Raw genomic sequence first — 54,988 nt, forward strand, 5'->3', positions numbered from 1 at the left:
GACGATCACCTCGACCGGGATCAGGTAGGCGAGCCCGGCGCGTTCGTCGGTGTACTCGGTGACCACCATGCCGAGCACCGCACCGGTGGCCTTGTCGATCACGCCCGCGCCGCTGAACCCGCGCCGCACGCGTTCGCCGGGCAGTGGCGAGTTGAGCTGGATCCACTCCCCGGCGGCGCCGGCCGGGCCGGCCAGTTCGGCGTTGTTCACCCAGACGCCGTAGCGGTGCGGGGCCGGGAAGCCGTAGGTGTGGACCACCCGGTCGCGGACGGCGCCGAGGCGCACCAGCGGAGCGCCGGGCACGTGGGGGAAGGGCTCGGCGAGGTCCAGCAGCGCGATGTCGCCCCGGCCGTCGTCCGACGGCGGCACCCAGCAGCCCGGTCGCACGGTGGCGAGCGTCTCCGGCAGGCCGGCCAGCCCGACGAACCGCACGAGCACGTGCGCCCCCGAAAGCGCTTCCTCCCCCGCGGCCTGCACGACGTGCGCGCAGGTGAGCACCGTGGATTCGCCCAGCAGCATCCCGGCGCCCAGTGCCCGGCCGGACGAGTTCACCAGGCAGACCCGCCACGGTTCCGGATCCCCCGCGCGCCCCTCGGCAGAACCGTTGTGCTCCCTCACCGGGTGCGACCTTACGACCCGGCACCGGCACTCCGGAGCCGGTTCCCCCGCTTACCCCCGCAGATCACCCGATCGGCCGCAGAACGGCCCGGCACCGTGGAAAACTCACGTACCCGCGGCCCGGTCAGGCGATCGTGCGCAGCCGGCGGAGAGCGAAGAACACCAGCGCCGCCGCCAAGAGCACGAAGATCCCGGTCTCGATGCCCTGGAAGAGCCAGAACCGGTCTCCCGGCTGGTACCGCACCCAGTTGACCGCGCCGGGGCCTGCCTGGGTGTCGAAGCAGCCGCCGGGCGGGCACGGGCCGAGCTGGGCGTTCGGCAGAACCAGGTCCCCGGCCGCGTTGCGGACGCCGACGTCCATGATCCAGTTGCCCGACACCGGATTCGGCGTCTGCCCGCCGGCCGGGGTGAACGTGAGGCTCCGCGCGGGCAGGTACCGCGGGCGGGCGAGGACTTCGATCGCGACGCGGGCCACCGCGAACCCGGCGAGGGAGATCCCCATGGCGGGCAGGACCTTCCGCCAGTACGTCCCGGCGAAGACGCCGAGGGCGAGCGCGAACAGCGTGTACGCGATCGGGACGATCCCCTGGACGTCGAACGAGAGGTAGTTCAGCCGGCCGGTGCTCGCGCTCACCAGCGGCCGGAACCACCACGACACGCCCAGCGCATACCCGACGGACAGCACCGCGGTCATCGCTCCGACCAGCCCGAACTTCGCCAGCGCCCACTGCAGGCGGGTCACCCCCTGCGTCCACACCAGCCGGTGGGTGCCCTGCTCGACTTCGCGGGCGACCAGCGGCGCGCCGAAGAACACGCCGACCAGCACCGGCAGGACCACGAACAGGATCGCGACGAAGACCATGCCGCCGAACTCCTGCTGGAACTGGTGGCCGAGGCTTTCGCACCGGGAGACCGCATCGGTCTGCGTGATCATCGACGCGCTGCCGAGCGCGGCCCGGCAGGCGCCGAGGCCGAGGTCGTCGAACTTCGCGTGCATCGCCAAGCCGGTGGGCACCATCAGCGCGGCGAGCGCGGCCAGTGCGGCGAGGGTGAACAGCGCCTGCCTGCGGTACTGCCGCCAGACCAGCCAGCTCATGCCGTCACCTCCCACGCGGACGCCGGGACGCGGGGCTCCGCCTCGGCGAGGTGCGCCAGTACCACGTCCTCCAGGGTCACTTCGTGCTCCGTCCACAGTGGATCGATCGGGCCGTCGCCGCGGCGGACCAGCAGCGTCGACTGGCGTTCGGTGTGGCTCGCGCGGACCACTTCCGCCACCCCGTCGATGGCGGCGCTGCCGGCCTGCGGGCCGGTGAGCGTGCGGAAGCCGGCGAGCAGTTCGTCGACCGGGCCCGCCAGCCGGACGCGCGATCGCTGGAGGACGATCAGGTGGTCGCAGCTGCGTTCGAGGTCGGCGAGCAGGTGCGAGGACAGCAGCACGGTCGTCTCGCTCTCGGCGACGGCACCCATCAGCGTCTGCATGAACTCGCGGCGGGCCAGCGGGTCGAGGCTGGCGATGGGTTCGTCGAGCAGCAGCAGCCGGGGCCGTTTGGCCAGCGCCAGCGCGAGGGCGACCTGGGCGCGCTGGCCGCCGGACAGCTTGCCCACCGGCTTGTCCGGCGGGATGCCGAGCAGGCCCAGCCGGTCGCGGGCCAGCGCGGCGTCCCAGCGGCGGCGGTTGAGCTTGCCGCCCATGGTGACCAGCTCCGCCGCGGTGAAGTCGCGGTAGAGCGGGGTGTCCTGCGCGACGAACCCGATGTCCGGGAGCGCCTCCCGCGGCGGCCGCCCGAAGACGCGCACCTCGCCCGCGTCGGGTTTCAGCAGGCCGACGACCAGGTGCAGCAGCGTCGTCTTGCCCGCGCCGTTCGGGCCGACCAGCGCGGCGATCCGCCCGGCAGGCACCGCCAGCGCGCAGTCGCGCAGCGCCCAGGTGCGGCCGTAGCGCTTGCCCAGCGCCGCGGCTTCCACCGCCAGTTCCATTCCGGACTCCCTACGACAGGTCGTGCGGCACCCGGGTGCCGCGGATCGTGGTTTCGATGAGGGCGGCGACGTCGTCGGGCGACATCCCCGCGGCTTCGGCGCGTTCCAGCCAGGCCACCAGCTCGTCGCGCAGCTGCGCCTGGTGGCCCAGCGAGGGCCCGGCCAGGCTGCCGGTGACGAACGTGCCCACCCCCGGGCGGCCTTCGGCCAGCCCCTCCAGCACCAGTTCGCGGTAGGCCTTGAGCACGGTGTTCGGGTTGATCGCCAGCGCCTCGGCCACGTCCCGCACCTTCGGCAGCTGGTCGCCGGGCCGCAGCAGCCCGACGCGCAGCGCCTGCTTCACCTGGACCACGAGCTGCATGTACGTGGCCACCCGGGAACGGCCGTCGAGCACGAACTCGATCACCCTGCCACCCTCCTATTGTCTTACGACATTAAGACAACACCTCCCGGTGCGCGCCTGTCAAGGCATAGGGTCGGGAGCCGAGGGGCACTTCGGCACCGGGAGGCAGGCATGGCGTTGTTGGACGAGCTCGGCAAGGCGATCGCGGGCGGGGCGATCGAGATCGTGGACCTCACCGCTCCCCTGAGCTCGAGCACGCCGATCCTGCGGTTGCCGGAGCCGTTCGCCAACACGATCCCGTTCCGGCTGGAGGAGATCAGCCGCTACGACGAGCGCGGCCCGCGGTGGTACTGGAACGACATCCACACCGGCGAGCACACCGGCACCCACCTCGACGTCCCGGTGCACTGGGTGTCCGGAAAGGACGGTCACGACGTCTCGCGAGTGCCGTTGAAGACGCTGGTGGCGCCCGCGGTCGTTCTCGACTTCTCCGCCCGGGCGGCCGAGGACCCGGACTTCCTGCTCGCCATCGACGACGTCCGCGCCTGGACGGCCGAGCACGGCCCGCTGCCCGACGGCGGCTGGCTGCTGTACCGCACCGGCTGGGACGCGCGCAGCGGTGACCAGGAGGAGTTCCTCAACGCCGACGAAGCCGGCTCGCACACCCCGGGCGTCTCGCCCGAGTGCGCGCGGTGGCTCGCCGAGGAAACGCCGATCACCGGGCTCGGCGTCGAGACGGTCGGCACCGACGCGGGGCAGGCGCCGGGCCTCGAGCCGATGTTCCCCTGCCACGAGCTGCTGCTGGGCGCCGGGAAGCACGGCCTGACGCAGCTGCAGAACCTCGCCTCGCTGCCGCCGACCGGTGTGCTGCTGCTGGTCTCGCCGCTGCCGATCGTCGGCGGCTCGGGCAGCCCCGCGCGCGTGCTGGCCCTGGTGGAGCGGTGAACGTCGCCGAACTCGTCGGCCGGACCTTGGCCGGCCTCGGCGTCGGCACGGCGTTCGGCGTGGTCGGCAGCGGCAACTTCGAGGTGACCAACGCGCTGCGGGCGGGCGGCGTCCGGTTCGTCGCGGCCCGCCACGAGGGCGGGGCGGCGAGCATGGCCGACGCGTACGCGCGGATGAGCGGGAAGGTGTCGGTGCTGTCGCTGCACCAGGGGTGCGGGCTGACCAACGCGGTCACCGGGATCACCGAGGCGGCCAAGGGCCGGACGCCGATGCTGGTGCTCACCGCGGACTCCGCGGCCGCGTCGGTGCTGTCGAACTTCCGCATCGACCAGGACGGCCTCGCTACGGCGGTCGGCGCGGTGCCCGAGCGCGTCCACTCGGCCGCGAGCGCGGTGGCCGACACCGTGCGGGCGTTCCGGACGGCGCGCCAGCAGCGCCGGACCGTGGTGCTGAACCTGCCGCTCGACGTGCAGGCCGAACCGGCACCCGCCGTGCCTTCGCCGCCGGTGCTCGCCGGCCCCGCCCCGGTGCGGCCGGACAGCGCGTCGGTGGCCGCTCTCGCGGACCTCCTGGCGGCGGCCGAGCGGCCGGTGTTCATCGCCGGCCGCGGCGCCCGCTCGAGCCGGGAACCGTTGCGGGAGCTGGCCGCCCGGTGCGGCGCGCTGCTGGCGACGTCCGCGGTGGCGCACGGGCTGTTCCACGACGACCCGTTCGCGGTGGGCATCTCGGGCGGCTTCGCCTCCCCGGTGGCGGCCGAGCTGATCGTGGGCGCCGACCTGGTCGTCGGCTGGGGCTGCGCGCTGAACATGTGGACGACCCGCCACGGCAAGCTGCTCAGCCCGCACGCGAAACTGGTCCAGGTGGACGTCGAGCAGGCGGCGCTCGGCGCCCACCGCCCGATCGACCTGGGCGTCGTCGGCGACGTCGCGTGCACCGCCGCGGACGTGCTCGCGCTGACCCCGTCGCACCGGGGCTACCGCACGGACGAGGTGGCGGCCCGGATCGCGACGGGCCGGTGGACCGACGTCGAGCACGAGGACTTGTCGTGCGACGGCCGGATCGACCCGCGCACGCTGAGCAGGCTGCTCGACGAGCTGCTCCCGGCCGAGCGGATCGTCTCGATCGACTCGGGCAACTTCATGGGTTACCCGAGCGCGTACCTGTCGGTGCCCGACGAGCAGGGCTTCTGCTTCACGCAGGCGTTCCAGAGCATCGGCCTGGGCCTGGGCACGGCGATCGGAGCGGCCTTGGCCCGCCCGGACCGCCTGCCGGTGCTGGGCACGGGCGACGGCGGGTTCCACATGGCACTGTCCGAACTGGACACGGCGGTCCGCCTGGGCCTGCCACTGGTGGTGATCGTGTACAACGACGCGGCGTACGGCGCGGAGATCCACCACTTCGGCGACGCGGACATGACCACGGTCCGCTTCCCCGATTCGGACCTGGCGGCCATCGCGCGCGGCTTCGGCTGCGCGGGCGTCACGGTGCGCTCGGCCGCGGACCTGTCCCCGGTGCGCGACTGGCTCGCCGGGCCGCGCACGAGCCCGCTGGTGATCGACGCCAAGATCGCCGACGACGGCGGATCCTGGTGGCTGGCGGAGGCCTTCCGCCACTGACCCACCCTTGACACGGTCCCCGGCCGCCCGGGATGCTGACCTAGTTGTCTTACAGTCGTAAGACAGTGGGGAAACTATCCGAGGAGCTCAGGTCGACTCTTCTTGGCCGTACTCGCGGCCGCGGTCTTGCTCGTCTCACCGGCGGACGCGGGCCAGCGGCGCCCGGACGCGGCGACGGCGCTGCTGGCGGCCTTCGACAGCCACGCGATCGTGGCGAAGTCCAGCCCGGACGTCGGAACGTTCGTGTTCGATCTGATCCGCGACCCGCGGTTTCCGGGCCGGGTGAACGACATAGCGGTGGAGTGCGGCAACGCGCGCCTCCAGCCGTTGCTGGACGCGTACACCGCGGGTGCCCCGGTCCCGGAGATCAGCAGCGTGTGGCGGGACACCACGCAGCCGAGCTGTGGGTTCTCGACGTTCTACGAGCAGCTGTTCGCCCTGGTCCGGCAGGTCAACACCACCCTGCCGGCGTCGCGGAAGATCCGGGTGCTGGCCGCCGATCCGCCCGTCGACTGGAGCCGGGTTCAGTCGCCCGCGGACCTGGAGCCGTTCCTGGACCGGGACGCCTCGATCGCCTCGGTGGTGAAGACGCAGGTGCTGCAGAAGAACCGCAAGGCGTTGCTGCTGTTCGGGTTGGGCCACCTGACGCACGACGGAGGCAGCGCAGCCGTGGCCCGCCTGGAACGCGAGTACCCGGGCGCGGCGTATGTGGTGGCGGACCACCGCGGGTTCACCGCCGACAACGCGCGCCTCGAGCAGCGGCTGGGTTCGTGGCCGCAGCTGGTGCCGCTGCCGGGTTCGTGGCTGGGATCGCTGGAGACGACGTTCTTCCCGGTCAACCGGGACTACCCGCCGGGAACGCGCGGCTACCCGGGCGTGGACGCGTACCTGTACGAAGGGCCGGCGGATCTGTTGCTGCGCGAGCCGCTTTCGGCTCGGGCCGTCTTGGACGCGGGATACCTGGCGGAGCTCCGCCGTCGCGCTACGGCGATCGATGCGCCGCCGGATTCGATCGAGTGGCCAGAGGCGTTCTTCGAGCGGGAGCGGACCTCGGGCGTCCTCCTGCGTGGCTAGCCCAGCCGCGCCGGGTGTTCCGGCACCCGGTGGGAAACCCAGACGTTGGCTTCGACATAGACGGCATAATCATCCACAGTGGACACCAGGACCGGAGCGAGGGCCCCGGGGACGACCACCGGACCGTCCCGATCGAACGGCAACCCGGTCCACTCCCGCCAGTCGGCCAACGGGGCCTGCACGGTCGCCGAGCAAGAAGCGACTCCCGCGATCAGGCCCCCGGCCCGGACATGAGTACGCAGCCACCGGTCAACGGGCAACCCATCCGGCCGGGTAGCAGCGGCATAGTCCCCCATGGAAACCAACGGAACCGAAGCCTTGTCGGGCGGCCGGACCGGAATGACAAGCGACGAAAGCCCCGCCGCGGCAACCGCATCCCGCATACCGGCGAGCACGGCCGAAGAGAGCCCACGCCCCTGGCACGAAGGATGCACCGCGATTTCCAGAGCACCAGCGGTATCGGGCGCAACCCCGTCGAGGGCATCCTCGGCAGCCCAGACGGCCACTTCATCCCACCCCCGAGCCGGAAAGGGCGAACGCTCCCGAAACGGCACCATGACGCCCCGCGCCACCGGCGACCCTCCCTCCAGCAGCGCCACCACCAGATGAGGCCACCGCCGGGCCACCCGCCGCCCCCGTACCAGGAGGCTCGTCAGGCTGCCCTGCATGAACCGCGGCGATCCCGGGGGATAAGGGATCGCATACACCGCCTCGACGAGGTCCGGCCGCTGCGCCAGCGTCACGATCTCCACGTCAACGCGACCAGGATTCCAGCGCGATCAACGTCTTGGTCCCCGTCACCTGGTGGTGCCGCCGGATCTCGTCGATCGTCTTCTGCAGGTGGGCCATGTCCCGGACGCGCAGCCACACCAGCGCGTCCGGGTCGCCCGCGATGGTGAACACCGCCTGGGCCTCCGGCATCCGCGTGGTCGTGTGGAGGATTTCGTCGACCTTCGTGTTGCCCACGAACCGCAGCTCGGTGAACGCCTCGATCCCCCAGCCCAGCTTCGCGTGGTCGACCTGGACCGTGAACCCGGTGATCACGCCGCTCTCGCGCAGCCGGTCGATGCGCCGCTTGACCGCCGCCGTGGACAGCGTGACCCGGTCGGCGATGTCCGACAGCGTGCGGCGGGCGTCCTCGCGAAGCAGGCCGAGGATCTCGTGGTCGGTGGCGTCGAGCAGCTCTTCGGGCATGCGCGGGAGCGTAACTCGGCGCAAAAAAGCGCGCAAAAACCTTTCGGGACTCGTTGACTTTTGCGTCCTGGGCCCGACTGCGACACCGCCTGTTGCGTCACTGTGGCGCAGGTCGCATCGTGCCCGAAACGAAGGCGAAGGGAGCCCCGCCGTGGAGACGTTCACGCTGGAGGACCGCTATCTGCGGGAGGCCGGGACGGTGCACCTGACCGGGGTGCAAGCCCTGGTCCGGCTGCTGTTCGACCGCGTGCGCCACGACCGCGCCCGCGGCGGCGACCCCGCCGTCTTCGTCTCCGGCTACGAAGGCTCGCCGCTGGCCGGCTACGACCTCGAACTCGGCCGCCGCGCGACGCTGCTGGAGAAGCACGACGTCGTGCACCGGCCCGGCCTCAACGAAGAACTGGCCGCGACGTCGGTCATGGGCAGCCAGCTCGTCGCGGGCGCCGGCGGGCGGAGGGGTGTCACCGGCTTCTGGTACGGCAAGGCACCCGGTCTCGACCGCGCCACCGACGCCCTCCGCCACGCCAACCTGGCCGGCACCGACCCGCGGGGCGGCGCCGTCGCGCTCGTCGGCGACGACCCGAACGCGAAGTCCTCCACCGTGCCGTGCGCCTCCGAGCTCGCCCTCGCCGACCTGGCCGTCCCGGTGCTCTTCCCCGCCGACGCCCAGGACGTCCTCGACCTCGGCATGCACGCCGTCGAGCTGTCGCGGGCCAGCGGGCTGTGGACGTCGCTGAAGATCGTCGCCAACGTCGCGGACGCGTCCGGGACCGCCACCGTGAGTCCCCGGTGGACCGCACCGGAAATCCGGAACGCCTACCGCCACACGCCCACGTCACGGCTGCTCGGCACGAGCCTCGCCGAGCTGGAACGCAGCCTCTTCACCGTCCGCCTCCCGCTGGCCCTCGACTACCTGCGCGCGAGCACCGTCAACCGGATCACCCGGCGCGGACCGGCCGACCGGATCGGCATCGTCACCGCCGGCAAGTCCTACCTGGACCTCCAGCAGGCGCTGCGCACCCTCGGCCTGCACGACGGAGAACACGGCATCCGCATCCTCAAGCTCGGTGCGATCCACCCCCTCGAACCGGCGATCGTCCGCGAGTTCGCCGAGGGTCTCGACGAGATCGTCGTCGTCGAGGAGAAGCGCGCGTTCGTCGAAACCGCGCTCAAAGAGGTCCTGTACGGCGTGGCGAACGCGCCCAGGATCATCGGCAAGAAGGACCGCGACGGCCGCACGCTGTTCACCGAACTCGGCGAGCTGGACCCGGACGGCATCGCCGGTGGACTGGCGAGGATCCTGCCGGACGGCCTTCCCTCGGTCGAGGCCTACCGGGGCCGCCGCCGTCGCGAGCGCATCGCCGTCCCGCTGCTCGCCCGCACGCCGTACTTCTGCTCGGGCTGCCCGCACAACTCGTCGACGAAGGTCCCGGAAGGCACGCTGGTCGGCGGCGGGATCGGCTGCCACACCATGGCCCTGTTCATGGAACCCGACCAGGTCGGCACCGTCCTCGGCGTGACGCAGATGGGCGGCGAAGGCACCCAGTGGATCGGCATGGCCCCCTTCGTCGACGCCGAGCACTTCGTCCAGAACATCGGTGACGGCACGTTCACCCACTCCGGCAGCCTCGCCGTGCGCGCGGCCGTCGCCGCCGGCGTGAACATCACCTACAAGCTGCTGTACAACTCGGCCGTGGCGATGACCGGCGGCCAGGACGCGGTCGGCGGGCTGCCGGTCGGGAAGGTCGCCGAGCTGCTGCTCGTCGAAGGCGCCAAGCGGGTCGTGATCACCAGTGACGCCCCGGCGAAGCACCGGAAGCTGCCCGCCGGTGTCGAGGTCCGCGACCGCAGCGAGCTCCTGCGCACGCAGGAGGAACTGGCCGCGGTCAAGGGCGTCACCGTGCTGATCCACGAGCAGGAGTGCGCGGCCGAAAAGCGCCGGAAACGCCGCCGCGGCAAGCAGACCGCGCCCGCGACGCGCGTGGTGATCAACGAACGCGTCTGCGAGGGCTGCGGCGACTGCGGCACCAAGTCGAACTGCCTGTCCGTGCAGCCGGTGGACACCGAGTTCGGCCGCAAGACCGTGATCCACCAGTCGTCGTGCAACGTCGACTACTCCTGCCTGGCCGGGGACTGCCCGTCGTTCGTCACCGTGGTGCCGTCCGGGAAGAAGCGGCGCCGGAAGACCGCCGAGCTGGCCGCCGACGCCGTCCCCGCGCCGGAAACGCCGAAGACCGACTTCACCGTGCGGATCACCGGGATCGGCGGCACCGGCGTGGTCACCGTGACGCAGATCCTCGCCACCGCCGCGGTGCTCGACGGGCGGCACGTCCGCACGCTCGACCAGACCGGGCTCGCGCAGAAGGGCGGCGCGGTCGTCTCCGACCTCAAGGTGACGGCGGTACCGGTCGAGCAGGCCCCGAAGCTCGCCGCCGGCGAGTGCGACCTCTACCTGGCCTGCGACGCGCTGGTCGGCGCGGACGCGGCGAACCTGGTGGTCGCCGACCCGGCCCGCACGATCGCCGTCGTCTCCACGACCGAGGTCCCGACCGGCCGGATGGTCGTCGACACGACGGTGTCGTTCCCGGACCCCGGCAGCGTGCTCGCGCCCCTGGAAGCCGCGGCGGCGCGCACGGTGTCGCTGGACGCGCGCGGCCTGGCCGAGGAGTTCTTCGACGACGACCAGTTCGCCAACGTGCTGCAGCTCGGCGCGGCCTTCCAGGCCGGCGCGATCCCGCTGCCCGCGTCGGTGATCGAGCGCGCCATCGAGCTGAACGGCACGCAGGTCGCCGCGAACCTGCAGGCGTTCCGCCGCGGCCGCCTGCTCGTCGCCGAGCCCCCGGTGGACGCCCCGGAGCCCGCGCCGAAGAAGCCGCACGCCATGCGCGCCCTGGTGCACGCCGAGCCCGGCTCCGAACTGGCGCGGCTGCTCGACGTCCGCATCCCCGACCTGATCGCCTACCAGGACAAGGCCTACGCCCGCGCGTACGCGGAGTTCGTCGAGCGGGTGCGGGTGCTGGAAGGCGGCCCGACGGAGATCACCGAGGCGGTCGCGAAGCACCTGTACAAGCTGATGGCCTACAAGGACGAGTACGAGGTGGCGCGGCTGTCGCTGGACCCGGCGTTCACCGACGGGCTCGAGGACCAGTTCGGCGCGGGCACGAAGTACGCCTACAAGCTGCACCCGCCGGTGCTGCGGGCGCTCGGGATGCAGCGCAAGATCAGCCTCGGTCCGTGGTTCCGCCCGGCGTTCCGGCTGCTCCACGCGCTGCGGCGGCTGCGCGGGACCCGCTTCGACCCGTTCGGCCGCGCCGAGGTGCGCCAGGTCGAGCGCGAGCTGATCGAGGACTACCGCAGCGTGGTCCTGCAGGCGTTGCGCGCCGGGGACGCCGGCCGGGCGCGGATCCTGGCCGAGCTGCCCGACCTGGTCCGCGGCTACGAAGACGTCAAGCTGTCGAACGTGGCCCGGTACCGCGAAAAGCAGGCCGAGGTCCTCACGCCCGCAGGTAGCTGAGCATCGCCTGGGCACCGTCGGGGACGCGCAGCTTCGTGCTGACGTCCCCGGCGTGCCGCCGGGCGGCGGCGGTGCCGATGCCGAGCAGCCGTCCGATCGTCGGCACCGAATGGCCCTCGGCCAGCAACGCCACGACCTCGCGTTCGCGCTCGGTGAGCGTCGCGACCGGGTCACCGGGCCGCGGCCGGGCCAGCTGGACGGCCACCACGTCACGATCCAGGACCGTGCCGCCCGCGGCGACCTGCCGCAGGGCGTCGAGGAACTCCTCGGGCTTGCCGACGCGCTCCTTGAGCAGGTACCCGGCTCCGCCGCCGCCGGCGGCCAGGAGGTCGCCCGCGTAGCCGTCTTCGACGAACGCCGAAAGCGCGAGGATCGCCAGTCCGGGCACCCGGCGCCGGGCTTCGAGGGCGGCGCGGAGCCCTTCGTCGGTGTACGTCGGCGGCATCCGGACATCGACGACGGCCAGGTCCGGCGCCATCGTCGCGACCGACGTCAGCAGGTCGCCGGGGTGGTCCACGGCGGCAGCGACGTCGAACCCCTCGCTGCGCAGGAGCAGCACCAGCCCTTCCCGCAGCAGGGCGTCGTCCTCCGCGATCACGATCCGCACGGCGGCTGCCTCCTCGCGTCCCCGTCGCTCCTGTCTGGATGCACGGATGCGCGAGGGAAAGCGTTCAGCTCTGGCCGGACCAGCCGCTCAGCCGGGTCAGCAGGCGCTCCAGGACCTTCGGGTCCGCGGCCACCGGATCACCGGAGACGGGCTCGTCGACGAGCGTCCGGCGGTCCTGGCGCCGGGGCAGGCGCACCTGCCGCGCGGTCATCCCGCCCGGCAGCGGCAGCTCGCACCAGGTGGTGCGGCCGCCGCCCTCGGCGGGTTCGACGCCCAGCCGCTCGCCGGGCCGGGCCTGCGGGTCCGGGCGCCCGGGAACGTCGTCGTCGACCTCGATCGAGAGCACCTCGGCGCGCAGCCGCAGCCGCAGCGTGACGAACGCGGGCGCTTTCGGGTCGCTGGCGTCGACCACGGCTTCGACCAGGCGTTTCGCGGTGGCGGTCACCTGCTCCAGCATCGGCAGCAGGGACCAGTCGGTGAGAATCAGGCGGACGAACAGCTCGGTGACCGGCAGCGCGCTGGGCTGCGCGACGAGCCGGATGTCGTCCATCTGGGAGGTGTGCGCGCTCAAACCCGACCTTCCTCGCCCCGGGTGCGGCTTGTGCCCGCACCACGCCAGTCCGCCCGCCGCGGCACGGTACCGCCCGGGCCGGGCGGTACCGCCGTCGGGTGGTGCGAGACACCCTCGTCGATCAGACCCGGGCCGGGACCCACAGCTCGTCGATGGCGCGTTCGGCCGCCGCGAGGCTCGCCTCGGCGAGCGGGATGAGCTCGGCCATCGCCGGGTTCACCGCCGCCAGCGTCAGTTCCGCCGTGATGAACCGCGGCTCCAGGCCGGTGAGGCTGACGCCGTGGGGCAGCCACTGCTCGGCGTGGTCCCAGCCGGCGCGGGGCGTGCCTTCGCCGTAGCCGCCGCCCCGGCTGGCCAGCACGACGAACTCACGGCCGCCGAGCAGGCCGGCGTTGGTTTCGGGGTCGATCGACAGGCCGGGGGCGATCAGGTGGTCGACCCAGGCCTTGACGCTGCTCGGCGGCCCGAAGTTGTACAGCGGCAGGCCCAGCAGCACGGTGTCGGCCGCCTTGACCTCCTCGACGAGTTCGACCGTCCGCGCCCAGGCCGCCGCCTGCTCCGGCGTGTGCTCCGCGGGTGGCACCCGGCCGGCCAGCCCGCCGGCCGCGTCGATGTGCGGGATCGGGTTCGCGCCCAGGTCGCGGTAGGTGACGGTGCCGTCCGGGTGCGCTTCGCGCCACGCCGCGGCGGCCCGCGCGCTGAGCCGCCGGCTCACCGAGGCGTCGCCCTGGATGCTCGAGTCGATGTGCAGGAGATGAGCCATGTCGTTAGCCGTCCATAGATCGTTGGTGTAAGACAAACTATTGATAGCACATCGACCGTTGGGCTGCCCATATACTGGGCGCATGACCTCGCTTCCGGTCGTCAACCAGCCCCCGCACCGCTGCGGCGCGCTGATCGACCACCTCGCGCGCCGGCTGCGGCTGCGCAGCGAGTCGGTGCTGGCCCCGCTCGGGCTGCGGCCCCGCCACCTGATCGCCCTCACCGTGCTGCGCGACGCGGGCGGCAGCTCGCAGCAGGACCTGGCGAAGATCCTGGAAATGGACAGCACGAACGTGGTCACCCTGCTCAACGAGCTGGAGACCGAGAACCTGATCGAGCGGCGCCGGTCGCCCGAGGACCGCCGCCGCCACCTGGTCGACCTGACCGACGTCGGCGCGAAGCTGCTGGCGCGCGCGGAGTTCGCGCTGACGGCGGTCGAGGACGAGGTGTTCAGCGGACTGAGCGACGAGCAGCGCGAGACGCTCTACACGCTCTTGCAGCAGGCGACGAGCAAGACGGGCGTGGAAGCCTGCCGGGAGACGCCACCCTGCTGAACGGTCAGGCGCCGTCGATGTCCCGCGCCAGCCGCTGCGCTTCCGGCAGCGAGGCCGCCAGCCCGACCTGCACGGCCCCGTCGGTGACCACGGCATTGCTCCGCTGGGCGGCGAGCACCCGGCTCTTCAGGACGACCGCGAACTCCCGGCCGACGTTGCGCCGGGTCCACTCCGCCCAGGTGTCCGCTCCGGCATCGGTGAAGGACAGCACCAGGACGGTCTCGCCCGTCGCGGGGTCGAGGCGGGCCTCCGCCGAGCCCACCTCCGCACCGCTGAGGAACCCCGGGCCGAGGACGTACCGGGTGCGCCCGGTGCGAGCGCAACTGACCAGCGGTAACACCGGGTCGTCACGGCCGTCCAGGTCGTCGGGCTGCTCCGGTGCGCAGGAGAGCGCTCGCGCGGCGGCTTCCTGGGTGCCCGGGTTCGTGCTCTGCCGCCGGCCCGGCGGGCCGACCGCCGGACCGGCCGGCCAGGCGCGGAGGACCGGCCGGAACCGCAGCTGTGTCCCGTCCTTGCCGGAGGCTCCGGCCTGGCACCCGGCGACCGCGGTGAGAATGGCGACCGCCGCGAGGAAGATCCGCACAAGCGGTCATCCTGGCGTGGGCGCTCCGGGCGTGTCGAGCGGTTCGGGCGGAAAGAGGCGCGGCATGAAGGCCAGCATCAGCGCCGACCACACGACGTGCGTCAGCGCCGGCGCCTGCACCCCGCCCGACCGGCCGCGCTGCCACGCGAACACCGTCCCCATCGCCGCCGAGGCCAGCACCAGCGCGGGATTCCGCGTCGCCACCGTGGACAGCACGTACACCGCGGTGGAAGCCCGCGCTCCCGCCGCGTCGTAGAGCGCGCCGCGGAAGAACGCCTCCTCCGCGGCTCCCGTGACCAACGCCGTTGCCGCCACCGAGGCCGTCGGGCCGCGATGAGCGTGGTCCAGCACTCCGGTGATCGCGCGGCGCAGCGGCGGGATGCGGCGGGCCACCAGCGCGCACCCGTAGAACACGCCGAACGCGCCCGCGCCCACCGCCACCGGCTGGACGACGTCCGGGCGGCCCCGGGGTACCGGTCCGGCCGTCCGGGCGCCGGCGAGCCACGTCGCCGCGACCGAGGCCGTGAGCACGTGGAAGCGGCGGGATCCGGGGCGGCTGGCCAGTGACGCGCCGAGCAGGGCGGACCCGGCGGCCGTCACCGCGGCGAGGACCGGCTTCACGGCGTCCGCCTGCTCTTCGCGCGCTCGCCCAGTGCCTGGAGGACCGCTTCGTCGTAGCCCATCGGCTCGAACTCGACGATCCGGCGGATCGCGTCGTCGCGGACGACGACCTCGTTGGTCATCGAGTCGATCAGGGCCCGGCCGGTGGTGACGTCGATGTCCGTGACGAGCGACAGCCAATACGACGACAGCCGCGGCGAGAGCAGCGGTACCGGCAGGAGCAGCAGCGGCCGTCCCTCGATCGCCGCGACCCGCTGCAGCATGTCGCGGTAGGCCAGCACTTCGGGGCCGCCGATGTCGAACGCCCGGCCCGCGGCTTCCGGGTGGTCGAGGACGCCGACCAGGTAGCGGACGACGTCGGCGACGGCGATCGGCTGCGTGCGGGTGCGCACCCAGCGCGGCGTCACCATCGCCGGCAGGTGCTCGACCAGCTGCCGCGTCAGCTCCCAGGACGTACCGCCGTGCCCGATCACGATCCCGGCGCGCAGCACCGTCACCGGCACGCCGGTCTCCCCCAGCAGCCGCTCGACCTCGCGCCGGCTGGCCAGGTGCTCGGACAGCGTGTCGTCGTCGTCCCCGAGCCCGCCGAGGTAGACGATCCGGCGCAGGCCCGCGCCGGCCGCGGCCCGGGCGAACGCACGCGCGGCGTCGGCGTCGCGGCGCTTGAAGTCCGCACTGTCGAGTGAATGCACGAGGTAGTACGCGGCTTCGGCGTCCTTGAGCGCGTCGCGCAGGGAACCGACGTCGGCGACGTCACCGCGGACGGCTTTCCCGGCGCCGCGGTACTTCGCGGGGTGGCGGGTCATCGCGAGCACCTCGTGCCCGGCCGCTTCGAGAGCCGGGCACAACCGGCTGCCGACGAACCCCGACGCCCCGGCCACCAGCACTCGCATGCCCGCGACGTTAGCCGGGACGGCCCTCACGCGCAGCGCGTCCGCTCCCGGCGAAGCACACCGCGGCGACGACGCCCGCGCACCCGATCAGCTGGGCCCACCCGGGTGTCTCGCCGAGCAGGCCGATCCCCAGCAGCACCGCGCCGACCGGCTGCAGCAGCATCAGCGTCGCCCCGGTGGTGGCCGACATCCGGGGCAGCGCGGCGGAGATCAGCAGCCACCCCGTCAGCTGGCCGACGGCGGCGAGGGCGATCAGCCAGCCGAACGCGGGCCAGCCCGGCGTGAGGTCGAGCGTGCCGGTCGGGACGCCGAGCACGACCGCGACCGCACCGGCGGACACCGTGGCCAGCACCAGCGAGTGCGCCTGCGTCCCGGTGCCGCCGCTGAGCCGGATCAGGAAGAGGTAACCGGCGTAGCCGGCGCCGGCCAGCAGCGCCGCGACGGCGCCGGTGACCGGATCCGGCCCGAACGAACCGGTGCCGGCGAACCCGCCGGCCAGCACGATCCCGCCGAGCAGCACCGGCACCGCGGCGAAGAACCGCTTGGACGGCCGCTCGGCCAGGAACGCGAACGCCAGCAGCGGCACGATCACCACCTGGACGGCGAGGAGCACGGTCGCGATGCCGGCGCCGACCCGCGGGATCGCTTCGCCCCAGAGCACGAAGTCCAGGCCGAGCCCGGTGCCGGCCAGCAGCGGGAAGAGCACGCGACGGCGCGGCGCCGGGCCGTCCTTCCGCCGTTCGCGCCCGGCCAGCAGGAGCAGCACCGGCAGGGCGAGCAGGCACCGCCAGAACGCGCTCGTGCTGCCGCTGGCGTGCGAGACCTTGATGAAGACCGACGACAGCGAGATGCAGAAGCTGCCGAGCGCGGCGAGCAGCCGCGGGTCCAGGCGGCGGGTGAACGGCGAAGCGGGCGCGGTCGTGAGCACGTCTCCAGCCTGCGGGCGCCGACTATCAAGAACAAGCGAATGTTTCTGCGCGGAATTCGGTAGCATTCCTACCGTGTTCGGACTCGAGCGGATGCGGGCGCTGCACGCGGTCGCGGCCCACGGCTCGGTCGCCGCGGCGGCCGAGTCCCTGCACGTCACCCCGTCCGGGGTGTCGCAGCAGCTGGCGAAGCTGGAACGCGAGGCCGGCCAGCCCCTGCTGGAGCCGCGCGGGCGCGGGATCCGGCTGACGAAGGCGGGCCAGGTGCTGGCCGGGCACGCGGAGCGGATCCTCGCCCAGGTCGCCGCGGCGAAGGCGGATCTGGAGCTCCTGCGCGAGGACGTCATCGGCCCGCTGCGGATCGGCGCGATCCCGACGACGGTCCACGCCTTGCTGCCGCCGGCGCTGGCCACCCTCGCCGCGCAGCACCCGCGGCTCGAAGTGACCCTGCACGAGGGCGAGGCCGAGCAGACGATGCCCCGCGTGCTGGCCGGCGACCTCGACGTCGCGGTGCTGGAGAGCTGGACCGACCGCCCGACGGTGATCCCGCCGTCGACGACGCGGATCACGCTGTTCTCCGACGTCGCGGACCTCGCCCTGCCGTCCGGCCACCGGCTGGCGCACCGCAAGGCGGTCGATCTGTCCGAAGTGGACGATCTGCCGTGGATCGGCTGGACCGCCGGGTCCGGGTGTCACGAATGGCTGGTGCAGGTGCTGCGCAAGCAGCGGCTGGAGCCGCGGATCAGCTGCACGGTCGGCGGCTACCCCACCCAGCTGGCCCTGGTGGCGGGCAACGTCGGCGCCGCGCTGGTGCCCCGGCTGGCTCGCGACCGGTTGCCCGAGGGGGTGCGGATCCTGACCACGCGGCCGGCCTTGAGCCGCACGATCCAGGCGATCTGCCGGGCGGGCGAAGAAGACCGCGGGGCGGTGCGGGCGTGCCTGGACGCGTTGCGGGCGGCGTCGGCGCGGTTCGAGAGCGCGGGACGTCCGGTGGGCTGAGTCACCGGCTCAGCAGCGCCACCATCTCGGTGACCAGCCGGCCGGGCCGCCGGTGGTGCACCAGGAAGATCTCCCGCGCCGGCCGGGCGTCCGCCGCGTCGCGGACCTCGACGCGGGCCGCGCCCACCCGCTCCAGCACGCTCTCGGGAACGAACGCGATACCCAGCCCGGCCTCGACCAGCGCCACGATCACCTGGTAGTCCCGCGTTTCGTAGGCCACCCGCAACCGGACACCGGCGGCGTCGGCGAGCTGCTCCAGGCACGCCCGGTTGGGGACGCCCGGGCCACCGGAGATCCAGTCCTCCGCGGCCAGCGCCCGCAGAGTGAGGCGGCGGGTGCGCGCCTTCTCGTGTCCCTTCGGCAGGATCAGCCGGAACCGCTCCGAGCGCAGCAGCGACCGCTGCAGACCGCGCGGATCGGGCAGTGGTGCGCCGGGATAGCGGTGGGTGATCAGCAGGTCCAGCTCGCGGGAGCTGAGCAGGCCGTACCCGTCCGGCGGCTCGAGGTCCAGCAGCCGCAGCGCCACGCCGGGGTGGTCGCGGCGGAACTCCGCGAGCGCGGCGGGCACCAGGGTCATGCCCGCGCTCGCGAACGTGCCGACGGTGAGCTCCTCTTCGAGCAGCGCGCGGACCGTCCGCTCGGCCGTGCGCAGCTCCCCGACGATCGCCTCGGCGTGCACGAGCAGCGCCTCCCCGACCGGCGTGAGCGTGACGCCGCGGGGGTGGCGGTCCAGCAGGCGGGCACCGACGTCCCGCTCCAGCTTGGCCACCTGCTGCGAGACGGCGGACGGCGTGAAGGCCAGTCTTTCGGCGGCCGCGGCGATCGAGCCGGCGTGCGCGACCTCGGCCAGCACGGCCAGGCGGTGGGCGTCGAGCACGGGAGCCTCCAGCCGTAAGTTCTGCTTAATCCAGCATAGGAGACGCCGCTGGTGCTTACGGCGGCCCGCGCGCATGCTGGAGCCATGATCAGCACTGCGGATGTGGAACGGGCGGCCGCGCGCATCGAGGGCCGGGTCCGCCGGACACCGGTGCTCGCCGCCGACGAAGGCGTGTGGTTCAAGCTGGAGCAGCTGCAGCACACCGGGTCCTTCAAGGCCCGGGGCGCCTTCAACCGGATCCTCGCCGCGGGCGAGCAGACCGGGGTGGTGACCGCTTCGGGCGGCAACGCCGGGCTGGCCGTCGCTTACGCCGCCCGGGAGTTCGCCCTCCCGGCGCGGGTGTACGTCCCCGCGACCGCGCCCGCGGTGAAGGTCGCGAAGCTGCGACAGCTCGGCGCGGCGGTCGAACTGACCGGCGAGAAGTACGCCGACGCCTATGACGCGGCCGTGAAGCACGCGGCCGACTCCGGCGAGCTCTTCTGCCACGCCTACGACCAGCCGGACATCTGCGCCGGGCAAGGCACCCTCGGCCTCGAACTCCTGGAGCAGACGGGCGGCCTGGACACGGTCCTCGTCGCGGTCGGCGGCGGCGGGCTGCTGGCCGGCGTCGCCGCCGCGGTCGAGGGCCGGGCGCGCGTGGTCGGCGTCGAGCCGCGCACCATCCCCACGCTGCACTCGGCGCTGGCCGCCGGGGAGCCGGTCGCGGTCGACGTCTCCGGTGCCGCCGCCGACTCCCTCGGCGCGACCCGGCTCGGCGACATCGCCTTCGCCGTCGCCACCCGCACGAACGCGGGCTCGGTGCTGGTGGACGACGCCGCGATCGTCGACGCGCGGGCGGCGCTGTGGGACCGCTATCGCCTCGCCGTCGAACCCGGCGGGGCGACCGCGTTCGCCGCCCTGCTCTCCGGCGCCTACCGGCCCGCGCCGGGCGAGCGGGTCGCCGTCCTGCTCTGCGGCGCCAACACTGATCCGGCGACGCTCACTTCCCCGACAGCCGCGCCACCACCGGCGCGAACTCCTCGAGGAACGCGCCGTTGACGCTGAAGTAGGACACGCCCTGCTCGGCACGACGGCGTTCGAGCTCCGCCGCCATTTCGTCGACGTCACCGCGGAGCAGGCCGAGGGAGTCGTGCTCGATGAGCGTTTCGGCGTCGACGCCGATGAAGCCGCGGATCCACGGCGGTACCTCGGTGCCGACCACCCAGATGTTCATCGCGAACTCGATCTCGCGGTCCCCGGCCGCCGACCGGACTTCCTCGACGTGCCCGGTCATTTCCTCCCGGGTGGTCAGGACGCCGCCGGCCATCGTGACGATGTCGGCCTTCAGCCCGGCGAGGCGACGCGCCTTGGGGCCGCCCGCGGCGATCATCACCGGCGTGTGCCCGTCGCCGTCGAGCCGGCGGACGTGGTCGACCGTCTCGGAAATCGCGTCGAGCCGCTCCTGCCCCGACCCGTACGGCAGGCCGAGTTCCCCGGCCTGCTGCCGCATTTCCGGCCGCCCGGTGCCGAGGCCGAGCTCGAACCGGCCGCTCGTGACGACGCTCAGGCTGTGCGCTTCCCAGGCCGCCGCCCGCGCGGTGCGCAGCGGACTGGCCAGCACGAACGAGCCGACGCGCAGCTCGGTCGTCGCCGCCGCGGCCGCGGCGAGCGCGGCGGTCGGCGTCGGCATGTTCAGGTTGTCCGGGCACAGCAGCGTCGAATAGCCGAGCTCTTCGGCCCGGCGAGCGGTGGCGAGCCACTTCGCGCCGCCCTCGGTCGCCCCCGCGACCACGCCGAACCGGAACGCCTTCTGCGGCATCGGAACACCCCCACGTCGTTGGTCCTTCGATCAAACCACCGGTGTGCCCGGTCGTGCCACCACGGCCGGGCGCACCCGCGGGGTCAGCCGCGCTGGTATTCCTCCCAGGTGACCTTCGCGACCTGCGGGCCGTCGTCGGCGCCGTGGCCGGCCAGGCCGTTCATGCCCAGGTAGTAGTCGCCGGTCTGGTGCTGCGCCCCCGAGGACAGGTCCGGGTCGGAGATGGCCATCGCGTGGATGTGGTAGTCGAAGCCCTGCGCCGGCGTGCGGTACCAGGCCGCGAACCCGACGTTGCGCAGCGCCTTCAGCAGGTTGTTGCGGTTGGTCGACGACATGCCGGACACCGAGATGTCCATCGCGCCGCCGCCGTCGTGCGTCCCGGCCGAGGCGTCGACGCCACCCGGGTTGTACGAGCCCTGCGTCAGCGTGACCTGGAAGCCCGCTTTGCCTTCCGCCGCAACGAGCATCGCCTTGGTGCGGGTGTTGAGCGTCTTGCCGTGGTAGGTCACCTGGCTGCCGGCGGAGACCGGGTTCGTGACCGTGTAGCGGCCTTCGCCCAGCTTCTCCAGCGAGGTCTTGCCCGGCAGGCCGGAAGCGTCGAGACCGGTGTAGCCCAACGACTTCTGGTACTGCGAGTACGCCGTGATCGTCGTGGTGCCGAAGTAACCGTCGACGTACTGGCTCGCCAGCAGGCCCTTCGCCTGCAGCGCCTGCTCGACGAGCAGGACGCTGTCGTGCGCGCCCGGGGTCTGGGTGTCGTCGGCGCGGCGCGGGTCGATCTGGGCCGCCTTCAGCACGGCCTCCATGTTCGCACCGGGCAGCACCGTCGTGGCCGCAGTCTCGGCCTGAGCCGGTGCGGCCACGGCGAACGCAGCGGCGGTGAGCGCCGTGAGCACGGCGGCCTTCGTGAACATCCTTGTCCTCCATGGGTCGGAATCGCTACGAGGAGGAGAATCACGCAACCGGATACAAGGGACGTACAAACCGGTTTCACCCGGCCCGGAACCCCCGCAGACGCAGGCTGTTCGTGACGACGAAGACCGAACTGACCGCCATCGCCGCGCCGGCGAGCATGGGGTTCAGCAGGCCCGCGGCGGCCAGCGGCAGCGCGGCGACGTTGTAGGCGAAGGCCCAGAACAGGTTGCCCTTGATCGTCCGCAGCGTCCGGCGGGACAGCCGGATCGCGTCGGCCGCGGTGAGCAGGTCACCGCGCACGAGCGTCAGGTCGGCCGCCTCGATCGCGGCGTCGGTGCCGGTGCCCATGGCCAGGCCCAGATCGGCCTGCGCGAGCGCCGCGGCGTCGTTGACGCCGTCACCGATCATGGCCACGACCTTGCCGTCCGCCTGCAGCTGCCGCACGACCTCGGCCTTGTCCGCGGGCAGCACCTCGGCGATCACGCGCTCGATGCCGACCTCGGCGGCGACCGCCCGCGCCACGGCTTCGTTGTCCCCGGTCAGCAGCACCGGGGTCAGGCCGAGTCCGCGCAGCCGCCGGATCGCCGCGGCCGACGTCGGTTTCACGGTGTCGGCGACGACCAGCCGGCCACGGACTTCGCCGTCCCAGGCCACGGACACCGTGGTGCCCGGGTTTTCCGCGGGTTCGTCGCCGGCGAACTCCGCCCGCCCGACGACGACCTTGCGTCCTTCGACGACGCCTTCGACGCCCAGGCCCGGCGTGCTGCGAAAGTCCACAACGGACGGCAGGTCGCCGAATCGCTCGCGAGCGGCGGCCGTGATCGCCTGCGCCACCGGGTGTTCGGACGCGGCCTCGACCGCGCCCGCCAGGCGCAGCACTTCGCCGTCGCCCTGCACCAGCGCCATCTTCCCGGTCGTCACGGTGCCGGTCTTGTCGAGCACGACGGTGTCGGCGCGCCGGGTCGATTCGAGCACCTCGGGGCCCTTGATGAGGATCCCCAGCTGGGCGCCGCGGCCGGTGCCGACCAGCAGCGCCGTCGGCGTCGCCAGGCCCAGCGCGCACGGGCAGGCGATGATCAGCACGGCGACCGCGGCGGTGAACGCGGCCGACGGCGTCTCCCCGGCGCCGAGCCAGAAGGCGAGCGTCGCCACGGCGAGCGCGATGACGATCGGGACGAAGACCGCCGAGACGCGGTCCGCGAGCCGCTGGACCTGCGCCTTGCCCGTCTGCGCCTCCTCGACCAGCCGCGCGGTCTGCGCCAGCTGCGTGTCGGCGCCGACGCGGGTGGCCCGGACGACGAGCCGGCCGCCGGCGTTCACCGTCGCGCCGGCCACGGCGTCACCCGGCCCGACCTCCACCGGCACGCTCTCGCCGGTGAGCAGGCTCGCGTCGACCGCGGACCCGCCGTCCTCGACGACGCCGTCGGTCGCGACCTTCTCCCCCGGCCGCACCACGAACCGGTCGCCGACGGCGAGCTCGCCGATCGGGACCCGCTGTTCCCGGCCGTCGCGCAGAACGGCGACGTCCTTGGCGCCCAGGTCCAGCAGCGCACGCAGGGCGGCGCCGGCGCGGCGCTTCGAGCGAGCCTCGAAGTAGCGGCCGGCCAGGATGAACGTGGTCACGCCGGCGGCGACCTCGAGGTAGATCGCGCCGTCGCCGGCCAGCCGTTCGATGGTCAGCTCGAACGGGTGCGTCATGCCGGGCGTGCCCGCGCTGCCGAACAGCAGCGCGTACAGCGACCAGCCGAACGCGGCCAGCGTGCCGATCGAGATGAGCGTGTCCATGGTGGCCGCGCCGTGGCGGAGGTTGGCGAACGCGGCGCGGTGGAACGGCCACGCGCCCCAGGTGACGACCGGTGCGGCGAGGACGAGCGAGATCCACTGCCAGTAGGTGAACTGCCAGGCGGGCACCATCGCCAGGACGATCACCGGGACGCTGAGCACGGCCGAGCCGAGCAGGCGCTGGCGGAGGGAGCGCGTGGGGTCCTCTTCGGCCGGTTCGCCCGGTTCGGGTTCCGCGGCGGGCAACGTGGCGCCGTAGCCCGCCGCTTCGACCTGGGCGACGAGGTCCTGCGGAGCGACGTCGCCCGCGTACACGACCTTCGCCTTCTCCGTGGCGTAGTTGACGGTCGCGGTGACGCCGTCCAGCTTGTTGAGCTTGCGCTCGATCCGCATGGCGCACGACGCGCAGGTCATGCCGGTGATGGCCAGCTCGACCTCGGCTTTGTCCAGTTGCGCGGTCATGCCCGGCCTCCTGCCGCGGTGGTGACGGTGAATTCGGCGGTGCGGACGACGTCGCCGTGGCGGAAGTCCAGGAACAGCCGGTAGGTCCCGGCGGAGGGCACTTCGGCGAAGAACGTCACGGCCTTGGTGTTCCCGTCGTCGCCCGGGTGGACGTGCAGGTACCCCAGGTCGCCGCCGCGGAGGGCGACGAGGTGGCCGTACGCGCCGAGGTAGGGCTGCAGGTCGGTGACCGGGCGGCCGTCCCGGGCCACCGTCGCCGTCACCCGGGACGCGCGGCCGGGGACCAGGTCGCCGTCGAGCCGGACCTGGTAGCCGTCGACGTCGGCGGTGCGCGACTCGCGGTGTTCGACCGGCTGGAACGGCCCGGACGCGACGAGGTCGACCCCGAGCGTCTGCGCTGTCCCGCCGGACGGCGTGAAGTCCGCGAAAGCGCGGTAGCTGCCCGCTCCGGCAACCGGGATCGCCACGGTCCAGGTGCCGTCGGCGGCCAGGTCGGGGTGCAGGTGCCGGTAGCCGGTCGTGTCGCGGCGGACGACGATGAAGTGCAGCCGCTTCTCGTGCTCGACGTCGTAGGCGGTCACGGGGGCGCCGTCCGGGCCGGTGATCTTGAACGCGAACCGGGTGGTGGTGTCCGGGGTGAGCGTGGTGGTCGCGGGCGTGAGGGTATAGCCGCCCGCGGCCGACGCCAGCCCGCCGGGCTGGTGGTCCGCCACCTCGGCGACGGCGCCGCCGTGGGTGTCCCCGTGCCCGGCGGGCGCCTCGGCGGCGTCGGAGAAGGGACCGGCGGCGGTGCCGGCCGCCCAGGCGCCACCGGCGACCAGGGCGAGCGCCGCACCGTAGGCGGAGAGCTTCGCTGCGGTGTTCATGTCAGCCGGTATCCCGCCTCTTCGACGGCACCGCGCACGTCGTCGACGGACAGGGCCGCGGTGCTGTGGACGGTGACCGCGCCGGTACCGAGGTCCACGGCGACCCCGATGACGCCGTCGAGTTCGCGGATCTGCTCTTCCACCGACCGGGCGCAGTGGCCGCACGTCATGCCGGTGACGGCGTAGGTCGAGTTCGTCATGCCCCATAGATACCCTAGGGGGGTAGGGTAAACAAGGCCGTGACGGCCTGTAATCTCAGCCACATTCGGTGACGTTCACACTGGTCCAGGCGTGTTGATCGGCGTCACGGAGAGTTTCCAGGGGTCCGCCCTGGACGTGCCCGTGCTCGTTTCGTAACCTGTTCGAGATCTCGCGGCCCCCGGTCGTCCCCAGACGGCGACGCGAGATCGCCGCCGATACCCCCCTGCCGGGTGCCGGACCCCACCGCGGGCTCTTCCTGTTGCGGTCGAGCGCGCCCCGGGCACGGGCGAGACCCCCGCTCGCCGTGCCGGTACCCGACGGCGGCCGATCAGCAAAGGAGACCCGCGCGAGAATGCGTTCGCATCCCGTCAAGCGCGTGGTGTCAGGTGCCCTCGCCGCGGCCTCGGTGATCACCGTCGTCACCATGGCCCAGCCGGCCACCGCCGCCCCCGTCCCCGTCCTCCAGGCGCCCCCCGCCGGGTCGGACGCCCTCGCCAAGTACCGCGAACTAGCGGCACAGGCGGAAAAGCTCAACGAAGACCTGCTCCGGGCCCAGGACGACCTGACCGCGAAGCAAGGCCAGCTCGACAAGGCCAACGCCGACGTCGAGGCTGCGAAGAACGCCGGTGCACAGGCCATCGCGGCCAAGCAGCAGTACCAGTCCGAAGTGGACAAGTTCGCCGGCGCGTCGTTCACCGGCGGCGTGCAGATGAACAAGCTGTCGGCCCTGCTGGCCGGAACGTCCACACAGGACTTCCTGGACCGCTCGGCGGCGCTCGAGGTCATCGCGACCGACAAGAACGCCGCGATGGACAACCTCAGCGGCGCGGCGGCCAAGGCGACGGCAGCCGAGAAGTCGGCCGCCGACGCGGCGAAGCGGGCGCAGGACGCCCGGGACGCGGCGGCGAAGCTGGCTTCGGACATCGAGGCCAAGAAGAAGGACCTGCAGGGCCAGATCGACCAGATCGAGGCGCAGAGCCGGACCCTCAGCAATGCCGACAAGGCCGCCCAGAAGGACACCGGTGGCGCGGCGCCGAACGTCAAGGCGCCCACCGCGGCCGCGCAGGCCGCGGTCAACGCGGCGCTGAGCAAGCTCGGCAGCGCCTACGTCTGGGGCGCCACCGGGCCGAGCACGTTCGACTGCTCCGGCCTGATGCAGTGGGCGTACAAGCAGGCCGGCATCACCCTGCCGCGCAACTCCGCGGCACAGGCCGGCTTCGGCACGCCGGTGTCGCGCAGCCAGCTGCAGCCCGGCGACCTGGTCGCCTACTACTCCCCCGTGTCCCACATCGGGATGTACATCGGCGACGGCAAGATGGTGCACGCGCCGACGAGCGGCGACGTCGTCAAGATCTCGCCGCTGATGAGCCAGTACGCGGGAGCCACGCGCCCCACGGCGTGACGTTTCCCGGCCGGTGCCCCGTTCCGCGACGTGTAGAAATCGCGGAACGGGGCACTTTTCGCGCATGGACGACAACCCTGACGCCGCCACCGTCGAAGCCGTCGGCAAGGTGACCGAGGCGCTCGAGACGATCGAGCGCGCCCGCGGGCACCTCTACTCCTTCCACCAGCTGACCGGGAGCGCGGACCTGGCCCTCGGCGAGGCCGTGGAGCAGCTCGAGAAGGCCGGGCACGGCGACTGGGCGCGGCGGATCTCCGAAGAGCTCATCGGGTTGAACGTATTACCCGATCGGTGGACTTTCCAGGTCGTCGAGGAATACGACGACGGCTACTACAAGGCGTGCCGCGACTTTGAGCGTGAGCTGCTCACTTCGCTCACCGGCGGCCGCCGCCACCTGCACGAACAGCAGATGAAGGACGACCGCCGGACGCACGGGCGTCCCGGCCACGAGGCCGGCGCCCCGAGCAAGCCTCCGGCCGGCTCGTGACCGGCGATTGTCGGACCCCTGCGCTAGAGTCGACCGCAGACGAACAAACGTTCGATTGGAGCTGACATGACCGACCAGGTGGAGCCGAACCCCGAGAAGGACCCGAGCGACTGGACCACCGGCGACGAGCCGATGACCGGGCCGCAGAAGTCGTACCTGCAGACGCTGGCGCAGGAAGCCGGCGAAGAGGTGCCGGACAACCTGACTAAGGCGGAGGCGTCCGAGCGGATCGACGCCCTGCAGAAGTCGACCGGCCGCGGCGCGTGAGGGGTCACCTCGCCGGGATCCGCCACAGCACGGTGGGTGGCCGCTCGCCGCGCCGGGCCCGGGCCCGGACCGCGAGCAGCCATCCGACACCGATCACCGACACCAGGGCGAGGCCACCCCAGGAGAGCAGGGTGAAGACGTCGGCCTGCAGCGCGGTCGGCTGCGGCTGGTAGCCCTGTTCCAGCTGGACGTACTGCCACGGCGTGCCGGTGAGCAGCAGGGTCAGCACCAGGGCGATGCCGTGCATGGCGTCCCACAGCGCGTGGAGCAGGGCGACACCGAGGTAGCTGAGCAGCAGCCGGAGCGTCAGGGCGAAGTGGCGGTGGTCGCTGGCGGAGAAGAGCACGCCGCCGAGGATCGCGGTCCACAGGCCGTGGCCGACAGGCGCGAGCACGCCGCGGAGCAGCTCGGTCTGCACAAGGTCCATGAGCGAGAGCCCGCGTTCGGTGAACAGCGCGGTGAAGGCGTAGCCGGCGGATTCGAAGGCGGCGAACCCGAACCCGACGGCGGCGCCCAGCACGAGCCCGTCGGTGGCGAACTTGACCCGCAGGTGCCGGGTGAGCACGGCCAGCACGGCCAGCTTGACGGCTTCTTCGATCAGCCCGACCCCGGCGAACAGCCAGGCGGAGGGGTGGAGCAGGTAAGACTCGAGCAGCGACGCGGCCAAGACCCCGAGCACCCCACCGGCGACGAAGGTGCTGAAGAGCAGTTCGGAGGTCACTTCCCCGCTCCGCCGCCGCCCGAACGCCCAGGCGACGAAGGTGACGGGCACCAGAAAGCTGCCGAGCAGGACAACGGTGGGCACGAGGTTCGGGTTGCCGGTGACGAAGGTGACGACCACGGCGAGCACCCAGAGGAGGGCACCGGTCAGGAACATGCGCAACCAGACCCGGCGTGACCGGGCCCCGGCCGCGGGACGTGCGGACGGAAGGGCCATGGGGGTACTGTGCCCCGGTTTCCGGAGCCCCGCACCCGCTGGCCGCCTGGCCTGGGCCTGGGGCGGTGGGCTGCTCCCCGGCCAGTTCATCCGCGCCCGCGCAGGTCGCTTGGCCTGGGCCGGGCCTGAGGGCCGCAGGAGATCCCCGCGCACACACCGGCCTGCACCCGCTGAAGCCTTGATCGGGGCCGGTGGGCCGGTGGGGCGGGCACCCGAGCAGCAGTCGATCGCGCACGTCGCCCGCCCCGGCGGCCGCATCCGCTGGCGCCTCACCAGGCGGGTAAGCGGGCGGGCACTCGCGAGGCGGCCCGCGCCCGCGGTGTGCGCGACGCCACGGCTTGCCGTCCGCCCGCGCGGGTAGTCCACCCGGAGATGCCCTACTCCCCGAAGGAGGACATCCCGTGTACCTGACCGTGCTGCTCGTCGCCCTTGCCGGGCTGCTCGTGCTCGGCGGGGCTGCCGTCCGGGAGCTGCCGAAGCCGTATCCCCTCACCGCCAAGCGAGCCCTTGTCGCCGCCTGGGTGGTGGCGGCCGCCGGGGTGGGGTGGTGGGCCGTCGCTCCGGGAGCCGCGCCGCTCGTTTTCGTCGTCGTCGGGTTCGGTTTTCTCGTCGCCGCCCTGAACCGGGGGCCCGAACGGCCGTCCTACCCGCAGGCGACCCCCTACCAGCCGCCGCGATGAATGAACCGTGGGCTGCTGGGTATCTCCCGGGCATGTCCCACCCGAACGAACAGCAACCCGAGATCGCGCGGCCCGAGACCGCCGATCCCGGCCGTGCCGAAGACCGGCTCTACCGTCCCGGCCAGGGCGAACCGCCGGACCACCCCGAAGACGCCGACGGCACCGGGGCGAAAGTGATCGGCGAACTGCGGGAGCGTCGCGGCAGCTGAGTGTCAGGCCGCTTCCGGCAGGGCCGCCGCGCCCGTCACGCGGAGCAGGAACTCGGCGTTGGAGCCCGTCTTGCGGAGCTGCTCCAGCAGCTGCTCGATCGCGTGCGGCCCCGGCATCGCCCGCCGGACTTCGCGCATGGCCGCGAGTTCCCCCGGGGTGACCAGCAGTTCTTCGCGCCGGGTGCCTGAGGCCGCCACGTCGACCGCCGGGAAGACGCGACGCTCGGCCGTCTTGCGGTCGAGCTTGAGTTCGGCGTTGCCGGTACTCTTGAGCTCCTCGAAGAACACCGTGTCGGCCAGCGAACCGGTTTCGACGAGCGCCGAGGCGATGATCGTCAGCGAACCGCCGCCCTCGATGTTCCTTGCCGCGCCGAGGATCCGCTTCATCGGCTGCAACGCGGCCGCGTCGATGCCGCCGGACAGCGTGCGGCCGGACGGGCGGGCCGAAAGGTTGTACGCACGGCCGAGCCGGGTGAGCGAATCGAGCAGCAGGACGACGTCTTCGCCGTGTTCCACCAAGCGTTTCGCCCGCTCGACGGCGAGTTCCGCCACCGCGACGTGTTCGGCGGGCGGACGGTCGAAGGTGGACGCGATCACTTCGCCGCGCACGGTCCGGCTCAGCTCGGTGACCTCTTCAGGGCGCTCGTCGGCGAGCAGCACCAGCAGCCGGCAGTCGGGGTGGTTGACCGACAGCCCGTGCCCGATCTCTTGCAGCACCGTGGTTTTCCCGGCTTTCGGCGGCGAAACGACCAGGGCGCGCTGCCCCCGGCCGAGCGGGGTGACGAGGTCGATGACGCGCGGCAGCAGCCGCGCCGGGGAGGTTTCGAGCAGCAGCCGCCGGTCCGGGTGCACCGGCACGAGGTCGGCGAACCGCGGACGCGGTTCGTGGGGATCGTGGCCGTTGACGCTGACGATCTCCTCGGCGGTGCCGGCGATCTCGTCGCCGGGCCGGAGATTGTGCTTGCGTACCAAGGAAATCGGGATGGCGACATCGCCGGGCGCGGGCCGGTAGCCGGGCCGGACGAACGGGGTCTTGCCGGACAGGTCGAGGATTCCGTGAAAAGACATGGGTGTCTCCTGAGGTGGTGATGGGCCTGCGCACGGACGGCGAGGCCGGGAAGAAGGAAAGAGGCCGAGTGGCCTGGATCCGGGGAGCTGCCTCCGGGCGACCGAGGGGCCGGCATCCGCGAGGAGCGTCTCCACTGTAGCGACACATCTCACGAAGCACAACGGGTAAGACTCCGTGGCGGTGGGTAGTCCATCGGAGAAGCCCGCTGAAACGGGGGAACCGCGGCTGAACGATGGGAGCGGATCGTGTATCGACATACCCCGGAAACTGGCGTCGATACGGGCGAGAGCACCGACGCCGACCAAGCCGGGACCACGGCCCCGGAGCGCTTCGGCGCCGGATCCGTGGTCGCCTCGACCTTCGAAGAACTGGCGCCGGCCCTGCCCAACGAGATGGCCGGCCTGCGCCGCAAGCTGATCCAGTGGCTGGGCGAGCTCGACCTCGATCCGGACAGTAAGCACGACATCACGCTGGCGACCTACGAAGCCCTGGCCAACGTGGCGGCCCACGCCTACCCGGACGGCCACGGCTGGGCCCGCCTGCAGGCCCGCCGGGAGGGCGACGCGGTGACGGTCACCGTCACGGACACCGGCTGCGGCATCCCGGCCACGCGCCCGCGCGTGGCGGGCCTGCGCACCTCAGGCGGCCGCGGCCTCCTGCTGATCGACCAGGTGGCGGACCAGACCGACATCGACACGGGCGAATCGGGCACGACGGTCCGCATGACCTGGCGCCCGCCGGCCCTCCGCGACGCAGGCTGAACGGCCTGCCGCGCCTCGACCGGCCTCGATCACACCGACGGTCGGGTCGGACCCGCTCGGCACTACCAGCCCGCTCGGCACCCGCCGACACGTTAGGCAACCGCCGACAGATCTGGGAAGCGCCTACTCACGCGAAACCCGCCGGTTCGCCCACCAGCGCGCCGGCGGGTTTCTGCGCGGCAGGACAGCGTGAAGAACACAGTGGGATCGGCCGAGTTTCAGGGTTCACCCTGGCCGAACCCTCCCCCAGCAACCCCCTCAAGCCACCTCGGCCAGCCGCACCAGCCGATTCCTCGGGTACGAAACCAGCTCCCGCTCCCCATCCGTCGTGAAGATCTCGACGGAATCCTCCAGCAACTCCGCCGAGTTCACCTGCAGCTGCCACGCGGGCAGCCCCGGCGCCGGCTCGTGCCAGAACCACTGGCCCTTGGTGAGCTGGTGCGCCGGGACTGTCGCGTCGTCCGTTTTCATGTGCTGAGGCTATCCGTCACCACCGACAGTTTTCGCAAGACCTCGAACGGCCCCGGAAGTCTGTGATCATGACCACTATGGACTCGTGCAGGTGACCGTCGGGGCCGTCAGGTTGCCGCCGTGCTGGACCGTGAAGCCGATGACGTTGCCGCTTCCGTTGGGCCGGGCCGTCAGCACGTACCCGGTGCTGTCCCACGTTCCGGTGTAGTTCCAGCTGCCGATCACCTTCTGCGGCGCGTGGAACGTGATCGTCAGCGTCCAGTTGTTCGTTCCGGACACCGTCACCTGGCCGTTGAAGCCCACGTTCCACTCCGCCGTCTTGACGTAGGCCGCCGAGCAGCCACCGGGCGCGGGGGTGGTCGTGGTGGGCGTCGTGGGCGTGGTCGGCGTGGTGGTGGGTGTTCCGCCGTCCGGCGGGGCTCCGGCGTTGAGCGCGTCGAGCGCCGCCGTGTAGGCCGCCTTCTTCTGGCCGTTGCCGTCGAACAGCAACGGTGTCGCCGACGCCCGCCACGAGTCCGTGTCGCGGATGCCCCACACCGTGATCCCGGTGCACCGCGCCACCGCGACGCACGCCGAAACCACCGTGCGGTAGTTGTCCGCCTGCGCCGTCCCCGAACCTTCGATGTCCAGCTCGGTGATCTGGACGTCCACCCCGAGGTCCGTGAAGTTCTGCAGCGTCGTCCGGTAGTTCGACGGCACCGGGCTGTTGGGGTTGAAGTGCGACTGGAAGCCGACGCAGTCGATCGGCACGCCGCGCGACTTGAAGTCCTGGACCATGCGGTACACGGCCTGGGTCTTCGCCTGGCTCCAGTCGTCGGTGTTGTAGTCGTTGTAACAGAGCTTCGCGTCCGGGTCGGCCGCCCGGGCCGCGCGGAACGCCGCCTCGATCCAGTCGTCGCCCGTGCGCTGCAGGTTGGAACTGCGCCGGGCGCCGGATCCGCCGTCCTCGTAGGCCTCGTTCACCACGTCCCACGCGTAGATCTTGCCGCGGTAGTGGGTCACGACCTGGGTGATGTGGTTGAGCATCGCCTGCCGCAGCGCCGAACCCTCCATGCTCTGCATCCAGCCCGGCTGCTGCTGGTGCCAGGCCAGCGTGTGCCCGCGCATCCGGGCGCCCTGGCTCGCCGCCTGGTTCACGATCCGGTCCGCGTTGGCGTAGGAGAACTGGTTCTGCGACGGCTCGGTCGCGTCGATCTTCATCTCGTTCTCCGGGGTGATCATGGAGAACTCGCGGCTGAGGATGCCGGTGTACACGCTGTCCGACAGCTTGCTCGCCGAGACCGCCGTGCCGAAGTAGCGCCCGGTCCGCGCCGCCGCACTGCCCAGCGTGGTCCCGGCGGGCGGCACCGAAGACGTCGTGGTGGTCGGCGTGGTGGTGGTCGGCGTGGTGGTGGTCGAACCGCCGCTGTTCAAGCCCAGGAACGCGATCGCGTACGGGATCATCCCGTTCTGCGGCAGCGAATGCCCGGCGCCCTGCACGCTGATCCCCTCGACCGGCGCCTGCGTGCCGGTGCTGCCGTAGCGGGTGCGCGTCCAGCCGGACTGCGGGGAATCACTCGACGACGGCGTCTGCGAGAGCCCCTGCAGATTGGTCCACTGCTTGATCTCCTCCCCGAAGTTGGGGTAGCGCAGGGTGTCGTCGGCCGTGCCGTGCCACAGCTGCATCCGCGGGAACGGGCCGGTGCGGCCGCCGCTCATCTGGCGGGCCTGGTCGCCCCACTGCTGCGCGGTCTTGATGAGCTGGCCACCCGAGCACTGGCTGTTCCAGCTGGACCCGTCGGTGGTCGCGAAGCAGCCGGCGGGCACGCCCATGAACGCCGAGCCGGCCGCGAACACGTCCGGGTACTCCGCGGCGAGCACGTTCGTCATCATCGCGCCCGAGGAGAACCCGGTGACGTACACGCGGGAGGAGTCGACGTTGTAGCGCTGCTTGGCCCAGTCGACCATCGAGAGGATGCCGACGGGGTCGCTGCCGCCGCCGCGGGTGAGGGCCTGCGGCGAGGAAACGTCGAAGCACTGCCCGCTGCGGGTGGCTTCCGGGAACACGATGACGTACCCGTACTGGTCGGCCGCGGTGACGTAGTCGCGGGCCGGGCCGTTGAACACCGCCGACGCCGAACCGGTGCAGTAGTGGATCGCGACCAGCAGCGCCGGGCGGGCGGCGACGTGGTCCGGGACGTAGGTGTACATGTTGAGGTTGCTGGGATTGCTGCCGAAGTCGGTCACCCGGGTCAACGTGGCCGCGGACGCCGGCTGCGCCGCCACGACCAGCACGATCGCCGCGACGATCGCCAGCACGGCGGCGGAAAGGGCGGTGAGGAGTCTTCGCACTCGAGGGAATCCTTTCCGGGGGCGGGAGCGCAGCTGCGACGATCGTTCGTCCCGCACGCCCGGCCGGTCAACGATTATCGAAACGTTTCGGGAACTTTCGAGGAACTCACGGATCGGCCGCACCGCCGGAGGTCTGACAGGATTCCGGGATGACCGAGCTGCTGCTGGGCCCGCTGCTGCGGCACGTCGACGCCACCTCGGCGACGATCTGGGTCGAGACGGGCGGCCCGTGCGAAGTGCGCATCGGCGAGGTGCACGCCCGGACGTTCGAGGTCGCAGGCCACCACTACGCGCTGGTCGTGCTCACCGGGCTGGAACCCGGGCGGAGCACGCCGTACGAGGTGCGGCTCGACGGCGCCGTCGTCTGGCCCGAACCGGACGGTGACTTCCCGCCGAGCCGGATCCGGACGCTGCAGCCCGGCGATCCGCGGTTCCGGCTCGTGTTCGGGTCCTGCCGCAAGCCGCGGGAGCAGGACGCCCTGGGCCCGGACGCGCTCGCCGCCTACGCCCACCGGATGGCCGCCCTCGACGAAGCCGAGTGGCCGGAATCGCTGCTGCTGCTCGGCGATCAGGTCTACGCCGACGAGACCACCGACGCGACGCAGGAGTGGCTCGCCACCCGGCGTGACACGAAGCAGCCGCCCGGCACCGAGGTCGCCGACTTCGAGGAGTACTGCCACCTGTACTCCGAGGCCTGGTGCGACCCCGCGGTCCGCTGGCTGCTCTCCACCGTGCCGACGTCGATGATCTTCGACGACCACGACGTCCGCGACGACTGGAACACCTCACAGGCCTGGCGCGAGCAGATGGCCCGGACGTTCTGGTGGCGCGAGCGCATCCGCGGCGCGCTGGTCTCCTACTGGGTCTACCAGCACCTGGGCAACCTCGGGCCCCGGGAGCTGGCCGAAGACGACCTCTACCAGCGGGTCAGCACGTCGGGCGAGGACAACGCCGAGCTGCTGCGCGAGTTCGCCGACCGGGCCGACCGGGAGGCCGACGGCGCCAAGGGCACCCGGTGGTCCTACCGGCGCGACTTCGGCCCGGTCCGGCTGCTGGTGATCGACTCGCGGGCCGGGCGGATCCTCGAAGGCGGGCAGCGCGCGATGATCGGCGACGAGGAGTTCCGCTGGATCGAACAGCAGGCGTCCGGCGAGTTCGACCACCTGCTGATCGGCACGTCGCTGCCGTGGCTGCTGCCCACCGCGCTGTCGGCCGCGCAGTCGGTCAACGAGCGGCTCTGCGCCCGGCCCGGGCTCGTGGGACGGGCGAGCGAGTGGTTCCGGCAGCTGGTGGACCTGGAGCACTGGCCGGCGTTCCGCGCGTCGTTCGAGCGGCTGGCGAAGCTCGTCGCCCGGGTGGCGGACGACGGCCCGACGTCGGTCAGCGTGCTTTCGGGGGACGTGCACCACGCCTACGTGGCCCAGGCCGAGATCCCCGGGGGCACCGCGGCACCGGTCCACCAGCTGACCTGCTCGCCGGTGCACAACACCGTGCCGTGGTACATGAACCGGCTCTTCCGGGCCGGCTGGGCGCGGTCGCTGACCGGGGTGAGCGAGTGGCTGGCGCGCCGCACCGGCGTCCCGCCCGCGCCACTGTCGTGGCACTGCGTGTCCGGGCCGCACTTCGGCAACGCGGTGATGGAACTGGACGTCGACGGGCGCACCGCCACGGCGACGCTGCTGCGGGCCGACCCGGGCGACGACGAGGAGCCGATCCGGCTGGTCTGAGGGTGGGTGCGCCGCGGCCACCCTCGCGCGCCGGATCCGGGTTAGCCTCGGATCATGGCCGCGGAAAACTCCCTGGGTGAGTTCCTCCGGGCCCGCCGCGCACAGGTGGGCCCCGAGGAACTCGGCCTGCCCGCGGGCGGGTCGCGCCGGGTCGCGGGCCTGCGCCGCGAGGAGGTCGCGCTGCTGGCCGGGGTCAGCACCGACTACTACGTCCGGCTCGAGCAGGGCCGGGAGCGCAACCCGTCGGCCCAGGTCGTCGACGCGCTCGCCCGCGGGCTGGCGCTGGACGAGGACGCCGCCGCCCACCTGCACCGGCTCGCCCGGCCGGAGCCGGTCCGGCGACGGCGCGCCCGGCGGCCGGAGAAGGTCAGCCCCAACCTGCTGCGCCTGATGGACGGCTGGCCGGACACGCCGGCGCTCGTGCTCGGCCGCTGTCTCGACGTGCTCGCGCACAACGCGCTGGGCCAGGCGTTGTTCGCCGGGCACACCCACAGTGGAGACCTCGTCCGGCTGGTGTTCCTCGACCCGGACGCCCGGGAGTTCTACCCGGAGTGGGAGCGCGTGGCCGTGAACACGGTCGGCGGCCTGCGGGCGGCCGCCGGGATCGACCCCGACGACCCGCAGCTCATCGACACCGTCGGCGAGCTGTCGGTCAAGAGCGCGGACTTCCGCCGGCTGTGGGCGCGCCACGACATCCGGCAGAAGACCCACGAGACCAAGCGGTTCCGGCACCGGCTGGTCGGCGAGCTGGAACTGAGCTACGAGGCGCTGACCGTCAACAGCGCCCCGGGCCAGCAGCTGATCGTCTACCAAGCCGAGCCGGGCAGCCCGTCGGAGGCGGCACTGGCCCTGCTGGGCAGTCTCGCCGCCTCCTGAGCAACCCCTTTTCATCGTTCCACAATGGACGGAGTACTTCGTCGTGCCCGAAAACGCTGTCTGGTTCATCACCGGCTGCTCCACCGGCCTCGGCCGCGCACTGGCCGAAGCCGTGCTCGCGAACCCGTCGATGCGTGCGGTCGTCACCGCCCGCGATCCGGAGCGGGTCGCCGACCTCGCCGAAGCCCACGGCGACCGCGCGCTGGCGCTGCCGCTCGACGTCACCGACCACGCCCAGGTCGTCGACGCCGTGAAGCGGGCCGAAGCGACGTTCGGCCGGATCGACGTCCTGGTCGGCAACGCCGGCTACGGCTACCTCGCCGCGGTCGAGGAAGGCGAGGACGAGGAGATCCGGAAGCTGTTCGACACCAACGTGTTCGGCCTCGCCGACGTCACCCGCGCGGTCCTGCCGGGCATGCGGGCGCGGCGCAGCGGCCACGTCGTCACCGTGTCGTCCCTCGGCGGGCTGGCGGCGTTCGGCGCCACCGGCTACTACCACGCGACGAAGTTCGCCGTGGAAGGCCTTTCGGAGTCCCTGGCCGCGGAGGTGGCGCCGCTGGGCATCAAGGTGACCATCGTCGAGCCCGCCGCGTTCCGCACCCGCTGGTCCGGTCCGTCGATGCGGCAGTCGGCGATCCGCATCGGCGACTACGCCGAAACCGCGGGCGCCCGCCGCGAGGCGACGCTCGCGACGTACGGGCGGCAGCCGGGCGACCCGGCCCGCGCGGCCGAAGCGATCATCACCGCCGTCGGCAGCGACGAACCGCCGTTGCGCCTGCTCCTCGGCCGGGCCGCCTACGACATCGCCACCGCCCGGCTCGACACCCTCCGCACCACCTTCGACACCTGGCGAGAGACCACTCTCGCCGCCGATTTCCCGGAAGGAACCCTGTGAAGACCGTCCTCATCACCGGAGCCAGCAGCGGCATCGGCCGCGCCACCGCGCTGCGCCTGGCCCGCGAAGGCTGCCACGTCGTGCTCGGCGCCCGGCGCGAAGACCGGCTGGCCGAACTGGCCAAGGAAATCCACGACTCCGGCGGCACCGCGGACGTGCACCGCCTCGACGTCACCGACCGCGCGGACGTCGCCGCCTTCGCCGACGCGGCCGTCGCAGCGCACGGGCGGATCGACGCCTTCGTCGCCAACGCGGGCGTGATGCCGTTGTCGCGGCTGGACTCGCTGCACGTCGACGAGTGGGACCGGATGATCGACGTGAACGTCCGCGGGCTGCTGCACGGGATCGCGGCGGTCCTGCCGCACTTCCGCCGCGCCGGCGGCGGCCACTTCGTGACGATCGCCTCCACCGGCGCGCACGAGGTGGTGCCGACGGCCGCGGTCTACTGCGGCACCAAGTACGCGGCCCGGGCGATCACCGAAGGCCTGCGCCTCGAAGCCGACCCCGGCATCCGCGTGACGACGATCTCCCCCGGCGTCACCGAGTCCGAGCTGGCCGACAGCATCACCGAACCGGGCGCGCAGGAGGCGATGCGCACCTACCGCGCGGTCACCCTCCCGGCGGACGCCATCGCCGGAGCGGTCGCCTACGCGATCGGGCAGCCGGACGGCGTCGACGTCAACGAGATCATCGTCCGCCCCACCGCCCAGCGCTAGGGAGTCTGCCGCGGCCCGTCGTGAGTGGTAAGGCGGGTTCTAACCCGCCTTACCACTCACGACCGGTGCGGCAGGGTGCTCAGCGCTCGAGCTCGGCGATGACCCGCGGGATCTCGGCCACCAGTTCGCGGGCCAGCAGGCCGGTGCTGCCGGTGTCCGGGATCAGGCGCTGGCCGGCCACGGCGTGGACGTGCGTGGCCCAGCAGGCCGCCTGCTCGACCGCGCCGCCGCGGGCGAGGAAGCCGCCGGTCAGGCCGGCCAGGACGTCGCCGCTGCCCGACGTCGCCAGGCCGACGTGGCCGCTGCCGTCGCGCCAGGCCCGGCCGTCCGGTGCGGCGACCACGCCCATCAGGAGCACCACGCCGCCGTAGCGCCCGGCGATCCGGACCGCCGTCTCCAGGTCGTCGACGTCCTTTTCCTCGCAGCCGTCGAGGAAAGCGGCTTCGACCCGGTTCGGCGTGAGGAGGAGACGGCCCGCCAGGGGCTCCGCGAGCGCGGGATCCCGGCTCAGCGCTCCGAGCGCGAACGCGTCGAGCACCACCCGAGCGTCCGGAGCGATGGCGGGAACCAGGCGCCGCAGCAGGTCTTCGGTCTCCGGGGCGCCGGTCAGGCCGGGGCCGACCACGACGGTGCCGGCGTCCGGCAGCACGTCGGCCAGCCGGTCGACGGCGCCGTCGGCGATCGCCCCGGTCTCGGTCTCCGGCAGCCCGAACACCGAAGACTCCGGCACCGAGACGCCGATCGCGGTCGCGTGCCGTTCGGCGACCGCCAGCTGCAGCGTGCCGGCCCCGGCGCGCAGGGCGGCGGTTCCGGACAGCGCCGGCGCCCCCGGAACCGTCCGGGCACCCCCGACGACGAGCACGGTGCCGCGGTCGTCCGGGCCGATCCGCCAGTCCCGCAGCAGGGCCGGGCTGATCGGCGCCGGGTCAGGAGAGCTGCTGCGCGGCATCGTCGTCCGCCGTCGGCGGGGTGTCGGTGGCGTGCAGGTGGCCGACCTCCTGAGCCAGCACCATGGTGAACCCGCCGTCGGAGTCGCGCTCCCAGGCCGTCACCGACCCGTTCGGGACTTCGGTGGCGTTCGCGGCGCGCAGCAGGTCGGGTTCGGGCAGGCCTTCGAGCAGGTAGCGCAGGGCGAAGACGGTCATCTCGTGGGCCGCCAGCAGAACGCGCTTTCCGGCGTGCTCCACGCTCAGCTCGGTCAGCAGGGATCGCAGGCGCAGCACGACGTCCGCCCAGGACTCCCCGCCCGGCGGCCGGTAGTAGAACTTGCCGAGCCGCCGCTTGCGCCGCAGCTCGTCGGGCCACCGCTCAGCCACGCCGTGGGAGGTCAGCAGGTCCAGCACGCCCAGCTCCCGGTCGCGCAGCCGTTCGTCGGGAACGATCGGCACGCCGTCGGGCGTGGCCAGCCGCGCGGTGTCCCAGGCACGGCGGTAAGTGGAGGTGATCACGACGTCCGGCGGGCGTTCCGCGAGGAACTTCCCGGCCGCCGAAGCCTGTTCCCGCCCCAGATCCGTCAGCGGCACGTCGGCGTCGCGTTCGGCGATGTCGATCACGTCCGCGGCGGCCGACTCCGCCTCTTCCCTGGCTACGTTCCCGGTGCTCTGGCCGTGCCGCAGCACACCCACCCAGTCCAAGTCGACGTTCACGACGGCCTGGATACCCCGGGAGACCCGCCGCCGAAACCCGGGATGGTTAGGCCCGCAAACCAGTTGCGGCTAGGGTTCTCCCATGTCGCGAAGTCTCGACGCCCAGAACCGGCTGCAGCAGCTGGAGGCGATCCTCGGAGCCCCGGCCGCGCACCTCGGGCTGGCCGAGCTGCTCGCCGAAACCCTCCAGCGCCTGCGCGAGGTCATGGAGGTCGACACCGCGACCGTACTGCGGTACCAGCACAGCGGCCGCCAGCTGGTGGCCTTCGCGGCGGCGGGCATCGAGGAAGAGGTCCACCAGGGCGTCCGGGTGCCGGTGGGGAGCGGGTTCGCGGGCCGGGTCGCGCTCGAGCGGGCCCCGGTCATCCTCGACCACGTCGACGACACCACCGTCGTGAACTCCCTGCTGTGGGAACGCGGGCTGCACTCCATGCTCGGCGTCCCGATGCTCGCCGGCAGTGAACTCGTCGGCGTGCTGCACATCGGTTCCGAGGCGGTCCGGCGGTTCGGTGAGCCCGAAGTGGCGCTCATGCAGCTGGTGGCCGACCGGCTCGCGACGGCGATCCAGCTGGAGGCGCAGGAGGAGAACCGCACCGCCACCATGGCGCTGCAGCGCAGCCTGCTGCCCAGCAGCCTGCCGGACGTGCCGGGCCTGGCTTTCGGCGCCCGGTACGTGCCCGGTGCCGAGACCGGGCTCGGCGGTGACTGGTACGACCTGTTCTCCCTGCCGGGTGACCGGCTCGGCGTCGTGATGGGCGACGTCTCCGGCCACGGCCTCGACGCGGCCGTGATCATGGGGCGGCTGCGCAGTGCCCTGCGCGCCTACGCCCTCGACTCCGAAAGCCCCGCCGAGGTGCTCGCCAAGCTCGACCGCAAGGCCAACCACTTCGAACACGGGGCGATGGCCACGGTGGCCTACGGGATCATCGGCCCGGACCGCGAGACGCTGACGCTGTCGCTCGCCGGGCACCTGCCCCCGGTACTCGCTCTGCCCGGTGAAGCGGGCCGGCTGGTGGACTCGCCCCCGGATCCCCCGATCGGGCTGACCATCGGCGTGCCGGAGCGCCGGACGACCGTGATCGACCTGCCGGAAGACGCCGTGCTGGTCCTCTACACCGACGGCCTGGTGGAGCGCCGGGACCGGCCCGTGGACGTCGGGATGACGCAGCTAGCGGCCGCCGTGCGCGCCGGGAACCCCGAGCGGGTCTGCGCGCAGGCCATGGCCGCGATGATCGGCAACCGGGCGGCCCAGGACGACGTCGCCGTGCTGGCCATCCAGCGCCATGCCGTCCCGGCCGGCAGTTGACGCGGCCGGGACGATCCGGGTCAGGACCCGGCGAGCGCCGCTTCCCGGGTCGGGAAGAGCGAAAGGCTCTCCTCCAGGCCGGTCAGCTGGATCGGGCGCAGGGTGGCCCGGCCGGACGCGACGATCCGCACCGCGGTGGCGGTGCCGGCGTTGCGGTGGATGGTCAGCAACGCGGTCAGTCCGGGCGAGGCGAGGAACTCGACCCGGGTCAGGTCGACCACCAGCACCGGCGGCTGCTCCGCCAGCGCCTCGTCGGCGGCCTGCACGAGCGCCGGCGCGGTGGTCGTGTCCACGTCTCCGGCGACCTCGACGACCACCGCCTCACCTTCCTCCGTCCGGGCGATCCGGAACTCCCCGAACGGCACAGCGGTGGCCGAGCTTTCGAGGTGGGTGTGCTCGGTCATGTGAATTCTCCTCGCCTTCGGCAGGCACCACCGGGCTGCGGTGGGCGTGCTTGATCACGAAGGCTGTTTGCTCAACCCCGCCGTCAATCATGCCTGCCCCGGCGACACGCCGCCGTGTCAGTACCCCCTCCGCTTTCCGCCACGGCCCCGAGCAGGCAGGATGGGCGCCATGGGAGAAGGGAACGTGACCGGGGACTCACTCGACGACGCCGCCAGTTCCGCGGGATCGGTCGCGCTGGAGGCCCGGGACGGTGTCGCGGTGCTGCGTGTGGACGGCGCCCTCGACCTCGCACTCGCCCCGAAACTGCGCCAGCTGGCCGAACGGGCGGCGCGGCTGCGGCCCTCGCTGCTCGTCATCGACCTCACCGACGTCACGTTCCTGGCCTCGGCGGGCATGGCCGAACTCGTCCGGGCGCACCGCGGGCCCACCGCGTCGGCGCCGTTGCGGGTGGTGGCGAGCGGCCGGATCACCCTGCGTCCGCTGGAACTGACCCGGCTGGTCGACGAGTTCGCCATCTACCCGTCGCTGTCGGAAGCGCTGGCTGCCGAATGACGTCCCGTCCGGAGTTCGACACGGTCCTCGACGCGGTGCGCAGAGCCTTCGTCGGCGGCGACGGCGTTCCGGCGGCCACCGCGGTCCGCGCCCTCGGCCCGGCCGAGGTGCGCGCGGTGCTCGGCGACCACGTCGCGCGGGCGGTGACCGACCGCGCGGTCCTCGCGGACCTGGTGCCGGGCGAGGAGATCACGCAGGCGGTCGCCGTCGCGGCCGACGGCGGCGAGCGTGGCGCACTGGTCTACAGCACCGAGCACGTCGGCGAAGCGCCCTCGGCCGTCGCCGCCGCGATCGAAGCCGCCACCGCCGGCCTGGCCGCCACCGTCCGGCGCCTGCGTGGCGAAGCGGCGGTCGTGGACGCGCTGCACTCCACCGGCCGGGAACTGACCGCGCAGCTCGACATCGACCGGATCGTGCAGGACGCGACCGACGCCGCCACGAAGGCGACCGGAGCCGCGTTCGGCGCGTTCTTCTACAACCTGGTTGACGAGCTGGGCGAGTCGTACACGCTGTACACGATCTCGGGGGTACCGCGAGAGGCGTTCGCCCGGTTCCCGATGCCGCGCAACACCGAGGTGTTCGGTCCGACCTTCGACGGCGCCGGTACCGTGCGCAGCCCCGACATCACGAAGGACCCGCGGTTCGGGAAGAACGCGCCGCACCACGGGATGCCGGAGGGGCACCTGCCGGTGTGCAGCTACCTCGCCGTCTCGGTGATCAGCCCGACCTCCGGGGAGGTGCTGGGCGGGTTCTTCTTCGGCCACCCCGAGCCGGACCGGTTCACCGCACGGCACGAGTACCTGGCCGAGGGCATCGCCGCCTATTCGGCCATCGCGCTGGACAACGCCCGGCTCTACGAACGCGAGCGCACCCTCGCCACCGAGCTGTCCCGCAGCATGCTGCCGGTCGCCCCGCCCACCCCCGGACTCGACGTGTTCACCCGGTACGTGCCCGCGGCCACCGGGAGCAAGGTCGGCGGCGACTGGTTCGACGTGCTCCGGCTGCCGTCCGGGGCCACCGCCTTCGTCATCGGCGACGTCGTCGGCCACGGCGTCACCGCCGCGACGGTGATGGGCCAGGTCCGCACGGCCGTCCGCAGCTACGCCCTGCTGGAGCTGCCGCCGTCGGAGGTCCTGCGCAACGTCTCCGAGCTGGCCGCCGGGCTGTTCGGCGAAAGCTTCGTGACCTGCTTCTACGCGGTCCACCGGCCCGCCGACGGCACGCTGGCCTACGCGAACGCCGGTCACCTGCCCGCGATCCTGATCCGCCCGGGCGAGCCGCCCGAGCAGATCGGCGAGGCGCTGGCGCAACCGCTGGGCGTCGGTTCGGTCTTCCCGCAGCGCACCGCGGGCTTCCCGGTGGGCGCGGATCTCGTGCTGTACACCGACGGGCTGGTCGAAAGCCGCACCCGCGACCTCACCCTGGGCATCGAATGGCTGCTGGCGGGTATCCCGGGACTGCTGGCCGCCGCCGACCTGGAAACGGCTTGGGACAAGCTCGTCGACGAACTGACGCGCGGACGGCACGACGACGACATCGCCGTGATCCACGTGCACCACCGCGGAGAGGACACCCCATGACGGACCCCCTCCACCCGGACGCGCCCGCTCCGCCGACCTCGTTCCACCGGCGTGCGGCCGCGATCGCCGAAGGCCTGCCGGACCTGCGTGAAGCGCTCGCCCGGTGGCTGGACACGCAGCAGCTGAGCCTCGAGCGGCGGGAGGACATCGTCCTCGCCGGGTACGAGGCGATGGCCAACTCGGCCGAGCACGCCTACCCCGACGGGCAGCCGGGCCCGGTCGACGTCTGGGCCGAAGCGTTGCCGGGGCGGCTGACCGTGACCGTCACCGACTACGGCACCTGGCGCCCGCCGGCGGGCTCGAACGGGCTGCGGGGCCGCGGCCTGCTGCTCATCGACACCCTCGCCGACCACAGCGCGCAGATCCACCGCGACGACGGCACCACGGTCACCATGACCTGGCTGACCGCCTGACCGACGTCTTGAATGACTCATTCACTGCACCGGCGTCCCGCACACCGGGCGAGCCGGTGCCGGGGCGGGTAGGCTCCTCGCAGGCCGCGCGAACCTGGAGTGTGATGAGCGTCGGGGAAGAGGCCGGCCACCGCGCCGTGTTTCCCGGGACCGGCCGGATGGCCGCCCGGATGCGGGACTTCGACTGGGCGACGTCCCCCCTCGGCGAACCCCGCGACTGGCCGGCGAGCCTGGCGACGGCGGTCCGGATCTGCCTCACCTCCCGCTTCCCCATGATCGTCTGGTGGGGACCGGAGCTGCGCTTCCTCTACAACGACGCGTACCTGCCGCTGCTGGGCACCAAGCACCCGGCGCTGGACAAGCCGGGCGCGGAGGTCTGGGGCGAGATCTGGCACATCATCGGCCCGATGCTCGACAGCGTGATGTCCACCGGCGAGGCGACCTGGTCGGAGGACATGCTGCTGCCGATGAACCGGCACGGCTACTGGGAAGAGACGTACTGGACGTACTCCTACAGCCCGGTCTACGACGACGAAGGCGCCGTGCGGGCGGTGTTCACCGCGGTCACCGACACGACCGAGCGCGTGATCGGCGAACGCCGGCTGGCGACGCTGCGCGAGCTCGGCGCGCAGGCCGGGGTCACCCGGACCGTGGGCGAGGCCTGCGAGCTGGTCGCCGGCGTGCTGGGCCGCGCCGGCGCCGATGTCCCCTACGCCGCGATCCACCTCCGGGACGGCGACGGCGGCCTCGTGCTCGCAGCCGTCACCCCGGGCGGTGAAGGCGCGGGGGACGCGACCGCCTGGCCGCTGAAGGACGTGCTCGCCGACGGAGTCCCGCGGACGGTGTCGGACGGAGCGGTCGGCGACCTGCCGGCGGGCGGCTGGTCCACCCCGCCCACCGAGGCGATGGTGCTGCCGCTGCCGGGTGACGCCGAGGACGCGGCCACCGGCGTGATCGTGCTGGCCGCGAGCGCCGGGCGCGCGCTCGACGAGTCCTACCGGACGTTCCTCGGGCTGGTCGCCCAGCAGACGACGGCGCTGGTCAACGGCGCGATCGCCTACCAGGTCCAGCAGCAGCGCGCCGAGGAGCTGACCGCGCTGGACGCGGCGAAGACGACGTTCTTCGCCAACATCAGCCACGAGTTCCGCACCCCGCTCACGCTGATCCTCGGCCCGGCCGCCGAGCTGCGGGAAGCACTGGACGGCGCCGGCGAGCGGGTGCGTGAAGAGGTCGACGTCATCCAGCGCAACGCGCTGCGGCTGGGGCGGCTGGTGAACAACCTGCTCGACTTCTCCCGGATCGAAGCCGGCCGGATGCAGGCGCGCTTCGAGCCGGTGGACCTCGGGACGTTCACCGCGGAACTGGCCAGCGTCTTCCGCGCCGCCGTCGAGCGGGCCGGGCTCGTGTTCGAGGTCGACTGCCAACCGTCGGACGAGCCGGTGCACGTCGACCGCGGGATGTGGGAGAAGGTCGTCTTCAACTTGCTGTCCAACGCGGTCAAGTTCACCTTCGACGGCGCGATCCGGGTCACGAGCACCGTCGAGGACGGCCACGCCGTGATCGCGGTGTCCGACACCGGGATCGGGATCGACGCCGCCGAGCTGCCGAGGCTGTTCGAGCGGTTCCACCGGATCCCGTCGGCGCGGGCGCGGTCGAACGAGGGCAGCGGGATCGGCCTGGCGCTGGTGCGCGAGCTCGTCGGCATGCACGGCGGCAGCGTCACCGTGGAGAGCACGCCGGGCGCCGGGACGACGTTCCGGGTGCGGGTGCCGCTGGGCACCCGGCACCTGCCCGCCGAGCACGTCGTCGACGGGCCCACGACCGGCGAGCTCGCCGCCCAGGCCGCCGAACCGTACGTGCAGGAGGCGCTGCGCTGGCTGCCCGACACCGGCGAAGACACCCGTCCCGCGCCCGCCTCGGCGGCGGGCGCCCGGGTGCTGATCGCCGACGACAACGCCGACATGCGCGACTACCTCGTCCGGTTGCTGCGCGACGACTACGCGGTGACCGCGGTGCGCGACGGCGTCGAGGCGTTCGCCGCCGCGTGCGCCCAGCCACCCGAGCTGATCATCAGCGACGTCATGATGCCGCGGCTGGACGGGCTCGGCCTGCTCGCCGAGCTGCGCGGCGACCCGCGCACCGCCGCCGTGCCGGTCCTGCTGCTGTCGGCGCGGGCCGGGCAGGAGGCCGCCGTCGACGGGCTGGCCGCCGGAGCCGACGACTACCTCGTGAAGCCGTTCTCGGCGCGGGAGCTGCTCGCCCGCGTCCGCACGACCGTCCAGCTGGCGAGGTTGCGCACACAGCACGCCCGGTGGCGCGCGGCGATGATCGACTCACTGCAGGAAGGCTTCTTCGTCTGCGACGCCGACGGCCGGGTCGTGGAGATCAACACCGCGTTCACCGAGCTGCTGGGCTACGGCACCGGCGGGCTGCCCTACGACCCGCCGTTCCCGTGGTGGCCGGACCCCGAAGCCGAACCGGCCGCCCACCGCCAGGTCGCCGAGGCGTTCGGCGGCGCGTGGGACGAGCCCGGCGGCAGCTTCGTGCTGCCGATGCGGCACCGGGACGGGCACCGGCTGTGGGTCGCGCTCGCCTACAACCAGCTGCAGGACGACGAGGGCCGCCGACGGCTGGTCGGCACGATGCGCGACGTCACCGCCGAGCGCTACGCGGTGCAGCGCGAAAGCACGCTCGCCTCGATGAACCAGCGCCTCGCCGGGATCAGCGGGGCACCGGAGGTCCTCCGCACCGCGCTGGAGCTGCTGCGCGAGCTGTGGGACGCCCGGCGCGTCGTCGCGGTGACCTGGCCGCGCGACGGCGAACCGGAGCTCGCGTCCACCGACCCCGCCGACCGGCGCTGGGCCGACCTCACCGCCCCGCTGCGCGAAACGCTCGACCACGTCCGCTCGCTGCCCGCGTTGCACGCCACCCCGGCCGACACCGGCGCGGGCACCACCGTCGACCACCCCGGCGGCCGGCTGACGCTGTGGGTCGAGCCCGCGCCGGGCCGCCCGCTCGGCACCGAGGACCGCACGCTGCTGGCGCTGCTGGCCGGGACGCTCGCGCACGCCCTGCGCCGCGCCCACCGCGACGACCGGCAGCGGGAGGTCGCCCTCGCGCTGCAGCGCTCGATCCTCGGCCCGGCCCGGCTCCCCGACGGCTTCGCGGTGCGCTACGAGCCGGCGAACCCGCCGCTGGAGGTCGGCGGCGACTGGTACGACGTCATCGCGCTGGCCGGCGACCGGATCGGCATCGTCGTCGGCGACTGCGTCGGCCGGGGGCTCGCCGCGGCCGCGGTGATGGGCCAGCTGCGCAGCGCCTGCCGGGCGCTGCTGCTCGAAGCCAGCAGCCCGGCGCACACGCTCAGCGCGCTCGACCGCTTCGCCGGACGGCTGCCGGGTGCGTTGTGCACCACCGTGTTCTGCGGGGTGCTCGACCCGGCGACCGGCACGCTCACCTACAGCAGCGCCGGGCACCCGCCCGCCACCCTCGTGCACCGCGACGGCACGGCGGAATTCCTCGACGCGGGCGGCAGCCTGCCGCTGGCCGTCCGGGCCGGGGTGCCGCGGCCGGAAGCCACGGCGGTCGTGCCGATCGGCTCCCTGCTGATGCTCTACACCGACGGGCTGATCGAGCGCCGCAACGAGCCGCTCGACGACGGCATGGACCGGGCCACCACCGTCGCGCACGACACGCGGGACGCGGAGCTCGGCGACCTGGCGGCCGTCCTGATGGACCGGCTCCGCCCGGCGGAGGGTTACGAGGACGACGTCGCGCTGCTGCTCTACCGCCGGCCCATCCCCCCGCTGGACTTCGAGTTCGCGGCGCACCCGGACCACCTCGCGTCGACCCGCCACTGGCTGCGCGCCTGGCTGGAGAACGCCGGCCTCGATCCGGACCTCGCCCAGGACGTGCTCGTCGCGTCGGGTGAGGCGTGCGCCAACTCCGTCGAACACGCCTACCGCGACGGCAGCGGCGAGACCGCGCACCTCGCCGCCCGGCTCACCGGCGGTCACCTGGTCGTCACGGTGACCGACAACGGGCACTGGAAGCAGCCGCCGCCGGACAACCAAGTGCTGCGCGGCCGCGGCGTGCCGATGATGGAAGCGCTGGCCGACGCGGTCGCCTTCCGGCACGACGAGACCGGGACCACCGTCACGCTGGAATGGAGGATCGGTTCGTGACGACGGCACTCACGCTGGTCGGCGGCCCGGGTGACGACGGCGCCCGGGTCCTGTCCGTCACCGGGGAGATCGACATGAGCAACGCCGCGGAGTTCGGCGCGGCCCTGGACCGCGAGCTGGCGGCAGGCACCGCCGTCACCGTGGACCTCACCGCGGTGACCTACCTCGACAGCGCCGGCGTCGCGGTGCTCTTCGACCGGGCGGACGCGCACGACCTGCGGCTGGTCGCGCCGCGGCTGCTCGACCGGGTCCTGCGCGTGTCCGGCCTGCCCCAGGTCGTGAAGGTCATGATCCGCTGAACGGTTGACCGCCGGTGCACGGGGTATGCGTGCCGCAGCGACGGTACGCCGGGTGGGTTGTGCTGCCGTCCGTCGCGAGGTGGCCCCGGCGCCCAACCCACGACGTTCAGCAGTGAGCGCCGGGCCGGAGCCACCGCCCCCCTCGGTCCCGGTGTTGCCCCCGGCGCGGTCGGCGCGGGTAAGGTTTTGCCGTTCCGTTGAAGCAGCAGCGGTTCGGCACCTGCCGCAACTGTCCGGGACGGAGATGACGTCAGTGACCGGTGAGCCGATCCTCCCCGAGCACCTCGACGAGCTGACCGCCGCCATGGCGGACCTCACCGGTGCCCTGGAAACCGAACCGGCGGAAGCGGAGATCCTCGACGCCGTCTGCGCCGAGGCCGTCCGGGCCGTCCCCGGCGCCGACATGGCCAGCATCACCGCGATCCGCGACGGCGAGCCGACGACGGCGGCCTGCACGGACGAGCGCGCCGTCGAGATCGACCGGGCCCAGTACGCGGCGGCCGCCGGTCCCTGCCTGCAGGCCGCGGAAACCGGCGAGGTCGTCCGGGTGCCGCTCGCCACGGCCGGGCTGGAGTGGCCGGAGTTCACCGCACGGGCCCGGGAATTCGGGGTCGGCAGCTACCTGGCCGCGCCGCTGCGCGTCGACGACCGCCTGTCCGGGGCGCTCAACCTCTTCGGCTACGGCGACCACGGCTTCGCGGAGACCGACTCACGGCTGCTGCGGCTCTACACGACGGTCGTCTCGTTCGGGCTGCGCACGACGCGGCGCTACCACCACGCCCGGCAGCGGGCCATCGAGCTCGAAGCGGCGATGCGGTCGCGGGCGGTGATCGAGCAGGCCAAGGGGATCCTGATGGCCGTGCACCGGATCAGCGCCGACGACGCCATGAAGCGCCTGGTCACCGAATCGCAGCGGACCAACGTGAAGCTCCGGGACATCGCCGCGCGGTTCGTCGAAGACCTGTCTTCGGCCGGGTCGCCCTGAACCTCAGGCGGTGCGGCGGGCCGGGAACGGCCAGGTGAGCGTGATGACGGTGCCGCCGTCGGTCGTGCGGAGGTCGAGGCCGTCGACCAGGGCCTGGATCAGGCGCAGCCCGCGGCCACCGTCCGCGCGTTCTTCGAGGGTCGCCCACCGGCCCTGGTCGGCGACGGTGACGGTCAGCACGTCCCGGTCGATCCGGGCGCGGATGTCGATCAGCCCGGGCCGGCCGTGGTAGGCGTGGTCGAGCACGTTGGCCATCGCTTCCCAGCAGGCGAGCACGACATCGTCGGCCTGGCGCCCGACCTCGTCACCGGCGCGCCGCCGCAACCAGGACACCAGGTGCCGGCGCAGGCTCGGCAGCGTGCGTGGCGAAATCGTGCCGCGGTACCGCCAGCCGTCCGATTCCAGCTCTTCCACGTTCACCTCCTCGGGGGACATCTGGTTTGCTACCCACGGGTTCGGATTCTCAATCACCGGTAATGGCTTCCCCTGGCGCCGTTCGGACCTGGTGCGTCCCGGCCCGCCGTGGTCGGATGGGCGGATGATTCGGTCGACGTCGTCCGTGGTGCTGTGCGCGGTGCTGGCCGCGGCCCTCTTGCCCGCTGTTTCCGAGGCGGCCGCCGCGGCGCCGGGACCGGGCGCCGTCTCCCACTTCGGCCTGGCCCGCAAGGACTGCCTGGGCACCGCGCGCAACACCACGAGCAAGGCGTGGTTCACCGTGGCGGGTGGTGTGCTCTCCGACGTCTACGCGCCGGTGATCGACAACACGAACGTCGAAACCCTGCAGTTCGCCGTCACCGACGGGCGCAGCTTCACCGATCTCCAGACGCGGGACATGACCTACACGGTCCGCACGAGCGCGGGCGGGATGGCGTGCGAAGTGACGTCGACCCCGCGCAGCGGCCGGTACCGGCTGGTCACCGAGTACCTGGCCGACCCGGCCCGGACCGGCGTGCTCATCCGCACCCGGCTGGAGCCGCTGAAGGACTCCGGTCGCGACCTGAAGGTCTACGTGCGGTTCGACGCGAGTCGCCAACGTTCGGCTCGCCGCTGGGCGCCCAGCTGCTGACGATCTACGGCCACGACCCGGCCGCGACGGCGACGTCGACCGCGGCGCCGTTCCCGAGCCGGGCGTACACGATTGCGGCGCAGGACGCGTGGAGCCGGCGCATCGAGGTCCAAGGCTTCGCGGACCCGGCGCTCGTCGATGCTTCGGGTGCTTCGCTGGCCACGCCGTCGGTGCAGGCTTCGCAGGCAACGCGGTACATCACGGTCAGCGTGGCGAAGGCGGCCTTCGGGACGCCGGGGCCGGGCTGGACGTTCGCCGTGGTGCTGACCGGGCAGGACGGCAACTCCCCCGACCAGGCCCGGCCGTTCACGCCGACGGCGGGTCAGTACACGTTCGGCCTGTGCCCGGCCGGCGGGACGGCACCGATCTGCGCGGCGGACCCGGCCACGGCCCCGAAGGCGTTCGACGTGCTGACGCCGTCCGGCGTGGACCAGAAGCTGGAGCTGGACCCGACCCGGGGTCCGGTTTCGGTGCGCGGGGTGCCCGTGGGCTGACAAGCTGGACGCCATGATCGACGACTTCGCGAAGACCTACCTGCACGGTGACCTGCGTGAGATCCGCGAGGAGATGGTCGGGAAGCTCGACGGGCTCGGCGAGTACGACATCCGCCGTCCCCTGACCACGACCGGTACCAACCTGCTCGGCCTGGTCAAGCACCTGACCCTGACCGAGGCCCGGTACTTCGGCGAGATCTTCGGCAGGCCGTTCCCCGAGCCGCTGCCCCGCTGGGACGACCTGACCGTGCGCGGCACCGACATGTGGGCGACCGAGCACGAGACGCGCCAGGAGATCATCGACCGCTACCGCCGGGCCTGGGCCCACGCCGACGCGACGATCACCGAGCTGCCCGTCGACGCGCCCGGCCACGTCCCCTGGTGGCCCCGGCCGGACGTGCTGCTGTTCAACATCCTGGTCCACGTGCTCACCGAGACCAACCGCCACGCCGGCCACGCGGACATCCTGCGCGAGCAGCTCGACGGCGCCCTGGCCACCGACGGCCACCGCGACGCGGAGCACTGGGCGGCCCGCCGCACGGAGGTCGACCGGGCCGCCCGGGCCGCCACCGGCCGGACGCAGTGAATGACTCATTCCTGGCGTCCGGCGTCAGGAATGAGTCATTCACTGCATCCGGGGCGCGGGCGGTGGTCAGGTCACCATCGGGTGTTCGGGGGCATCATCGAGGAGACATCCAGGCATACCTCCGGTGAGCGACGGATGAACGTCAGGTGTGCGCTAACCTGCCGCTCATGATCCGGCCGCGCGCGCCGGCACGTCGAGGAGTCGATCTCGTGCAACCGAACCTGGGGCCAGGCGAAGACTTCCAGCTCCTGCTCGAGCGGCAGGTCCGGGAGATGCAGTCGAAGGCCGCGGCGCTGAACGAAGCGCTTTCCTCGGCCGGGGCGACGGTCCGCACCCGCGACGGCTCGGTCACCGTGACCCTCGCCCCGAACGGCGCGCTCACGAACCTCGAGCTCGGGTCCCGGGCGTGCGAGCTGGGCCCGGCGCGGCTGACCGCGGCGATCATGAGCGCGGTGCGGGACGCGCAGCGCCAGACAGCCCGCGCCGTCGCGGATTCCTTCGCGACCATCAACGGCGACGGCGAGTCGACCGCCATGGTCCGGTCCTTCCTGCCGCCGGACCCGCCGCCGGACGGGGACTTCGCGGCGCCGGAGAGCGCCGAGGCTGCCCCACCGCCGCCTGCTCCCCCGGTTCCCCCGGCGCCGCCGTCCGCGCCGCGCCGCCGTCCTGCGGCCGACGACCGCGCCGACGACGAATCGAACCCCTGGTGACCGGCGGCGGCTTCCGCGTCTCTTCGGAGCCACTGGCGGAGTTCGGCAAGCACCTCGACGAGCTGCAGAAGAACCTGCAGAGCACCGCGGACCTCGTCGGCGGCATGGTCTGCGACCCCGGCATGTTCGGCATCAACCCGGCGTGCCAGCTGATGGCCGCCAGCGCGAGCACCTGGACCGACAAGGCGCACCACCAGTTCGGCGAGTACGCCAAGACCATCGGCGAGTTCGCCGACAAGGTCACCGAGGCGGCGAAGCGCTACCAGTCGGGCGAAGAAGACGCCGTGAACTCGATCGTGAGGTTCGGATAGTGGGCGACGACTACCGGAGCAAGGACGTCAGCCTCCACGGTTCGGACCTGTTCAACAGCGACAACGCCTCGGCCGGCGCGGGCTTCTTCGAGGCGGCCATCGGCCTGGACAAGGCCGTCAAGGAGCACGACAAGGTCGCGATCGGCATCGGCTCGGCGGGCATGGCGCTGGAGACGATCGGGCTCGTGCTGGACCCGATCGGCAGCCTGCTGACGGCCGGGATCGGCTGGCTCATCGAGCACATCACGATCCTGCGGTGGCCGCTGGACATCCTGATGGGCGACCCGATCGGCATCGCGGCGGCGAGCGAAGCGCTCACGGCGGAGAAGAAGAAGCTGGAGCAGTGGTCGGCCGACCACCAGCAGGCGCTCGACAAGCTGCTGGAGGAGTGGAGCGGGCAGGCCGCGGACGCGTTCAAGAAGGACATGGACGCGGTCACCGACCAGTTGGGTGCCCTCGGCGGCTACCTCGACGAGGCCGGCAAGAACATGAAGATCGCCGGCGGCATCGTCGGCGCGTTCCGCGGCATCCTCCGCGACCTGATCGCCATGCTCCTGGCGACGATCATCAAGGGCGCCCTGATCGCGGCGGCACTGGCCCCGGTGACGTTCGGCGCGTCGATCGCGATCTTCATCGGCACGACGATCGGCACGGTGGCCACGGCGCTGGGCAAGATCGGTGCGAAGCTGGCCCAGCTGGCCAAGAAGCTGGGCGACCTGCTGCAGGCGCTGACGAAGCTGGGCAAGGCCGGCGACGACCTGGCGGCGGCCAAGCCCCCGACGAGCAGCCTGACGCCGACGCCCACCCCGAAGCCGGACGCCACCCCGGCCCCGAAACCCGACCCGAAGCCTTCGTCGGCGACTCCGGACCCGAAGCCGGAGACCACTCCCTCGTCGGCCACACCCGAACCGAAGCCCGAGCCCAAGCCGGACCCCGCGCCCGAGCCCAAACCGGAACCGAAGCCGGAACCCGCACCCTCGTCCTCGTCGGCCACCCCGGACCCGAAACCCGACCCCAAACCGGACCCCAAGCCCGACACCACACCCTCGTCGGCCACACCCGAACCGAAACCGGAACCCAAGCCGGACCCCACCCCCGATCCCAAACCGGAACCGAAGCCGGAACCCGCACCCTCGTCCTCGTCGGCCACCCCGGACCCGAAACCCGACCCCAAACCGGACACCACTCCCTCGTCGGCCACACCCGAACCGAAGCCCGAGCCCAAGCCGGACACCACGCCCGAGCCGAAGCCGGAACCCGCGCCCTCGTCGGCCACCCCGGAGCCCAAGCCCGACCCCGCCCCGGACCCGAAGCCGGACACCACTCAGTCCACTCCGGACCCGGCACCGACACCCGACCCCAAGCCGCACAAGCCGTTCACCGACCAGATGACCGACGTCATCAAGACCAAGCTGTCCCAAATAGACGGTGTGACGCCCGAGATCATGCAGAAGTTCGACAAGATCAGCAACTTCTCCGTGCACGAGCTCGGCAAGCTCTTCGGCAAGGAAGGCGCGGAAAAGTTCGAGTCGGCCATCAAGGTCATGACCGACCCGTGGTTCGGCAAGTCGGGCCTGGCCGGCAAGACCGTCGTCGACATGATCAAGGGTGTGCCCGCCAGCATCGGCAACGTCACCGGCGGGGACGACGACAGCTAGCCGAGCGGGTCCAGCCCGGTCAGCGCCACGCTTTCCGTCCACAACCGCGCGGCGGCCGTGTCGTCGGCCAGGTTCGCCCACCGGCGTTCCGGCCGCGGCCGCCCGCGCAGGCCGAACACGCGCGGGCCCCACAGCTGGCCGCCCTCGACGTCCGGGTCGAGGACCGCGCGCACCGCGGGCCGGGCCCCGGCGTCCTTGCCCTGCAACAGCATCCGGGCCGGGAGCCCGCGCAGCCACGCGCCGGTGGTGCGGGTGTGCACCGGCGGCCGCGACGGTGTCAGCGAGTCGAGCGCGCCGCCGGGGTGGGCGAGCACGCTGAGCTGCGCGGAGCCCGCGGCCCGCAGCCGCCGGTCGAGTTCGAGCGCGAACAGCATCTGGGCCAGTTTGGACCGCTCGTAGGCCCGCTTCGGGTGGTAGTCGCACGAGCTCTGGAGATCCGCGAAGTCGAGATGAGCCGACTTCGCCGCGAAGCTGCCCATGGTGACGATCCGGGCGGCCGGGGCCAGCACCGGCCGCAGCCGGGCGATCAGCGCGAAGTGGCCGAGGTGGTTGGTGCCGAACATCAGCTCGTGCCCGTCCGCGGTCTCCCGCCGTGGCGGCGCGTCGAGCGCGACGCCGGCGTTGCACAGCACGGCGTCCAGCACACCCACGTCCGGTTCGAGGGAGGCCAGGTCGGCCAGGTCCAGCCGGACGTGCCCCACCTTCGCCCCGGCGACTCGCGAGCGGATCGACGCGGTCGCGGCCTGCGCCTTGGCCGGGTCGCGGCTGCCGATCACCACGTCCGCGCCCGCCGAAGCCAGCTGCTCGGCGGCGAAGTAGCCGATCCCCGCGTTGCCCCCGGTCACCAGCACCCGCATCGCCGCACCCTCCCCGTGCCAAGCTGTCCGTCGTGGACAACGCTACCGACGAACCGGCCCGGGCCGGGTACCGGCGGTCGGCCGGGTCGCCCCGCGGCGAGGCCCGGCGCCGGGAACTGCTGGCGAAGATCACCGACGACGTCGCCGAGAACGGGCTCGTCGACTTCTCGCTGCGAAGGGCCGCGCGGGCGGCCGGAACGACCCACAAGGTGCTGCTCTACCACTTCGAAGGCGTCGAAGACCTGCTGCGGCAGGTGGTTTTCGCGCTGCGGGAGCGGCGGATCGGCAACGCGCTGACGGCCGTCGCCGCGGAATCGCCCACGCTCGCCGGCCGCGTCCGGGCCGCCTGGGCCAGCCTCCGCGACGAGGAGACGCAGCTGCGGCGCGTCCTCGACCAGGCGATGGGCCTG

At 72.6% G+C, this 54,988-nt stretch carries 60 protein-coding genes (2 of these 60 running past the window's edge); 32 read left to right on the forward strand and 28 right to left on the reverse strand.

Annotated elements, in window-relative coordinates:
* From ACFPLC_RS43305 to ACFPLC_RS43320, 4 genes are all read right to left on the reverse strand, one after another.
* Window positions 1-618, reverse strand: the 5' end (the start) of a protein-coding gene (locus ACFPLC_RS43305; RefSeq protein ID WP_378192025.1) for a trypsin-like peptidase domain-containing protein. It extends 897 nt beyond the left edge of the window; the window shows 618 of its 1,515 coding nt (coding positions 1-618); it begins with the start codon at window positions 616-618; the stop codon falls past the left edge of the window.
* A 124-nt stretch (window positions 619-742) separates the two neighbouring features.
* On the reverse strand, window positions 743-1,714 hold the full coding sequence (locus tag ACFPLC_RS43310; protein ID WP_378192027.1) for an ABC transporter permease: 972 nt from the start codon (window positions 1,712-1,714) through the stop codon (window positions 743-745).
* Window positions 1,711-2,595, reverse strand: a complete 885-nt coding sequence (locus tag ACFPLC_RS43315; protein WP_378192029.1) for an ABC transporter ATP-binding protein — start codon at window positions 2,593-2,595, stop codon at window positions 1,711-1,713. Before ACFPLC_RS43315 ends, ACFPLC_RS43310 begins: the two co-directional genes overlap by 4 nt.
* 10 nt (window positions 2,596-2,605) lie before the next feature.
* A complete protein-coding gene (locus tag ACFPLC_RS43320) occupies window positions 2,606-3,001 on the reverse strand; it encodes a GntR family transcriptional regulator (RefSeq protein ID WP_191309765.1) in 396 nt (131 codons plus the stop codon).
* 108 nt (window positions 3,002-3,109) lie between these two features.
* On the opposite strand from ACFPLC_RS43320, the gene ACFPLC_RS43325 reads away from it, so the two are divergent.
* From ACFPLC_RS43325 to ACFPLC_RS43335, 3 genes are all read left to right on the forward strand, one after another.
* Window positions 3,110-3,883 (forward strand): cyclase family protein, encoded by a 774-nt coding sequence (locus ACFPLC_RS43325; RefSeq protein ID WP_378192031.1) that lies wholly within the window; start codon window positions 3,110-3,112, stop codon window positions 3,881-3,883.
* Window positions 3,880-5,499 carry a thiamine pyrophosphate-binding protein gene (locus ACFPLC_RS43330; protein WP_378192033.1) on the forward strand — a complete coding sequence of 540 codons (1,620 nt, stop codon included), beginning with the start codon at window positions 3,880-3,882 and terminating at the stop codon, window positions 5,497-5,499. The genes ACFPLC_RS43325 and ACFPLC_RS43330 overlap by 4 nt, the downstream gene beginning before the upstream one ends.
* Before the next feature lie 102 nt (window positions 5,500-5,601).
* Window positions 5,602-6,573, forward strand: coding sequence for a hypothetical protein (locus ACFPLC_RS43335; protein ID WP_378192035.1), 972 nt, complete (start codon window positions 5,602-5,604; stop codon window positions 6,571-6,573).
* Here the strand turns inward: ACFPLC_RS43335 and ACFPLC_RS43340 are convergent.
* A complete protein-coding gene (locus ACFPLC_RS43340; RefSeq protein WP_378192037.1) occupies window positions 6,570-7,325 on the reverse strand; it encodes a GNAT family N-acetyltransferase in 756 nt (251 codons plus the stop codon). The genes ACFPLC_RS43335 and ACFPLC_RS43340 overlap by 4 nt on opposite strands.
* 1 nt (window position 7,326) lies before the next feature.
* Window positions 7,327-7,767 (reverse strand): Lrp/AsnC family transcriptional regulator, encoded by a 441-nt coding sequence (locus ACFPLC_RS43345; protein WP_378192039.1) that lies wholly within the window; start codon window positions 7,765-7,767, stop codon window positions 7,327-7,329.
* Window positions 7,768-7,918: 151 nt separating this feature from the next.
* On the opposite strand from ACFPLC_RS43345, the gene ACFPLC_RS43350 reads away from it, so the two are divergent.
* Window positions 7,919-11,281 (forward strand): indolepyruvate ferredoxin oxidoreductase family protein, encoded by a 3,363-nt coding sequence (locus ACFPLC_RS43350; RefSeq protein WP_378192041.1) that lies wholly within the window; start codon window positions 7,919-7,921, stop codon window positions 11,279-11,281.
* Here ACFPLC_RS43350 and ACFPLC_RS43355 read toward each other — a convergent pair.
* The 3 genes from ACFPLC_RS43355 to ACFPLC_RS43365 form a co-directional block, all read right to left on the reverse strand.
* Complete coding sequence (locus ACFPLC_RS43355) at window positions 11,262-11,888, reverse strand: response regulator (protein ID WP_378192043.1); 627 nt, start codon at window positions 11,886-11,888, stop codon at window positions 11,262-11,264. The genes ACFPLC_RS43350 and ACFPLC_RS43355 overlap by 20 nt on opposite strands.
* A 64-nt stretch (window positions 11,889-11,952) precedes the next feature.
* Entirely contained in the window at window positions 11,953-12,459 is a 507-nt protein-coding gene (locus ACFPLC_RS43360) for an ATP-binding protein (RefSeq protein WP_378192045.1), read from the reverse strand.
* Between the two features lie 121 nt (window positions 12,460-12,580).
* A complete protein-coding gene (locus tag ACFPLC_RS43365) occupies window positions 12,581-13,222 on the reverse strand; it encodes an FMN-dependent NADH-azoreductase (protein ID WP_378192047.1) in 642 nt (213 codons plus the stop codon).
* An 82-nt stretch (window positions 13,223-13,304) separates the two neighbouring features.
* On the opposite strand from ACFPLC_RS43365, the gene ACFPLC_RS43370 reads away from it, so the two are divergent.
* Window positions 13,305-13,775 (forward strand): MarR family winged helix-turn-helix transcriptional regulator, encoded by a 471-nt coding sequence (locus ACFPLC_RS43370; RefSeq protein WP_191309749.1) that lies wholly within the window; start codon window positions 13,305-13,307, stop codon window positions 13,773-13,775.
* 4 nt (window positions 13,776-13,779) lie between these two features.
* On the opposite strand, the gene ACFPLC_RS43375 is transcribed toward ACFPLC_RS43370, so the two are convergent.
* Genes ACFPLC_RS43375 through ACFPLC_RS43390 form a run of 4 tightly spaced genes read right to left on the reverse strand, consistent with a single transcriptional unit; the run spans window position 13,780 to window position 16,800 of the window.
* Window positions 13,780-14,358 (reverse strand): SecDF P1 head subdomain-containing protein, encoded by a 579-nt coding sequence (locus ACFPLC_RS43375; protein ID WP_378192049.1) that lies wholly within the window; start codon window positions 14,356-14,358, stop codon window positions 13,780-13,782.
* Between the two features lie 6 nt (window positions 14,359-14,364).
* Window positions 14,365-14,979, reverse strand: coding sequence for a CPBP family intramembrane glutamic endopeptidase (locus ACFPLC_RS43380; protein WP_378192051.1), 615 nt, complete (start codon window positions 14,977-14,979; stop codon window positions 14,365-14,367).
* On the reverse strand, window positions 14,976-15,872 hold the full coding sequence (locus ACFPLC_RS43385) for an NAD(P)H-binding protein (protein WP_378192053.1): 897 nt from the start codon (window positions 15,870-15,872) through the stop codon (window positions 14,976-14,978). The genes ACFPLC_RS43380 and ACFPLC_RS43385 overlap by 4 nt, the downstream gene beginning before the upstream one ends.
* 10 nt (window positions 15,873-15,882) lie before the next feature.
* Window positions 15,883-16,800, reverse strand: coding sequence for a DMT family transporter (locus ACFPLC_RS43390; protein ID WP_378192055.1), 918 nt, complete (start codon window positions 16,798-16,800; stop codon window positions 15,883-15,885).
* Between the two features lie 73 nt (window positions 16,801-16,873).
* Between ACFPLC_RS43390 and ACFPLC_RS43395 the strand changes: the two genes are divergently transcribed.
* Window positions 16,874-17,797, forward strand: coding sequence for a LysR family transcriptional regulator (locus ACFPLC_RS43395; RefSeq protein ID WP_378192057.1), 924 nt, complete (start codon window positions 16,874-16,876; stop codon window positions 17,795-17,797).
* 1 nt (window position 17,798) lies between these two features.
* Here the strand turns inward: ACFPLC_RS43395 and ACFPLC_RS43400 are convergent, their stop codons facing one another.
* On the reverse strand, window positions 17,799-18,674 hold the full coding sequence (locus ACFPLC_RS43400) for a LysR family transcriptional regulator (protein ID WP_378192059.1): 876 nt from the start codon (window positions 18,672-18,674) through the stop codon (window positions 17,799-17,801).
* Window positions 18,675-18,758: 84 nt separating this feature from the next.
* Between ACFPLC_RS43400 and ACFPLC_RS43405 the strand changes: the two genes are divergently transcribed.
* A complete protein-coding gene (locus ACFPLC_RS43405) occupies window positions 18,759-19,712 on the forward strand; it encodes a threonine/serine dehydratase (protein ID WP_378192061.1) in 954 nt (317 codons plus the stop codon).
* On the opposite strand, the gene ACFPLC_RS43410 is transcribed toward ACFPLC_RS43405, so the two are convergent.
* From ACFPLC_RS43410 to ACFPLC_RS43430, 5 genes are all read right to left on the reverse strand, one after another.
* Entirely contained in the window at window positions 19,654-20,472 is an 819-nt protein-coding gene (locus ACFPLC_RS43410; RefSeq protein ID WP_378192063.1) for an LLM class flavin-dependent oxidoreductase, read from the reverse strand. The two genes, ACFPLC_RS43405 and ACFPLC_RS43410, sit on opposite strands and share 59 nt — an antisense overlap.
* A gap of 83 nt (window positions 20,473-20,555) precedes the next feature.
* A complete protein-coding gene (locus ACFPLC_RS43415) occupies window positions 20,556-21,386 on the reverse strand; it encodes a peptidoglycan-binding domain-containing protein (protein WP_378192065.1) in 831 nt (276 codons plus the stop codon).
* A gap of 76 nt (window positions 21,387-21,462) precedes the next feature.
* Window positions 21,463-23,631 carry a heavy metal translocating P-type ATPase gene (locus tag ACFPLC_RS43420; protein ID WP_378192067.1) on the reverse strand — a complete coding sequence of 723 codons (2,169 nt, stop codon included), beginning with the start codon at window positions 23,629-23,631 and terminating at the stop codon, window positions 21,463-21,465.
* Window positions 23,628-24,497, reverse strand: coding sequence for a hypothetical protein (locus tag ACFPLC_RS43425; RefSeq protein ID WP_378192069.1), 870 nt, complete (start codon window positions 24,495-24,497; stop codon window positions 23,628-23,630). The genes ACFPLC_RS43420 and ACFPLC_RS43425 overlap by 4 nt, the downstream gene beginning before the upstream one ends.
* Window positions 24,494-24,697: a heavy-metal-associated domain-containing protein gene (locus tag ACFPLC_RS43430; RefSeq protein ID WP_378192071.1), complete on the reverse strand. Its 204-nt coding sequence runs from the start codon at window positions 24,695-24,697 to the stop codon at window positions 24,494-24,496. Before ACFPLC_RS43430 ends, ACFPLC_RS43425 begins: the two co-directional genes overlap by 4 nt.
* Window positions 24,698-25,050: 353 nt before the next feature.
* Here ACFPLC_RS43430 and ACFPLC_RS43435 point away from each other — a divergent pair, with 353 nt between their 5' ends.
* The 3 genes from ACFPLC_RS43435 (at window position 25,051) to ACFPLC_RS43445 (ending at window position 26,854) form a co-directional block, all read left to right on the forward strand.
* Window positions 25,051-26,100: a C40 family peptidase gene (locus tag ACFPLC_RS43435; RefSeq protein WP_378192072.1), complete on the forward strand. Its 1,050-nt coding sequence runs from the start codon at window positions 25,051-25,053 to the stop codon at window positions 26,098-26,100.
* A 64-nt stretch (window positions 26,101-26,164) separates the two neighbouring features.
* Window positions 26,165-26,587: a hypothetical protein gene (locus ACFPLC_RS43440; protein WP_378192074.1), complete on the forward strand. Its 423-nt coding sequence runs from the start codon at window positions 26,165-26,167 to the stop codon at window positions 26,585-26,587.
* Window positions 26,588-26,653: 66 nt separating this feature from the next.
* Window positions 26,654-26,854 carry a DUF3072 domain-containing protein gene (locus ACFPLC_RS43445; RefSeq protein ID WP_378192076.1) on the forward strand — a complete coding sequence of 67 codons (201 nt, stop codon included), beginning with the start codon at window positions 26,654-26,656 and terminating at the stop codon, window positions 26,852-26,854.
* A gap of 4 nt (window positions 26,855-26,858) precedes the next feature.
* Here ACFPLC_RS43445 and ACFPLC_RS43450 read toward each other — a convergent pair whose 3' ends face one another.
* Window positions 26,859-27,791 (reverse strand): PrsW family intramembrane metalloprotease, encoded by a 933-nt coding sequence (locus ACFPLC_RS43450; RefSeq protein WP_378192078.1) that lies wholly within the window; start codon window positions 27,789-27,791, stop codon window positions 26,859-26,861.
* Between the two features lie 199 nt (window positions 27,792-27,990).
* On the opposite strand from ACFPLC_RS43450, the gene ACFPLC_RS43455 reads away from it, so the two are divergent.
* Genes ACFPLC_RS43455 through ACFPLC_RS43465 form a run of 3 tightly spaced genes read left to right on the forward strand, consistent with a single transcriptional unit; the run spans window position 27,991 to window position 28,680 of the window.
* Window positions 27,991-28,152, forward strand: a complete 162-nt coding sequence (locus ACFPLC_RS43455; protein WP_378236189.1) for a hypothetical protein — start codon at window positions 27,991-27,993, stop codon at window positions 28,150-28,152.
* A gap of 40 nt (window positions 28,153-28,192) precedes the next feature.
* Window positions 28,193-28,471: a hypothetical protein gene (locus ACFPLC_RS43460; protein ID WP_378192080.1), complete on the forward strand. Its 279-nt coding sequence runs from the start codon at window positions 28,193-28,195 to the stop codon at window positions 28,469-28,471.
* A 32-nt stretch (window positions 28,472-28,503) separates the two neighbouring features.
* Window positions 28,504-28,680 (forward strand): hypothetical protein, encoded by a 177-nt coding sequence (locus tag ACFPLC_RS43465; protein ID WP_378192082.1) that lies wholly within the window; start codon window positions 28,504-28,506, stop codon window positions 28,678-28,680.
* A gap of 3 nt (window positions 28,681-28,683) precedes the next feature.
* Here ACFPLC_RS43465 and rho read toward each other — a convergent pair whose 3' ends face one another.
* Window positions 28,684-29,748 carry a transcription termination factor Rho gene (gene rho / locus ACFPLC_RS43470; RefSeq protein ID WP_378192083.1) on the reverse strand — a complete coding sequence of 355 codons (1,065 nt, stop codon included), beginning with the start codon at window positions 29,746-29,748 and terminating at the stop codon, window positions 28,684-28,686.
* A 246-nt stretch (window positions 29,749-29,994) separates the two neighbouring features.
* Here rho and ACFPLC_RS43475 point away from each other — a divergent pair, with 246 nt between their 5' ends.
* A complete protein-coding gene (locus ACFPLC_RS43475) occupies window positions 29,995-30,510 on the forward strand; it encodes an ATP-binding protein (RefSeq protein ID WP_378192085.1) in 516 nt (171 codons plus the stop codon).
* Between the two features lie 258 nt (window positions 30,511-30,768).
* Here the strand turns inward: ACFPLC_RS43475 and ACFPLC_RS43480 are convergent, their stop codons facing one another.
* Both ACFPLC_RS43480 and ACFPLC_RS43485 read right to left on the reverse strand, forming a co-directional pair.
* Entirely contained in the window at window positions 30,769-30,981 is a 213-nt protein-coding gene (locus ACFPLC_RS43480) for a hypothetical protein (RefSeq protein WP_086838852.1), read from the reverse strand.
* A gap of 75 nt (window positions 30,982-31,056) precedes the next feature.
* Window positions 31,057-33,312 carry an extracellular catalytic domain type 1 short-chain-length polyhydroxyalkanoate depolymerase gene (locus ACFPLC_RS43485; protein ID WP_378192088.1) on the reverse strand — a complete coding sequence of 752 codons (2,256 nt, stop codon included), beginning with the start codon at window positions 33,310-33,312 and terminating at the stop codon, window positions 31,057-31,059.
* 149 nt (window positions 33,313-33,461) lie between these two features.
* Here ACFPLC_RS43485 and ACFPLC_RS43490 point away from each other — a divergent pair, with 149 nt between their 5' ends.
* From ACFPLC_RS43490 to ACFPLC_RS43505, 4 genes are read left to right on the forward strand one after another with little or no spacing between them, the layout of a single operon-like run.
* Window positions 33,462-35,039, forward strand: coding sequence for an alkaline phosphatase D family protein (locus ACFPLC_RS43490; protein ID WP_378192090.1), 1,578 nt, complete (start codon window positions 33,462-33,464; stop codon window positions 35,037-35,039).
* A 54-nt stretch (window positions 35,040-35,093) separates the two neighbouring features.
* The gene (locus ACFPLC_RS43495) at window positions 35,094-35,915 is read left to right on the forward strand and encodes a helix-turn-helix transcriptional regulator (RefSeq protein ID WP_191309715.1); all 822 of its coding nucleotides are present in this window, start codon (window positions 35,094-35,096) and stop codon (window positions 35,913-35,915) included.
* Between the two features lie 43 nt (window positions 35,916-35,958).
* On the forward strand, window positions 35,959-36,810 hold the full coding sequence (locus ACFPLC_RS43500) for an oxidoreductase (protein WP_378192092.1): 852 nt from the start codon (window positions 35,959-35,961) through the stop codon (window positions 36,808-36,810).
* Complete coding sequence (locus ACFPLC_RS43505) at window positions 36,807-37,526, forward strand: SDR family oxidoreductase (RefSeq protein ID WP_378192094.1); 720 nt, start codon at window positions 36,807-36,809, stop codon at window positions 37,524-37,526. The genes ACFPLC_RS43500 and ACFPLC_RS43505 overlap by 4 nt, the downstream gene beginning before the upstream one ends.
* A gap of 79 nt (window positions 37,527-37,605) precedes the next feature.
* On the opposite strand, the gene ACFPLC_RS43510 is transcribed toward ACFPLC_RS43505, so the two are convergent.
* A complete protein-coding gene (locus tag ACFPLC_RS43510; protein WP_378192096.1) occupies window positions 37,606-38,475 on the reverse strand; it encodes an NAD(P)H-hydrate dehydratase in 870 nt (289 codons plus the stop codon).
* The gene (locus ACFPLC_RS43515) at window positions 38,453-39,172 is read right to left on the reverse strand and encodes a histidine phosphatase family protein (RefSeq protein ID WP_378192098.1); all 720 of its coding nucleotides are present in this window, start codon (window positions 39,170-39,172) and stop codon (window positions 38,453-38,455) included. The genes ACFPLC_RS43510 and ACFPLC_RS43515 overlap by 23 nt, the downstream gene beginning before the upstream one ends.
* Before the next feature lie 82 nt (window positions 39,173-39,254).
* Here ACFPLC_RS43515 and ACFPLC_RS43520 point away from each other — a divergent pair, with 82 nt between their 5' ends.
* Window positions 39,255-40,478 (forward strand): PP2C family protein-serine/threonine phosphatase, encoded by a 1,224-nt coding sequence (locus tag ACFPLC_RS43520; RefSeq protein WP_378192100.1) that lies wholly within the window; start codon window positions 39,255-39,257, stop codon window positions 40,476-40,478.
* Between the two features lie 20 nt (window positions 40,479-40,498).
* Here ACFPLC_RS43520 and ACFPLC_RS43525 read toward each other — a convergent pair whose 3' ends face one another.
* Window positions 40,499-40,882 carry an STAS domain-containing protein gene (locus tag ACFPLC_RS43525; RefSeq protein ID WP_378192102.1) on the reverse strand — a complete coding sequence of 128 codons (384 nt, stop codon included), beginning with the start codon at window positions 40,880-40,882 and terminating at the stop codon, window positions 40,499-40,501.
* A gap of 169 nt (window positions 40,883-41,051) precedes the next feature.
* On the opposite strand from ACFPLC_RS43525, the gene ACFPLC_RS43530 reads away from it, so the two are divergent.
* From ACFPLC_RS43530 to ACFPLC_RS43555, 6 genes are all read left to right on the forward strand, one after another.
* Window positions 41,052-41,435 (forward strand): STAS domain-containing protein, encoded by a 384-nt coding sequence (locus ACFPLC_RS43530; protein ID WP_378192103.1) that lies wholly within the window; start codon window positions 41,052-41,054, stop codon window positions 41,433-41,435.
* On the forward strand, window positions 41,432-43,015 hold the full coding sequence (locus ACFPLC_RS43535) for a PP2C family protein-serine/threonine phosphatase (protein WP_378192105.1): 1,584 nt from the start codon (window positions 41,432-41,434) through the stop codon (window positions 43,013-43,015). The genes ACFPLC_RS43530 and ACFPLC_RS43535 overlap by 4 nt, the downstream gene beginning before the upstream one ends.
* A complete protein-coding gene (locus ACFPLC_RS43540; RefSeq protein WP_378192107.1) occupies window positions 43,012-43,428 on the forward strand; it encodes an ATP-binding protein in 417 nt (138 codons plus the stop codon). The genes ACFPLC_RS43535 and ACFPLC_RS43540 overlap by 4 nt, the downstream gene beginning before the upstream one ends.
* 104 nt (window positions 43,429-43,532) lie before the next feature.
* Complete coding sequence (locus tag ACFPLC_RS43545; RefSeq protein ID WP_378192109.1) at window positions 43,533-47,612, forward strand: SpoIIE family protein phosphatase; 4,080 nt, start codon at window positions 43,533-43,535, stop codon at window positions 47,610-47,612.
* Window positions 47,609-47,911 (forward strand): STAS domain-containing protein, encoded by a 303-nt coding sequence (locus tag ACFPLC_RS43550; RefSeq protein WP_191309698.1) that lies wholly within the window; start codon window positions 47,609-47,611, stop codon window positions 47,909-47,911. The genes ACFPLC_RS43545 and ACFPLC_RS43550 overlap by 4 nt, the downstream gene beginning before the upstream one ends.
* Window positions 47,912-48,164: 253 nt before the next feature.
* Window positions 48,165-48,896 (forward strand): ANTAR domain-containing protein, encoded by a 732-nt coding sequence (locus ACFPLC_RS43555; protein WP_378192388.1) that lies wholly within the window; start codon window positions 48,165-48,167, stop codon window positions 48,894-48,896.
* Between the two features lie 3 nt (window positions 48,897-48,899).
* On the opposite strand, the gene ACFPLC_RS43560 is transcribed toward ACFPLC_RS43555, so the two are convergent.
* The gene (locus ACFPLC_RS43560; RefSeq protein ID WP_378192111.1) at window positions 48,900-49,310 is read right to left on the reverse strand and encodes an ATP-binding protein; all 411 of its coding nucleotides are present in this window, start codon (window positions 49,308-49,310) and stop codon (window positions 48,900-48,902) included.
* Window positions 49,311-49,434: 124 nt separating this feature from the next.
* Between ACFPLC_RS43560 and ACFPLC_RS43565 the strand changes: the two genes are divergently transcribed.
* From ACFPLC_RS43565 to ACFPLC_RS43590, 6 genes are all read left to right on the forward strand, one after another.
* A complete protein-coding gene (locus ACFPLC_RS43565; RefSeq protein WP_378192113.1) occupies window positions 49,435-49,962 on the forward strand; it encodes a hypothetical protein in 528 nt (175 codons plus the stop codon).
* A 2-nt stretch (window positions 49,963-49,964) separates the two neighbouring features.
* Window positions 49,965-50,456: a glucodextranase DOMON-like domain-containing protein gene (locus ACFPLC_RS43570; protein WP_378192390.1), complete on the forward strand. Its 492-nt coding sequence runs from the start codon at window positions 49,965-49,967 to the stop codon at window positions 50,454-50,456.
* 13 nt (window positions 50,457-50,469) lie between these two features.
* A complete protein-coding gene (locus tag ACFPLC_RS43575; RefSeq protein ID WP_378192115.1) occupies window positions 50,470-51,042 on the forward strand; it encodes a DinB family protein in 573 nt (190 codons plus the stop codon).
* Between the two features lie 209 nt (window positions 51,043-51,251).
* Entirely contained in the window at window positions 51,252-51,752 is a 501-nt protein-coding gene (locus ACFPLC_RS43580) for a YbaB/EbfC family nucleoid-associated protein (protein ID WP_378192117.1), read from the forward strand.
* Window positions 51,749-52,063, forward strand: coding sequence for a hypothetical protein (locus ACFPLC_RS43585; RefSeq protein WP_378192118.1), 315 nt, complete (start codon window positions 51,749-51,751; stop codon window positions 52,061-52,063). The genes ACFPLC_RS43580 and ACFPLC_RS43585 overlap by 4 nt, the downstream gene beginning before the upstream one ends.
* Window positions 52,063-53,721, forward strand: a complete 1,659-nt coding sequence (locus ACFPLC_RS43590) for a WXG100 family type VII secretion target (protein ID WP_378192120.1) — start codon at window positions 52,063-52,065, stop codon at window positions 53,719-53,721. Before ACFPLC_RS43585 ends, ACFPLC_RS43590 begins: the two co-directional genes overlap by 1 nt.
* Here the strand turns inward: ACFPLC_RS43590 and ACFPLC_RS43595 are convergent.
* Window positions 53,718-54,578, reverse strand: a complete 861-nt coding sequence (locus ACFPLC_RS43595; RefSeq protein WP_378192122.1) for an SDR family NAD(P)-dependent oxidoreductase — start codon at window positions 54,576-54,578, stop codon at window positions 53,718-53,720. The two genes, ACFPLC_RS43590 and ACFPLC_RS43595, sit on opposite strands and share 4 nt — an antisense overlap.
* 32 nt (window positions 54,579-54,610) lie before the next feature.
* Between ACFPLC_RS43595 and ACFPLC_RS43600 the strand changes: the two genes are divergently transcribed.
* Window positions 54,611-54,988, forward strand: partial view of a TetR/AcrR family transcriptional regulator gene (locus tag ACFPLC_RS43600; protein ID WP_378192123.1) — the 5' portion only. The gene runs 246 nt beyond the window's last position; the window shows 378 of its 624 coding nt (coding positions 1-378); it begins with the start codon at window positions 54,611-54,613; its stop codon lies off the right edge, out of view.

Source organism: Amycolatopsis plumensis, from assembly GCF_042652605.1.
GTDB classification, from domain to species: domain Bacteria; phylum Actinomycetota; class Actinomycetes; order Mycobacteriales; family Pseudonocardiaceae; genus Amycolatopsis; species Amycolatopsis plumensis.

Coding starts and splice junctions, on each gene's coding strand:
- ACFPLC_RS43465 (WP_378192082.1), top strand. CDS start 28,504: ATGTCCCACCCGAACGAACAGCAACCCGAGATCGCGCGGCCCGAGACC.
- ACFPLC_RS43435 (WP_378192072.1), top strand. CDS start 25,051: ATGCGTTCGCATCCCGTCAAGCGCGTGGTGTCAGGTGCCCTCGCCGCG.
- ACFPLC_RS43595 (WP_378192122.1), bottom strand. CDS start 54,578: ATGCGGGTGCTGGTGACCGGGGGCAACGCGGGGATCGGCTACTTCGCC.
- ACFPLC_RS43440 (WP_378192074.1), top strand. CDS start 26,165: ATGGACGACAACCCTGACGCCGCCACCGTCGAAGCCGTCGGCAAGGTG.
- ACFPLC_RS43535 (WP_378192105.1), top strand. CDS start 41,432: ATGACGTCCCGTCCGGAGTTCGACACGGTCCTCGACGCGGTGCGCAGA.
- ACFPLC_RS43540 (WP_378192107.1), top strand. CDS start 43,012: ATGACGGACCCCCTCCACCCGGACGCGCCCGCTCCGCCGACCTCGTTC.
- ACFPLC_RS43565 (WP_378192113.1), top strand. CDS start 49,435: ATGATTCGGTCGACGTCGTCCGTGGTGCTGTGCGCGGTGCTGGCCGCG.
- ACFPLC_RS43420 (WP_378192067.1), bottom strand. CDS start 23,631: ATGACCGCGCAACTGGACAAAGCCGAGGTCGAGCTGGCCATCACCGGC.
- ACFPLC_RS43425 (WP_378192069.1), bottom strand. CDS start 24,497: ATGAACACCGCAGCGAAGCTCTCCGCCTACGGTGCGGCGCTCGCCCTG.
- ACFPLC_RS43445 (WP_378192076.1), top strand. CDS start 26,654: ATGACCGACCAGGTGGAGCCGAACCCCGAGAAGGACCCGAGCGACTGG.
- ACFPLC_RS43450 (WP_378192078.1), bottom strand. CDS start 27,791: ATGGCCCTTCCGTCCGCACGTCCCGCGGCCGGGGCCCGGTCACGCCGG.
- ACFPLC_RS43525 (WP_378192102.1), bottom strand. CDS start 40,882: ATGACCGAGCACACCCACCTCGAAAGCTCGGCCACCGCTGTGCCGTTC.
- ACFPLC_RS43410 (WP_378192063.1), bottom strand. CDS start 20,472: ATGCCGCAGAAGGCGTTCCGGTTCGGCGTGGTCGCGGGGGCGACCGAG.
- ACFPLC_RS43480 (WP_086838852.1), bottom strand. CDS start 30,981: ATGAAAACGGACGACGCGACAGTCCCGGCGCACCAGCTCACCAAGGGC.
- ACFPLC_RS43405 (WP_378192061.1), top strand. CDS start 18,759: ATGATCAGCACTGCGGATGTGGAACGGGCGGCCGCGCGCATCGAGGGC.
- ACFPLC_RS43510 (WP_378192096.1), bottom strand. CDS start 38,475: ATGCCGCGCAGCAGCTCTCCTGACCCGGCGCCGATCAGCCCGGCCCTG.
- ACFPLC_RS43495 (WP_191309715.1), top strand. CDS start 35,094: ATGGCCGCGGAAAACTCCCTGGGTGAGTTCCTCCGGGCCCGCCGCGCA.
- ACFPLC_RS43370 (WP_191309749.1), top strand. CDS start 13,305: ATGACCTCGCTTCCGGTCGTCAACCAGCCCCCGCACCGCTGCGGCGCG.
- ACFPLC_RS43520 (WP_378192100.1), top strand. CDS start 39,255: ATGTCGCGAAGTCTCGACGCCCAGAACCGGCTGCAGCAGCTGGAGGCG.
- ACFPLC_RS43430 (WP_378192071.1), bottom strand. CDS start 24,697: ATGACGAACTCGACCTACGCCGTCACCGGCATGACGTGCGGCCACTGC.
- ACFPLC_RS43310 (WP_378192027.1), bottom strand. CDS start 1,714: ATGAGCTGGCTGGTCTGGCGGCAGTACCGCAGGCAGGCGCTGTTCACC.
- ACFPLC_RS43490 (WP_378192090.1), top strand. CDS start 33,462: ATGACCGAGCTGCTGCTGGGCCCGCTGCTGCGGCACGTCGACGCCACC.
- ACFPLC_RS43530 (WP_378192103.1), top strand. CDS start 41,052: ATGGGAGAAGGGAACGTGACCGGGGACTCACTCGACGACGCCGCCAGT.
- ACFPLC_RS43325 (WP_378192031.1), top strand. CDS start 3,110: ATGGCGTTGTTGGACGAGCTCGGCAAGGCGATCGCGGGCGGGGCGATC.
- ACFPLC_RS43575 (WP_378192115.1), top strand. CDS start 50,470: ATGATCGACGACTTCGCGAAGACCTACCTGCACGGTGACCTGCGTGAG.
- ACFPLC_RS43345 (WP_378192039.1), bottom strand. CDS start 7,767: ATGCCCGAAGAGCTGCTCGACGCCACCGACCACGAGATCCTCGGCCTG.
- rho (WP_378192083.1), bottom strand. CDS start 29,748: ATGTCTTTTCACGGAATCCTCGACCTGTCCGGCAAGACCCCGTTCGTC.
- ACFPLC_RS43545 (WP_378192109.1), top strand. CDS start 43,533: ATGAGCGTCGGGGAAGAGGCCGGCCACCGCGCCGTGTTTCCCGGGACC.
- ACFPLC_RS43385 (WP_378192053.1), bottom strand. CDS start 15,872: ATGCGAGTGCTGGTGGCCGGGGCGTCGGGGTTCGTCGGCAGCCGGTTG.
- ACFPLC_RS43415 (WP_378192065.1), bottom strand. CDS start 21,386: ATGTTCACGAAGGCCGCCGTGCTCACGGCGCTCACCGCCGCTGCGTTC.
- ACFPLC_RS43315 (WP_378192029.1), bottom strand. CDS start 2,595: ATGGAACTGGCGGTGGAAGCCGCGGCGCTGGGCAAGCGCTACGGCCGC.
- ACFPLC_RS43365 (WP_378192047.1), bottom strand. CDS start 13,222: ATGGCTCATCTCCTGCACATCGACTCGAGCATCCAGGGCGACGCCTCG.